The 57,671-nt window shown below is 58.4% G+C and carries 50 protein-coding genes and 2 pseudogenes (2 of these 52 only partly in view); 23 read left to right on the top strand and 29 right to left on the bottom strand.

Annotated features, from left to right (window positions below; genetic code table 11):
• Window positions 1–837 carry the 5' end (the start) of a putative bifunctional diguanylate cyclase/phosphodiesterase gene (locus KBY08_RS08475; RefSeq protein WP_011266860.1) on the bottom strand. It extends 1,410 nt beyond the left edge of the window, so only the first 837 of its 2,247 coding nucleotides appear in the window; it begins with the start codon at window positions 835–837; its stop codon lies beyond the left edge, outside the window.
• A 552-nt stretch (window positions 838–1,389) separates the two neighbouring features.
• Between KBY08_RS08475 and KBY08_RS08480 the strand changes: the two genes are divergently transcribed.
• Both KBY08_RS08480 and KBY08_RS08485 read left to right on the top strand, forming a co-directional pair.
• Complete coding sequence (locus KBY08_RS08480) at window positions 1,390–1,659, top strand: hypothetical protein (protein WP_004406599.1); 270 nt, start codon at window positions 1,390–1,392, stop codon at window positions 1,657–1,659.
• Complete coding sequence (locus KBY08_RS08485) at window positions 1,646–2,392, top strand: zeta toxin family protein (RefSeq protein ID WP_011266861.1); 747 nt, start codon at window positions 1,646–1,648, stop codon at window positions 2,390–2,392. The genes KBY08_RS08480 and KBY08_RS08485 overlap by 14 nt, the downstream gene beginning before the upstream one ends.
• A gap of 107 nt (window positions 2,393–2,499) precedes the next feature.
• On the opposite strand, the gene KBY08_RS08490 is transcribed toward KBY08_RS08485, so the two are convergent.
• The 12 genes and pseudogenes from KBY08_RS08490 to KBY08_RS08545 form a co-directional block, all read right to left on the bottom strand.
• On the bottom strand, window positions 2,500–3,186 hold the full coding sequence (locus tag KBY08_RS08490; protein ID WP_004406597.1) for a GntR family transcriptional regulator: 687 nt from the start codon (window positions 3,184–3,186) through the stop codon (window positions 2,500–2,502).
• The gene (gene hpxZ, locus KBY08_RS08495) at window positions 3,183–3,578 is read right to left on the bottom strand and encodes an oxalurate catabolism protein HpxZ (protein WP_003341909.1); all 396 of its coding nucleotides are present in this window, start codon (window positions 3,576–3,578) and stop codon (window positions 3,183–3,185) included. Before hpxZ ends, KBY08_RS08490 begins: the two co-directional genes overlap by 4 nt.
• A 3-nt stretch (window positions 3,579–3,581) precedes the next feature.
• Window positions 3,582–4,253: pseudogene (locus tag KBY08_RS08500) on the bottom strand (cysteine hydrolase family protein); the annotation flags it as partial.
• On the bottom strand, window positions 4,250–5,791 hold the full coding sequence (locus KBY08_RS08505) for an ABC transporter ATP-binding protein (RefSeq protein ID WP_161632405.1): 1,542 nt from the start codon (window positions 5,789–5,791) through the stop codon (window positions 4,250–4,252). The pseudogene KBY08_RS08500 and the gene KBY08_RS08505, both read right to left, overlap by 4 nt.
• Window positions 5,788–6,474, bottom strand: coding sequence for a cysteine hydrolase family protein (locus KBY08_RS08510; RefSeq protein ID WP_024639185.1), 687 nt, complete (start codon window positions 6,472–6,474; stop codon window positions 5,788–5,790). Before KBY08_RS08510 ends, KBY08_RS08505 begins: the two co-directional genes overlap by 4 nt.
• 4 nt (window positions 6,475–6,478) lie before the next feature.
• On the bottom strand, window positions 6,479–7,495 hold the full coding sequence (locus KBY08_RS08515) for a formamidase (RefSeq protein ID WP_032656334.1): 1,017 nt from the start codon (window positions 7,493–7,495) through the stop codon (window positions 6,479–6,481).
• Window positions 7,496–7,522: 27 nt separating this feature from the next.
• Window positions 7,523–8,443, bottom strand: a complete 921-nt coding sequence (locus tag KBY08_RS08520; protein WP_024639183.1) for an ABC transporter permease — start codon at window positions 8,441–8,443, stop codon at window positions 7,523–7,525.
• Complete coding sequence (locus KBY08_RS08525) at window positions 8,436–9,545, bottom strand: ABC transporter permease (RefSeq protein ID WP_096104642.1); 1,110 nt, start codon at window positions 9,543–9,545, stop codon at window positions 8,436–8,438. The genes KBY08_RS08520 and KBY08_RS08525 overlap by 8 nt, the downstream gene beginning before the upstream one ends.
• A 9-nt stretch (window positions 9,546–9,554) precedes the next feature.
• Entirely contained in the window at window positions 9,555–10,664 is a 1,110-nt protein-coding gene (locus KBY08_RS08530; protein ID WP_096104641.1) for a BMP family ABC transporter substrate-binding protein, read from the bottom strand.
• A 15-nt stretch (window positions 10,665–10,679) separates the two neighbouring features.
• Entirely contained in the window at window positions 10,680–12,485 is a 1,806-nt protein-coding gene (gene atzF / locus KBY08_RS08535; RefSeq protein ID WP_024651232.1) for an allophanate hydrolase, read from the bottom strand.
• 223 nt (window positions 12,486–12,708) lie between these two features.
• Window positions 12,709–13,089: a glyoxalase superfamily protein gene (locus KBY08_RS08540; protein ID WP_032656341.1), complete on the bottom strand. Its 381-nt coding sequence runs from the start codon at window positions 13,087–13,089 to the stop codon at window positions 12,709–12,711.
• A gap of 61 nt (window positions 13,090–13,150) precedes the next feature.
• Complete coding sequence (locus KBY08_RS08545; protein ID WP_011266867.1) at window positions 13,151–13,630, bottom strand: Lrp/AsnC family transcriptional regulator; 480 nt, start codon at window positions 13,628–13,630, stop codon at window positions 13,151–13,153.
• 172 nt (window positions 13,631–13,802) lie between these two features.
• Between KBY08_RS08545 and KBY08_RS08550 the strand changes: the two genes are divergently transcribed.
• Window positions 13,803–14,423: a LysE family translocator gene (locus KBY08_RS08550; protein WP_004406576.1), complete on the top strand. Its 621-nt coding sequence runs from the start codon at window positions 13,803–13,805 to the stop codon at window positions 14,421–14,423.
• A gap of 48 nt (window positions 14,424–14,471) precedes the next feature.
• Here the strand turns inward: KBY08_RS08550 and KBY08_RS08555 are convergent, their stop codons facing one another.
• Window positions 14,472–15,893 carry a sugar porter family MFS transporter gene (locus KBY08_RS08555; RefSeq protein ID WP_004418871.1) on the bottom strand — a complete coding sequence of 474 codons (1,422 nt, stop codon included), beginning with the start codon at window positions 15,891–15,893 and terminating at the stop codon, window positions 14,472–14,474.
• A 205-nt stretch (window positions 15,894–16,098) separates the two neighbouring features.
• Between KBY08_RS08555 and KBY08_RS08560 the strand changes: the two are divergent.
• Window positions 16,099–16,206: pseudogene (locus tag KBY08_RS08560) on the top strand (ester cyclase); the annotation flags it as partial.
• 97 nt (window positions 16,207–16,303) lie between these two features.
• Complete coding sequence (locus tag KBY08_RS08565; protein WP_004406575.1) at window positions 16,304–16,930, top strand: glutathione S-transferase family protein; 627 nt, start codon at window positions 16,304–16,306, stop codon at window positions 16,928–16,930.
• 587 nt (window positions 16,931–17,517) lie between these two features.
• On the opposite strand, the gene KBY08_RS08570 is transcribed toward KBY08_RS08565, so the two are convergent.
• The 5 genes from KBY08_RS08570 to KBY08_RS08590 form a co-directional block, all read right to left on the bottom strand.
• Window positions 17,518–17,679, bottom strand: coding sequence for a DUF2986 domain-containing protein (locus KBY08_RS08570; protein WP_011266868.1), 162 nt, complete (start codon window positions 17,677–17,679; stop codon window positions 17,518–17,520).
• A gap of 63 nt (window positions 17,680–17,742) precedes the next feature.
• Window positions 17,743–19,488 (bottom strand): OPT family oligopeptide transporter, encoded by a 1,746-nt coding sequence (locus KBY08_RS08575; protein WP_103379045.1) that lies wholly within the window; start codon window positions 19,486–19,488, stop codon window positions 17,743–17,745.
• A gap of 204 nt (window positions 19,489–19,692) precedes the next feature.
• Window positions 19,693–20,178: an AAA family ATPase gene (locus KBY08_RS08580; protein ID WP_225651104.1), complete on the bottom strand. Its 486-nt coding sequence runs from the start codon at window positions 20,176–20,178 to the stop codon at window positions 19,693–19,695.
• A 58-nt stretch (window positions 20,179–20,236) separates the two neighbouring features.
• Window positions 20,237–20,524, bottom strand: a complete 288-nt coding sequence (locus KBY08_RS08585; protein ID WP_003314115.1) for a YceK/YidQ family lipoprotein — start codon at window positions 20,522–20,524, stop codon at window positions 20,237–20,239.
• 395 nt (window positions 20,525–20,919) lie between these two features.
• Window positions 20,920–21,864: a bestrophin family protein gene (locus KBY08_RS08590; RefSeq protein ID WP_024651696.1), complete on the bottom strand. Its 945-nt coding sequence runs from the start codon at window positions 21,862–21,864 to the stop codon at window positions 20,920–20,922.
• A 342-nt stretch (window positions 21,865–22,206) separates the two neighbouring features.
• Here KBY08_RS08590 and KBY08_RS08595 point away from each other — a divergent pair, with 342 nt between their 5' ends.
• Complete coding sequence (locus KBY08_RS08595; protein ID WP_225651105.1) at window positions 22,207–23,658, top strand: type III effector; 1,452 nt, start codon at window positions 22,207–22,209, stop codon at window positions 23,656–23,658.
• Window positions 23,659–23,741: 83 nt separating this feature from the next.
• Here the strand turns inward: KBY08_RS08595 and KBY08_RS08600 are convergent, their stop codons facing one another.
• Window positions 23,742–25,067: a pectate lyase gene (locus tag KBY08_RS08600; RefSeq protein ID WP_011266872.1), complete on the bottom strand. Its 1,326-nt coding sequence runs from the start codon at window positions 25,065–25,067 to the stop codon at window positions 23,742–23,744.
• A gap of 304 nt (window positions 25,068–25,371) precedes the next feature.
• Between KBY08_RS08600 and KBY08_RS08605 the strand changes: the two genes are divergently transcribed.
• The 3 genes from KBY08_RS08605 to KBY08_RS08615 all read left to right on the top strand — a co-directional run bounded on the left by KBY08_RS08605 (window position 25,372) and on the right by KBY08_RS08615 (window position 28,520).
• A complete protein-coding gene (locus KBY08_RS08605; RefSeq protein ID WP_057457972.1) occupies window positions 25,372–25,866 on the top strand; it encodes a CesT family type III secretion system chaperone in 495 nt (164 codons plus the stop codon).
• Complete coding sequence (locus KBY08_RS08610) at window positions 25,863–28,025, top strand: hypothetical protein (protein ID WP_060400812.1); 2,163 nt, start codon at window positions 25,863–25,865, stop codon at window positions 28,023–28,025. The genes KBY08_RS08605 and KBY08_RS08610 overlap by 4 nt, the downstream gene beginning before the upstream one ends.
• A 105-nt stretch (window positions 28,026–28,130) precedes the next feature.
• Window positions 28,131–28,520: a type III secretion system chaperone gene (locus KBY08_RS08615; RefSeq protein ID WP_004406567.1), complete on the top strand. Its 390-nt coding sequence runs from the start codon at window positions 28,131–28,133 to the stop codon at window positions 28,518–28,520.
• Between the two features lie 60 nt (window positions 28,521–28,580).
• On the opposite strand, the gene KBY08_RS08620 is transcribed toward KBY08_RS08615, so the two are convergent.
• A complete protein-coding gene (locus KBY08_RS08620; RefSeq protein ID WP_225651106.1) occupies window positions 28,581–33,941 on the bottom strand; it encodes an AvrE-family type 3 secretion system effector in 5,361 nt (1,786 codons plus the stop codon).
• Between the two features lie 218 nt (window positions 33,942–34,159).
• On the opposite strand from KBY08_RS08620, the gene KBY08_RS08625 reads away from it, so the two are divergent.
• From KBY08_RS08625 to sctL, 9 genes are all read left to right on the top strand, one after another.
• Entirely contained in the window at window positions 34,160–35,683 is a 1,524-nt protein-coding gene (locus KBY08_RS08625) for a lytic transglycosylase domain-containing protein (RefSeq protein ID WP_024642738.1), read from the top strand.
• A 1,075-nt stretch (window positions 35,684–36,758) separates the two neighbouring features.
• Window positions 36,759–37,703, top strand: a complete 945-nt coding sequence (gene hrpR, locus KBY08_RS08630) for a transcriptional regulator HrpR (RefSeq protein WP_080267145.1) — start codon at window positions 36,759–36,761, stop codon at window positions 37,701–37,703.
• A 45-nt stretch (window positions 37,704–37,748) separates the two neighbouring features.
• Window positions 37,749–38,657 carry a transcriptional regulator HrpS gene (gene hrpS / locus KBY08_RS08635; RefSeq protein ID WP_011266878.1) on the top strand — a complete coding sequence of 303 codons (909 nt, stop codon included), beginning with the start codon at window positions 37,749–37,751 and terminating at the stop codon, window positions 38,655–38,657.
• Between the two features lie 92 nt (window positions 38,658–38,749).
• Complete coding sequence (locus KBY08_RS08640; RefSeq protein ID WP_003314134.1) at window positions 38,750–39,076, top strand: Hrp pili protein HrpA; 327 nt, start codon at window positions 38,750–38,752, stop codon at window positions 39,074–39,076.
• Between the two features lie 52 nt (window positions 39,077–39,128).
• Window positions 39,129–40,160 (top strand): type III secretion system effector HrpZ, encoded by a 1,032-nt coding sequence (gene hrpZ / locus KBY08_RS08645; protein WP_024638525.1) that lies wholly within the window; start codon window positions 39,129–39,131, stop codon window positions 40,158–40,160.
• 27 nt (window positions 40,161–40,187) lie between these two features.
• Window positions 40,188–40,562 carry a type III secretion system inner rod subunit SctI gene (gene sctI, locus KBY08_RS08650; protein ID WP_003314135.1) on the top strand — a complete coding sequence of 125 codons (375 nt, stop codon included), beginning with the start codon at window positions 40,188–40,190 and terminating at the stop codon, window positions 40,560–40,562.
• Window positions 40,563–40,570: 8 nt separating this feature from the next.
• Window positions 40,571–41,377, top strand: coding sequence for a type III secretion system inner membrane ring lipoprotein SctJ (gene sctJ / locus KBY08_RS08655; RefSeq protein WP_011266880.1), 807 nt, complete (start codon window positions 40,571–40,573; stop codon window positions 41,375–41,377).
• A complete protein-coding gene (locus KBY08_RS08660; RefSeq protein WP_225650366.1) occupies window positions 41,377–41,904 on the top strand; it encodes a type III secretion protein in 528 nt (175 codons plus the stop codon). The genes sctJ and KBY08_RS08660 overlap by 1 nt, the downstream gene beginning before the upstream one ends.
• Window positions 41,905–41,937: 33 nt before the next feature.
• Window positions 41,938–42,540: a type III secretion system stator protein SctL gene (gene sctL / locus KBY08_RS08665; RefSeq protein ID WP_225651107.1), complete on the top strand. Its 603-nt coding sequence runs from the start codon at window positions 41,938–41,940 to the stop codon at window positions 42,538–42,540.
• Window positions 42,541–42,948: 408 nt separating this feature from the next.
• Here sctL and KBY08_RS08670 read toward each other — a convergent pair whose 3' ends face one another.
• Window positions 42,949–44,028: an FRG domain-containing protein gene (locus KBY08_RS08670; RefSeq protein WP_225651108.1), complete on the bottom strand. Its 1,080-nt coding sequence runs from the start codon at window positions 44,026–44,028 to the stop codon at window positions 42,949–42,951.
• Complete coding sequence (locus tag KBY08_RS08675) at window positions 44,015–44,752, bottom strand: hypothetical protein (RefSeq protein WP_225651109.1); 738 nt, start codon at window positions 44,750–44,752, stop codon at window positions 44,015–44,017. The genes KBY08_RS08670 and KBY08_RS08675 overlap by 14 nt, the downstream gene beginning before the upstream one ends.
• A gap of 1,254 nt (window positions 44,753–46,006) precedes the next feature.
• Between KBY08_RS08675 and KBY08_RS26390 the strand changes: the two genes are divergently transcribed.
• From KBY08_RS26390 to KBY08_RS08685, 3 genes are all read left to right on the top strand, one after another.
• On the top strand, window positions 46,007–46,138 hold the full coding sequence (locus KBY08_RS26390) for a hypothetical protein (RefSeq protein ID WP_010424327.1): 132 nt from the start codon (window positions 46,007–46,009) through the stop codon (window positions 46,136–46,138).
• A gap of 462 nt (window positions 46,139–46,600) precedes the next feature.
• Complete coding sequence (locus KBY08_RS08680) at window positions 46,601–47,278, top strand: DNA adenine methylase (RefSeq protein ID WP_010424326.1); 678 nt, start codon at window positions 46,601–46,603, stop codon at window positions 47,276–47,278.
• Window positions 47,278–48,111 (top strand): hypothetical protein, encoded by an 834-nt coding sequence (locus tag KBY08_RS08685; RefSeq protein WP_010424325.1) that lies wholly within the window; start codon window positions 47,278–47,280, stop codon window positions 48,109–48,111. The genes KBY08_RS08680 and KBY08_RS08685 overlap by 1 nt, the downstream gene beginning before the upstream one ends.
• Here KBY08_RS08685 and KBY08_RS26725 read toward each other — a convergent pair.
• From KBY08_RS26725 to KBY08_RS08715, 6 genes are all read right to left on the bottom strand, one after another.
• Window positions 48,046–48,789 (bottom strand): nitroreductase family protein, encoded by a 744-nt coding sequence (locus KBY08_RS26725; protein ID WP_412548557.1) that lies wholly within the window; start codon window positions 48,787–48,789, stop codon window positions 48,046–48,048. The two genes, KBY08_RS08685 and KBY08_RS26725, sit on opposite strands and share 66 nt — an antisense overlap.
• Entirely contained in the window at window positions 48,704–49,309 is a 606-nt protein-coding gene (locus KBY08_RS08695; RefSeq protein ID WP_010424323.1) for a 7-cyano-7-deazaguanine synthase, read from the bottom strand. Before KBY08_RS08695 ends, KBY08_RS26725 begins: the two co-directional genes overlap by 86 nt.
• On the bottom strand, window positions 49,306–50,517 hold the full coding sequence (locus KBY08_RS08700) for a PfkB family carbohydrate kinase (protein ID WP_225651111.1): 1,212 nt from the start codon (window positions 50,515–50,517) through the stop codon (window positions 49,306–49,308). The genes KBY08_RS08695 and KBY08_RS08700 overlap by 4 nt, the downstream gene beginning before the upstream one ends.
• Window positions 50,518–50,537: 20 nt before the next feature.
• A complete protein-coding gene (locus KBY08_RS08705) occupies window positions 50,538–50,858 on the bottom strand; it encodes a hypothetical protein (RefSeq protein WP_225651112.1) in 321 nt (106 codons plus the stop codon).
• A 246-nt stretch (window positions 50,859–51,104) separates the two neighbouring features.
• The gene (locus KBY08_RS08710) at window positions 51,105–53,009 is read right to left on the bottom strand and encodes a UvrD-helicase domain-containing protein (RefSeq protein ID WP_225651113.1); all 1,905 of its coding nucleotides are present in this window, start codon (window positions 53,007–53,009) and stop codon (window positions 51,105–51,107) included.
• A 2-nt stretch (window positions 53,010–53,011) separates the two neighbouring features.
• Window positions 53,012–54,994 (bottom strand): ATP-dependent nuclease, encoded by a 1,983-nt coding sequence (locus KBY08_RS08715; protein WP_225651114.1) that lies wholly within the window; start codon window positions 54,992–54,994, stop codon window positions 53,012–53,014.
• A gap of 288 nt (window positions 54,995–55,282) precedes the next feature.
• On the opposite strand from KBY08_RS08715, the gene KBY08_RS08720 reads away from it, so the two are divergent.
• Both KBY08_RS08720 and KBY08_RS08725 read left to right on the top strand, forming a co-directional pair.
• Window positions 55,283–56,206: a DUF4238 domain-containing protein gene (locus KBY08_RS08720; protein ID WP_225651115.1), complete on the top strand. Its 924-nt coding sequence runs from the start codon at window positions 55,283–55,285 to the stop codon at window positions 56,204–56,206.
• Between the two features lie 84 nt (window positions 56,207–56,290).
• Window positions 56,291–57,671 carry the beginning of a tetratricopeptide repeat protein gene (locus tag KBY08_RS08725; RefSeq protein WP_225651116.1) on the top strand. Its footprint extends 1,820 nt past the window's final position, so 1,381 of the gene's 3,201 nt are visible here — the first part of the coding sequence; the start codon lies at window positions 56,291–56,293; its stop codon lies off the right edge, out of view.

The raw sequence follows: 57,671 nt of genomic DNA on the forward strand, positions 1-57,671 counted from the left end.
GCGCTCGGTGATATCGCGCTGCACGGATACCCAATGGGTGAACCAGCCTTTTTCGTTGGCCACCGGCACAATGCTCAACTCGACCCAGAACTGGCTGCCATCCTTGCGGGTGTTGAGCAATTCGACTTCAACCGGTCGCCAGTGACTGAGAGCCTCGCGAATAATGTCCAGCGTTGCCCGACTGGTGTCCTCACACTGCAGGATCCGGGGCGTGCGGCCTATGACTTCCTCTTCCGTGAAGCCGGTAATTGCCAGAAACGCAGGGTTGCAATAGACGATACGCGGGCCGGGGAGATCGATGGGTTCCGCTTCGGTGATAAGAATCGCGTCATTGGCGTTGATGACCACCGATTCAAGCAAGCGCAGGCGTTCGAACGAGGTGACCAGCGGATTGTTGGCCTCGGGATCACGTCCCGGTTGCAGGTAGGTACGAATATGAACCGCCTGGGCCTGCAGCGCATAGCGTTGCGCAGCGCTCAGCACCATTGCGCCATCGCTGTTGCTCAACAGCATCGCGCCCAGCAACTCATGCCTGAAGCCACGGATAGCAACGTAGATCAGGGTAGTCCCCGGGCTGTTGGTCTGGATCGCATTCGCCGGACTGTCCTGACCGACCAGCACCACGTCGCCATACGACGAGACCATCCTCAACCATGCCTCATCCGCTTTGAGCAGGCTTTGGCCGCAGCTGACCAACTGTTCCCAGCCTGTAGCGCTGGATACCATCAGCAAAGCGGCGGTGCACGAGGCGGAGTGAGCAGCTGCCTGCAATACCTTGGCAACATCTTCAACATTCGTCGGTATGACGTGGTCGTGCTCATAGCCCTGTGGGTTCATCGATCGCTATTCCTGAATGGCTTGCATGTGTGGCCCGGATCATGTTCGGCAGCGCATAAGCCGTGGACCCGTTCCGTGGACCTCTTCCAGCTGCGCGGAGAGATGGTCTGATGGGTTCAGCTGATTTTTCAGCCAGGACCACGTACAGACTTGATATTGCTAAAAGACGTTTAGTCGAGGCGACGACTGACCCATTGCATAACGAGCCAGACTGTCAGTCACCGGCCGAATAAACAGTGGAGGTTCATGTATTAATACAGCAAATACAGGCTGATGCCTAAGTGCTATTACGCGCTAATGCTTACGACAGGGCAGGTTTCAAAAGGTTGCATGGGAGGCTGGATGTCCGGATGGGCTGATTGATGCGCCTCAATTCAGTGGGCTCTTGCTTGCGGTTTTGTCTAAGTACTTTCGCCCACATCATGATCCGTCAGACCGTGGCGCTTCTCATGATTGGTAACACTGACGAGTATCGGTTGGTGTCGAAAAAAGCGTTTTCGGTCTATGATCTGGCCATTGAGGTTACGCTGAACATGCTGACGAGGAGGATTAATGCCTAGATCTTCAGAAGATGTACTGTCCGAAGAAGCTATTCAGGAGCTGGAAGCTCAGATTCCGGCCAAAGCGTCCCTTGCCACCAGAATGGCCTATGAGAAGGCAAAATCCTCCGGGCAGACAGTGTTGCTGTCCAAAGGAGGATTTATCGTCGCCGAATGTGCGGACGGCACTGAAGAAGTCGTTTGTGCCTCCACGCCGAGACGCAAGGTAGCGACCGGCTCCTTCAGGATCGGCCCAAGGTCCGCTACCAGTGCCCGTACCTAGGCTACGCGTATTTGCCGGCCCTAACGGTTCAGGCAAGAGCACCATCAAGCGCATACTTGATCCTGACCTGATTTACATTTACGTCAATGCCGACGACCTTGAGCGTGAGGCGGGCGATAATGGGTTTATAGATCTTTCCCCTTTTTCGATTGAAGATGATCAGCAAGCTTTCCGGGCGTTTTTCTCCTCGCACCCCCTCATTGAAAGAGAACGGTTGGCTTGTCAGGCTGAGCATTTCTTCATCACCGCCCAATCGCTATTGATTGAAGGCATCACATTCACTTCTTACCACGCCTCGGTCGTTGCTGATTTCATCAGGCATCAATTGCTTGTTCAGTCCGCCAGCTTCACGTTTGAGACAGTCATGTCGGACCGTTCCAAAGTGGAGTTCATCAAAAAAGCCAAGGCGATGGGATACCGGACTTATTTATATTTCGTTGCCACTGAAAACCCGAGTATCAATATCAACCGGATCGCGATTCGTGTTGGCGAGGGCGGGCACAATGTCACCCCTGAGAAAGTGCATGCCCGTTATCACAGATGCCTGGCGTTACTGCCGGAGGCTATCCAGGCAACGAGTCGAGCATACTTGTTTGATAACTCTGGAGATACTGCAGAACTCGAAGCAGAAATCACAGACGCTTCGATTGTCGAATACAAAATTGACGAAGTCCCGGAGTGGTGCAAAGTGGCCATTGAAGGGCTTGAACGGCTTATCGATCCGGAACCTTAGAAGTGCGCTTTATCGCAGTACAAACTCTTGACTGCCCACCGCAGGGCGCACAGGCGCTCACGTATCAGACCTGCCCCCCAGAAGTTTTGATTTGAAGCGTAGAAACCTCACGCCTCATACCGCCGCCGCGCATCACTGAGCATGGAGATCGTCAGTTTGCGTACTTCCAGTTTGCTGATCTCTACATGGGAACGCAGCAGCAATAAGGCTTCGTCACGTTTGCGCGCCTGAAGGGCATTGAGGATCGCGGCGTGTTCGAGGTAGGTATGTTCGATACGCGCGCTTTTGAAGAAGTCCAGGCGGCGCACAATACGGATGCGCTCGGTCACTTCCTGGTGGATGCGGGCCATTTCCAGGTTGCCTGAAGCGGCCACCAGTTGGGTGTGGAACTGTTCATCGAGGTCGGCGACCACTTGCATATCTATCTGCCAGCAATCGCGATCGATCAACCAGTGCTGGCGCAGAATAGTGAGTTCCGGATGCACTTCGGCGCAGGCACAGATGCGCTCGACCGCCGCGCACTCCAGCACGATGCGCAGATCGTAGAGCTGGTCGATCTGGTTGAAATCCAGAGGCTTGACTGACCAGCCACGCCGGAACTCGACGTCCAGGTAGCCTTCGCGTTGCAGGCGGTAGAGTGCGTCACGCACCGGCGTTCGCGAGACCTGATAACGGTCGGCCAGTTGGGTTTCGGTGAAGCGGTCGTAGGGCAGCAGGTAGAAGTCGAAAATCTCCTGCTTGAGCCGCCGATAGACGTCTTCAGCCAGCGCGTTGGTGGTGTTCGGGGAATTCAAGGGCGTGGCTCCAGGCTGCTCAGGTCAATGCTGACATGTGCGGCAACGACTTTCCAGCCGCCCTCCAGTCGCGCCCAGGTCTGCATCTGCCGACCAAGGCGCTGGGTGACGCCATCATGAAACTCGGTACTGACCGTGGCGAAGTCTTCACCGAAGGTGCTCACCACGGTGCGCAGCAGCGTGCGGCCCGGTCCCACCGGCTGACACTGGCGTCGATAGCGCGCAATCGTGTCGGCACCATGCAGGTTCTCCGCGACGCCGTAGCGAACGGTCTGTTCGGAATTCCAGAAATACGCATCCAGTGTGCTCAGTTCATTGGCCAGCAGGGCGCGTTCGTAGTCGTGAAAGGCGTGGGTCACTTCAGCGACCACGTGGGGGAGGTTGATGTCCATCAATGTGTGCTCCTTCTGTAGCGCCTGCTCCAAGTCTGTCAACGAGGCAACCCGGCCGACAATCCCGCCTTGTGCGGTGATCATCTCCAGCGTGGCCTGTTTGAACGCGGGAAAATAGCTTTCGGTCGCGTCTTCGATCAGCAGGCAGCGATAACCCCGGTCATTGGCTTCGCGCATGCTGGTCTGCACGCAGACTTCGGTGGTGACGCCTGCAAAGATCAAATGGGTGATCCCGGCTTGGCTCAGCCGCTGCTGCAGGTCGGTGGCGAAGAACATGCCTTTGCCGGGTTTGTCGATGACCCACTCGTCAGCGAGTGGTGCCAGGGCGTCGATAATCTGATTGCCGGGTTCGCCGCGAATCAGGATGCGCCCCATGGGGCCGGGATCGCCGATGCGCAGGCCCGGCGAGCCATGGTCACGTTTGGCTTGCGGGCAGTCGGCAAGGTCCGGGCGGTGTGATTCGCGGGTATGCATCACCGTCATGCCTTCATCGCGCGCCAGCGACAGCAGGCGTTGCACGGACGGTACGATGGCCTGCAACGGAGCGACGTCGTTGCCCAGTGCGGCACCAAAGCCGCCGGGTTCGAGGAAATCGCGCTGCATGTCGATGATCACCACAGCGGTACGGGACGTGTCGAAGGCGAAGCGGTCAGGGCGCGCATTGACCTTGTTCATGCCGGTTCCCCCGCGAGATGCTCGGCACCGGCCATGTGTCGGCCCAGCTCGGTACGGTCGGCGTCCGCTGCACGGGTTTCAAACACCAGTTCGCCGTCGTGAATGACCACGATACGGTCTGCCAGGCTCAGCAGCTCGTCGAGGTCTTCACTGAGCAGCAGGACCGCTGTGCCGCTGTTGCGAGCGTCGATCAGGCGCTGGTGAATGAGCGCGACACTGGCGAAGTCCAGGCCGAATACCGGGTTGGCGACGATCAGTACCGCGACGTCGTGGGTCAGTTCACGGGCCAAAACAGCGCGCTGCACGTTACCCCCGGACAAGGTGCCGATCGGCCGGTCAGGGTCGTTGGGCGACACCTGGAACTGCTCAATCAGGCTGCGTGCCTGGACACCTGCTGCGCGACGATCCAGGCGCCAGCCCTGGCGGCACAGCGGCGGCTGGTCGAAATTGCGCAGGGCCAGGTTGTCAGCCACGCTGAACGTGCCGATGCAGGCGTTGCGCAGGGGCTCTTCAGGCAGGCTGAACACGCGCAGGCGCTGCATCTGTTCACGCCGTGCGTGGTAAGGCTGACCGTCGACCGCTATCTGCCCGGCGCTGAAGGCGCGCTGGCCGAGCAGCGCTTCGGTGAGTTCACGCTGACCGTTGCCGGAGATGCCTGCAACCCCGACGATTTCACCCGGGTGAACGGCCAGAGACAGGTTTTTCACCGCCAGCGTGCCTTTGTCGCCAGGCACATCCAGGCCTGTCACCTGCAACTGCGGCGGGCGGGCCGCCATCACCGGGCGCTCGCTGCTCACCCCGCGTACCTGTGCGTCGCCCATCATCCACGCCGCCATCTGTTGCGTGGTGGTGTCAGCCACTGCCGCGCTGCCCACCCAGCGACCCTTGCGCAACACAGTGACGTCATCGGCGTAGGTGCTGACTTCGCGAAACTTGTGGGTGATCATCAGGACGGTCAGTTCGCCACGATGCGCCATCGCCTGCATCAGCCCCAGCACCTCGTCGGCTTCCTGCGGCGTGAGCACCGAAGTCGGTTCGTCGAGAATGACCAGTCGACGTTCCAGATACAGCTGCTTGAGGATTTCCAGTTTCTGCTTTTCGCCGGCCGCCAGGCTGCTGACCGGCCGATGGATGTCCAGACGAAAAGGCATTTTTGCCATGAACGCTTCCAGGCGTTGGTGCTCGCTGGCCCAGTCGATACGCCACGGCAGATCGCCGCGCGACAGCACCAGGTTTTCCGCCACGCTCAGGCCCGGCGCTACGGTGAAGTGCTGATACACCATACCGATCTGCAACTGATGGGAGTCGCGCGGGGTGCGAATCTCGTGTTCGCGGTTGTTGATCAGAATGCTGCCCGACTGCAGCGGGCTGTAGCCGATGATGCCTTTGACCAGCGTGCTCTTGCCGGCGCCGTTCTCGCCGAGCAGGGCGTGGACGGTGCCGGCGCGGACCTTGAAGGACACCTCGTCGAGCGCGCAAAAACTGCCGAAATATTTGCTCGCACCAATCGTCTCAAGGCTCGGGGCGCGCATGATCATGCTCCCAACAGGTCGCGAAGCATCGAGGAGTGGCCGACCGCACCGAACACGCCACCCTGCATTTTGACCATGCTCAGGGCCGCCGCATGGTTGCCAGGGTCGGTCGCCCCGCAGCAGTCTTCCAGCAGCAGGCACTCGAAGCCACGGTCATTGGCTTCGCGCAGGGTGGTGTGCACGCAGACGTCGGTGGTGATGCCGGTCAGGATCAGATTGTCGATGCCGCGAGTGCGCAGAATCAGTTCCAGATCGGTGGCGCAGAAGGAGCCTTTGCCGGGCTTGTCGAGCACGATTTCGCCGGGCAGCGGTGCCAGCTCGTCGATGATTTCCCAGCCCGGCTCGCCACGCACCAGAATCTTGCCGCACGGACCGGGGTCGCCGATCCCCGCGCCGATGCGCTGCGAGCGCCAGCGTTTGTTGGCGGGCAAGTCACTGAGGTCCGGGCGATGACCTTCGCGGGTATGGATGATGGTGAAGCCCAGCGGGCGCATTGTGGCGAGCAGCGCCTTGATCGGCTCGATGGGCGCACGGGTCAGCGCCAGATCGTAACCCATGCTGTCCACGTAGCCGCCGACGCCGCAGAAGTCGGTCTGCATGTCGATCACGATCAAGGCCGTGTTGTGCGCATGCAATTGCCCGTTCCAGGGCCAGGGGTAGGGCGCCGATGCAATATGACGTTCGCTCATGGCGTTACTCCTTCCAGCTGCCGGGGGTGGGTTTGAAGTCGCGCTCGGGGGCCGCAAAACCGCACGAGCTGCCATCGGTATGCACGACATCGTCTTCCCACGGCAGACGGTATCGGCCTGCGCTCAGATCGTGCATGTAGGTGTAAGGACAGTCGCGTGCGCCGCCCTTGACCGCCACATAGCCGCGATGCCCGAATTGATAGATGTTGTTTTCCACGCCCCAGTGCAGACGGGCTTCGCGGACCAGGTCGGGGCGCAGTTCGCAGCAGACGATTTCGTCGGGCCGGCCGCCCCCTTCGGCCATGATCGTGCCGTCGAAGTCGACAAACATCGCCTCGCCCATGGAGTCGAACGTGCCGTCGGAGCCGCACATGCAGACGCTTGCGGTCTGCATCAGGTTGGTGAAGGCGTTGCTCTGATTGGTGATTTTCCACGAGTGGCGGATCGGTGCGGTGTAACCCGCGGTGCGCAGCATGATGTCGGCGCCCTTGTAGGCGCACTCGCGGGCCATTTCCGGGAACATGCCGTCATGGCAGATGATCAGCGCCAGCTTGCTGCCGCGCGGTCCGTCGCAGACCGGAATACCCAGATCGCCCGGCTCCCACGGTTCGACCGGCACCCACGGGTGCAGCTTGCGGTAGTACAGGCGGATCTCTCCAAGGTCATCGACGATCAGGCCACTGTTGAACGGGTTGCCGTGCGGGTTGGCTTCCATGATCGAGAAGCAGCCCCATATCCGGTGCGTCTTGCACGCCTCGCGCAGTGCCATGACTTCCGGGCCGTCGAGGCTGCACATGATCTCCGGCGCCGTGCTCATCGACAGGCCGTGCAGCGAGTATTCGGGGAATACGATCAGATCCATGCCCGGATTGCTGCGCCGAGCCTTGGCAACCATGCCGACCACTTTCTGCGTCTGCATCCACAACGCCTCGCGCGTATGCGGATCGGGCAGCGCCAGTTGCGCCAGGCCGATCACCACGCCATTGGGCGACTTGTTCAAACCACCAAGACCACTGGCCATGCAATGTCTCCTCGAAAAAAGATCAGTTCATCGCGTCAGGCTGAGTTCGCCCGGCGCGCCGTTCAAAGTGCGACCACGGCGACAGGTGGCGTACATCACCACCAGCGTCAGCGCATAAGGTGCTGCGGCAAACAGGTAATAGCCGGTGCTGATACCGACCGCTTGCAGGGCCGGGCCGATGGCACCGGCAGCGCCGAACAGCAACGACGCCCACAGACACGCCAACGGGCGCCAGCGGGCAAAGATCACCAGCGCCACGGCCATCAGCCCCTGACCGCTGGACAGCCCTTCGTTCCAGCTGCCGGGGTAGTAGAGCGACAGATAGGCACCGCCGATACCGGCCAGCCCGCCGCCCACCGCAGTGGCCACGATGCGTACCTTGAGCGGTCGATAGCCCAGCGCCTGAGCGGTTTCGGCATGGTCGCCGACCAGACGCAGCATCAGCCCCCAGCGCGTGGTGCGCAGCCCCCAGTGCAGCACGAACGCCAGCGCTGCACCGACGAAGAACAGCACATTGATGTTCAGCGCCGAGCGCACGCGTTCTTCGCTGCTCCAGGCACCCAGCGCCAGTGAAGGCAGCATGGGCGCCTGTGGCTGGATAAAGGCTTTGCCGAGAAAGAACGCCAGGCCGGTGCCGAGCAGGATCAGTGCGATGCCGAACGCGATGTCGTTGACCCGTGGCAACGAGCACGCCAGCCCATGCAGCAGGCCCAGCAGAACGCCGACGCCTGCAGCCGCGCCGACGCCCAGCCACGCCGAGCCGCTGAGGCATGCGACGGCATAGCCGGACATGGCGCCCGCGACCAGAATGCCCTCCAGCCCCAGGTTGATCCGGCCGCTCTTCTCGGTCAGGCATTCGCCCAGGCTGACGAACAGAAAAGGCGTGCCGACGCGGATAGCGCCGGCCAGCAGAGCGAGCAGAAAGGTAGTCAGGTCGATATCAGCCATGTTGCAGTGCTCCCTTGCCGAGCGGCGCAGGCGCCGCCGTCAGCCTGATCTTCCAGGCGGCGATACGTCCACCCAGGGCTTCCCAGAGCAGCAGATTGGTGAACAGCAGACCTTCAAGAATCAGCGTGGTGGCGTCCGGCAGACCGAGCCGTCGTTGAAGCAGTCCGCCACTGGCCTCCAGCCCGCCAAGCAGGATGGCGCAGACGATAATGGCCAGCGGATGATGGCGAGCGGCGAAGGCGACAAGGATGCCGCTGGTGCCGTAGCCTGCGATCAGTGCGGCGTTGGCGCTGCCTTGCACCGCGGTGACCTCGAACATGCCGGCCAGGCCCGCCGCCGCACCGCCCAGCAGGCAACTGAGCATGATCAGCCGGTCCACGGGCAAGCCGATCATCAGCGCAGCCCGCACGTTGCCGCCGACCACGGCGAGGGCAAAACCCTTGACGCTGTGGCGCACCAGCACATACGCCAGCAGACAGGCGACGACGCCCGCCACCAGTCCCCAGTGCACCTCGAAACTGTCGCTGATCGTGCCGATCATATAGGCATCGTCCAGCGGCGGCGTCGAAGGCTTGTTCAGGCTTGCCGGATCGCGCAGGGGGCCTTCCACCAACTGCCGGAACAGTGCCAGGGCGATGTACGAAAGCAGCAGGCTGCTGATCGTTTCATTGACCCCGCGACGCTGGCGCATCCAGCCACTCAGACCAATCCACAGGGCGCCCACGGTCATTGCCGCGACCGCCATGCAGGCAAGCATCAAAGCGGCTGGCAGATGGCTGAGCCACAAGGGTGTCACGGCGGCAGCCAGGCCGCCCAGTACCAGTGCGCCTTCCCCGCCGATGATGATCAGCCCGGCCCGTGCGGGCAGGGCGACGCACAGCGCGGTGAGCATCAGCGGCGCGGCGCGTTGCAAGGTGTTTTCCAGGGCGAACCACGAGCCGAACGCGCCTTCGCCGACCAGCTGCAGCGCCTGCCAGGCAGGCTTGCCCTGAACCGCCAGAAACAGCCCGAACAGCACGCACGAGGAAAACACCGCCAGCACCGTAGGCAGCCCCGGCAACAACGCGCTGGCCAGGCGGCGCAGACTTATCGATGAACTCATGAATGTTCCTCAGAGCTGGCCAAGCACGCCTTCGACCAGGTAATTCATGCTCTCCAGAGCAATGTCGGTCTGGCCTTGGGCAATGCCATCGGCAATCACCACGTTGCCCTTGTTGTCCTTGAGTGGGCCTTTGAAAATCACGAACTGACCGGCCATCATCTGCGCCTTGATGGCATCCGCTTTCTGTTTGGCGTCGGCTGTTACCGCAGTCCCGTAAGCGGACGTTTTGACGAAGCCTTCCTTGAGCCCGCCGCGCAGGAAGTTGATCATCGGCGCGCCGCTCTGGGCTGCCGCGACGTGAGCACGATAAGGCGTCTCCCAGTTCCACTCGGCCCCGGTCAGGTAGCCCTTGGGCGCCAGCGCAGCCTGGCTGGCGTGGTAGCCACAGGTCATCACGCCGCGTTTTTCAGCCGTCTCGACGATCACCTTGGGCCCGTCGACATGGCAGGTCAGTACGTCACAACCCTGATCGATCAGGCCGTTGGCAGCTTCTGCTTCCTTGACCGGCAGCGACCAGTCACCGGTGAAGATCACCGTGGTGACGATGCTCGGGTCGACCGAGCGGGCACCCATGGCGAAGGCGTTGAGGTTGCGCAGCACCTGAGGCACTGGTTTGGCGGCGACAAAACCGAGCTTTTTGCTCTTGCTCATGTGCCCGGCGATCACGCCGTTGAGGTATTGCGCCTCGTCGATGTAACCGAAAAAGCTCCCCGCGTTCATCGGGTCGCGACCTTTCTGCCAGAGACCGCCGCAGTGCGCGAAACGGACGTCGGGGTACTTTTTGGCGACCTTGACCACATGCGGTTCGAAATAGCCGAACGAGGTCGGGAAAATCAACGTGGCGCCGTCCTGACGGATCATGGCTTCCATGGTCTTCTGTACGGCCACGGTTTCCGGAACGTTCTCTTCCTCGATCACTTTGACGTTGGGCAGTGTCTTGATGATGGCCGCTGCCTGGGCGTGGGCCTGGTTGTAACCAAAGTCGTCGCGAGCGCCGACGTAGATAAAACCCACTACCAGCGGCGCATCGGCTGAATAGGCGCGACCGAAAGGCAGCGCTGCGCTCAGGCCGATAATGCCCGCCAACTTGATGAAACTGCGACGATCAACATTCGACATGTGTGCTACCTCGGGTCATTGAGCGATGGAAGATGTGTGCGCGGCGCGGTAGGCGCGCCAGCCTTTGTAGTCAGTGATGTCCAGCGCGCCTTCAAGGCCGCCAGGCTCACAGATGAAACCCTTGACCCACTGGCCGTCGGCCAATTGCAGCGAGCCGATGCCCAGTGGCGCGGGAATGGCTGCGACGAAAGCGCCGAACTGGTTCAGCGGCATTTCCCAGACTTCTATCTCGATGCTCGCGCCCTGTTCAGCGACGCGCACCAGTCCCGGCTTCGGCGGCGACGTTTCTGCCAGCGCATACAGGCGGTAATCCGCGCTGGTGGTTGTGCTGCGCAGCAAGCGAGCGCCACCTTCAAGCAGTTGCCAGTTGAGCGGTTGGCCGACCAGATGCGCGCCGACGACCGCAACCTGTACGGTCGGGCTGTTATAGGGCAGGGGAGCCATTGCCACGGCGTCACGCTGGTCAGCCTGGCCGAACAGCGGCTGCCAGGCGGCGGCGATCTCTGCCAGGCGTTGATCGGCACCGGCCGGGCCAATCAGCGTGATACCCGCAGGCAGCCCGTCCGCGCGACGATCTGTCGGGATGGCGATGGCGCACATGTTCATCAGGTTGACGAAGTTGGTGTAATAGCCGAGCTGTGAGTTGAGCGCGACCGGGTTGCCGAGCACCGCTTCGATGGTCGGCATGCACGGCGCGGTTGGCACCACCAGCACATCGATGTCGGTCAGCAGTTGCTGCGCAGCGCGGGTCAGCTCTGCCAGGCGATAGCGCGCGTTGAACGTGTCCACGGCGTCGAATGAATCAGCGCTCTGCACAATGCCGCGCACCACGGGATGAATGTCGGCCGCGTTGCTGGCGAAGAATTCGCCGATGGCAGCGCGGCGTTCCGCCACCCACGGGCCTTGATACAGCAGGGCAGCTGCCTCGGCGAACACGTCGAACTCGATAGCGCTGACCGTCACCAGCGGGTCGTTTTGCAGGGCTTCCAGAGTTTTGAGGTAAGCCGCCTGTGCCTGCTCGTCACCGAAGAACTCGCAGTGCCGTGCGACGGCGACACGCCGAACCCTGCGCTGCACCGGCAATGCCTGCACGGCCACACTGGACGCATCCAGCGGGTCGTAAGCTGCAATGACCTGCGCCACCTGCCAGGCTTGCATCACATCGTTGGCAAAGATGGATGGGCAGTCCAGCGTGCGGCAGGCAGGCACGACCCCGCGGCTGCTGAACAGGCCAAGGCTGGGCTTGAGCCCGACGATGCCGTTGAAGCCGGCTGGCACGCGGCCTGAACCTGCGGTGTCCGTGCCCAGTGCAAAACTGACGTAGCCACGCGCCACCGCCACTGCCGAACCGGAACTCGAACCGCCACTGACGTAGGCCGGATCATGCGCATTGCGTACCGCGCCGTAAGGCGAGCGGACGCCCACCAGGCCTGTGGCGAATTGATCGAGATTGGTCTTGCCCATCAGGATTGCGCCGCTGTCGAGCAGCAGTTGCACAACGTGAGCATTGTCCTCGGGTACGTAGGCGAACGTCGGGCAGGCAGCCGTGGTCGGCATCTGCGCCACGTCGAAATTGTCCTTGACCGCAAAGGGCACGCCGAACAGCGGCAACCGGTCATACAGCGCATCGCCCATTTCTTCGGCGATGCCCTCCAGCGCCTTTGCCCGCTCGACAAGCTGTGCCAAGGGAACGCGATGAATCCAGACCTCTGCCCGGTCATCCGCATCAATATGCGCAGTCAGGGTATGCACCAGCGTCGTCAGCGTGGTTTCGCCGGAGCGGAGCGCCGACTGAAGTTCAGGAATATCGAGTGCGGTCATGGTGGTGTTCATTCATGTATACAAGATGAACTGACGCGGTTGCACGTTATGGGCCAACGTCGGCCGGAGGGCGATTTACGGCGGGATTACTGGCTATTGGCGGGGAGTTGCGCTGCAATCATGCGTCATGTGTGCGCTTGAATGCGTCTGTGTGCACAAAGATGGGTCGTGTCAGCCGCAGGGCGAATAGTATCGCCGCACGGCTGACATCAATGCAGGTTTCTCAGCTCTCGCAGAACCTGAGCCGGTTACCGAACGGGTCGCAGACTTCCAGTACCTTCCCCCAGCCTTGCTGAACAATGTCCGGGCGGGCATAGCCGTACTGCTTGCCGATCAGCTCATCGCGCAATTGCTCGATGTTCTGCGTCGGAATGAACACCGCCGCACCTGGACAGGCGTCACCGTGATGCTCGGAGAGGTGCAGGTTCAGCCCGTTACGGCTGACGCCCAGATACAACGGCAGATCCGCTTCGAAGCGGTGTTCGAATTCGATGCTGAAACCGAGAAAGTCGATATAGAACTCACGCGCTTTGCGTTCATCGAACATCCGCAGGATCGGGATGGCGCTGGTGAAGGTCACGGTGGCTGGCTCGGTCGTGGGCATGGCTATTCCTTTATTTGAAATGATGGGCGTGCAGTCATTGATGCCGATGCACGCATTTATGCTATGCGGGCTGCTTTACCGGGAACGAGACGAACGGTTTTATTTCCTTGAGGACGAACATGCTCTGCATTTCCTTGATGCCGGGTAATCGTCTGACCACGGTCATGGCGAAGTCAGCAAAGGAATCCAGATCGGGCGCTACGACCTGAAGCAGGAAGTCCGCATCGCCACCGATGCTGTAGCACGCCACTACATCTTCCAGCTGCATGACTTCCTTCTCGAATTTTCTGGCCTCGGCCTCACTATGACTGTCGATGCTGATACGAATGAACACCATGACGCCAAGCCCGATCTTGCGGCGGTCCAGTACGGCTCTGTAACCCTGGATATAGCGATGTTCTTCCAGCTGCCTGACCCGTCGCCAACAGGGCGAGGCAGACATGCCGATCTGGTCGGCCAGGGTCTGGTTGGTGATACGGCCATCCTGCTGCAGCGCCGTGAGGATCCTTACATCTATCGGGCTTAATGTCGGTTGGGTCATAAATACCGTTACTCCTCATGTTGCAGGAAATCTATACCGGTTTTAGCCATCCAGCTAGTAAGAACAGATGATTCTTTCCGCGTGGAAACACGTAATATTTTTCGACACAGGGGTTTGCCTTCTGGATCTCAAGCAAGCTCATTAATCAGCGTCAAGTCTCAAGGAGTGCAACATGCTTGATCTGACTCAGGTTCTTACGTATTCGGCAGCGTTGGGTATTGCCGCCGCCATTCCTGGCCCCGGTATGGCAGCGCTGGTCGCACGGAGTGTCAGCGGCGGTGCGGTGTCAGGCTTTTGCCTGCTGTCCGGGCTGATCCTCGGTGACCTGACCTATCTTTCATTTGCAGTATTTGGCCTTGCCATGATCGCCGAACACTTCAATGCGTTGTTTCAGGTAGTGCGATGGGGGGCCGCGATTTATCTGTGCTACCTGGCCTGGCAGTTCTGGTTCGCAGATCATCAAGCCATAGAAATCGGAAAATCAGCGAAGAAAAAAGAGTTGCTGTCCGCGGCCGCGTCCGGACTGACCATTACCTTGGGCAACCCCAAGACCATTGCCTTTTATCTGGCGCTTTTGCCGTTGGTCATCAATCTTGAAACGGTCTCTTTGCAGACATGGGGGCTGGTTCTGGTGCCGCTGACGGTGCTGGTACTGCTGGCGGTCGGGGCCGTGTTCATATTTGCCGCCTTGCGCATTCGACATTTGCTGTCGAGTGAGCGTGCGCAAAGAAAACTGTTTCGCGGTGCGGCAGCAATCATGGTAGCGGCGGCAGCTTCAATGCTGGTGCGCTGATCTGCCTGGAGGGTAGATGAGGCCGTTGAAGGCCTCATCCGGTCGCCGTTACAGCTCCTTCTTCAGATGCTTTTCGATCTGCTCCAACGACTTGCCCTTGGTTTCCGGCAGGCACAGGAACACGAAAATCAACGAGCCAATGTTGATGGCGGCGAAGATGAAGAACGTCGGGTTGCCGATGGTATCGACTGCGATCGGGAAAGTGAACGCTACCGATGCGTTGAACAACCACTGCATCGATACGGCCGTGCCAGTCAGCAAACCGCGCACCTGCATCGGGAAAAGTTCTGACATCAGCAGCCAGTAGACCGGCGAGATGCACATCTGCATGAACAGCAGAAACACCAGAATGCAGGCCAGGGCGGTATAGCTCTGGGTCATGTTCTGCGGCATGAACTGCAACACGCAACCGAGCGCTGCCTGCATCAGAATGACGATGACCAGACCGGTCATCAGCAAATGCCGACGCCCATAGCGGCCGATGGCCCAGATGCCCAGCAAGGTCGCGATGACTGACACCACGCCGTTGCCGATCGTCGCGGTCAACGCAGCGTTGGTGCCCATCCCGGTGTTCTTTAGAATGATCGGCGTGTAGTACATGAACGCGTTCACCCCGGTGAACTGCGCGGTAAAGCCCAGACCTACACCGATCAGCAGCAACTTGATGACCCAGCGCTGACGCAGCAATTCTCTTGCTTTGGGACGATGACGAGCTTCTTCGTCCTGCGCCTTCATCTCGTCGACTTCGCGCTGTGCGTCCTGTTTGCTGGGGCGCAGTTGCTCCAGCACGTCCTGCGCTTCGTCGAAACGGCCTTTGGAGGCCAGCCAGCGTGGCGACGCGGGTACGAAGAACGTGCCTACCAGCAGCAACACCCCTGGCACCATGGCGACTGCCAGCATGTAACGCCAGATCCCCGGTGTATGCAGCAAGGCGGCCATGACCGCACTCAGCACATAGGCGAGCAACTGGCCGCTGACGATCATCAGTTCGTTTCGGCTGACCAGCCGCGCACGCCGTGACGGGCCTGCGATCTCGGCGATGAACACCGGCACTGTTGCAGAGCCGCCGCCCACCGCGATACCCAGCACGAAGCGCGCGGCGATCATGAACGGAATGGACGGTGCAATGGCGGTGCCCAGTGCGCCGGCGATGAACAGCACTGACAGCAGGCGTAATGTGAGGCGGCGTCCGAAGCGGTCGGAGATATAGCCGCTGGCAAGCGAGCCGAACGCGGCGCCGACAATCAGTGACGCGGTAACCATCCCTTCGCTGTACGCATCCAGACCCAGGCCGCCCTGGTCGGCGGGCAGGGTCATGAACGGCAGGGCGCCGGCGATGATGCCAGTGTCATACCCGAACGCCAGCGCGCCCATGGTCGCCACAAGCACGGAGATAAAGATGAGTCGATTCGATGCAGCGCGTTGCCGGCCTTGCTGACCCGCCGCTGCTGAGGTGCTACTAGAAGACATGAATCTGAAGTCCTTGGCTTGAAACCAGCGTTGCGCCAGTACATGGATGTCACGCTTAGGGCGATGTCGGTCGCGCTAGTTCCCTACAACCCCACTCAGGATTGCATTTTTGGCGAAAGCCTTGAGCATGGGGCTGCTGAAACGATTAACTTTTTCTTGTCCTGATGACTGGATTTGTCTCTTTTTCCGTCATTGAGACTCAGTCTTTGGTGATGGCAAGATCGTCGGGGTCTGGTCGGTCATTGATAAAGCGGCAGTGGAACGCGAGCTTCGTGGCGAACCAGCGGGTGCTTCGAGTGACAGAGGCGCCTGAGCGAGTCGGGTACGTTCATCGAACGTAAAATCATTTCAGGGCACTCCGGGGTGGTAGCGCAGTCTTTTTTAGACACTCTCACCCGGCGGAGCCCGACATGATCACTGTCCATCACCTGAACAACTCACGTTCGCAGCGTATTTTGTGGCTGCTCGAAGAGCTCGACCTGCCCTACGAAATCAAACGTTATCAGCGCGACCCGAAAACCAACCTTGCGCCACCCGAGCTCAAGGCGGTGCATCCGCTGGGCAAATCACCTGTCATCGAAGATGGTCCGCACGTCGTCATTGAGTCCGGTGCCATTGTCGACTACCTGATTCGCCGCCATGGCGACGGTCGCCTGCAGCCGGACCCTGCCAGCGCTACTTACGACGAATACGTGCAATGGCTGCATTTTGCTGAAGGTTCGGCGATTCTGCCGCTGATGCTCAACCTGTACGTCGGACGCCTGGGTGACGCGGGCGCGCCGCTGCATCCGCGTATCCAGTCGGAGCTGGCCAACTATCTGGGCTATCTGAATGAGGCTTTGGGGCTGACGCCATATCTGCTTGGCGACGAGCTGAGCGGCGCGGACATTCAGATGAGCTTCATTGGCGAGTTCGCCAAGGCCCAGGGAATGCTGCAGTCCTACCCGAATGTGACCGCATGGGTTGAAAGACTGCAGGGCAGACCTGCGTACCGCAAGGCTTTGGAGCAGGGCGGCGAATATTCCTTTGCCAAGTAACCGCCGTGCCTGAAGCGCTTGCGCCGCACGATATTCGGGCTGATCGTTCCTCACGCTCCAGCGTGGGAATGCAGTTCTCGACGCTTTGCGTCGCAAGAGGACGCGGAGCGTCCGGAACGGCATACGACGCAGAGCGTCGCACGATAGTTGCGATGATCGTTCCTCACGCTCCGCGTGGGAATGCAGTTCTCGACGCTCTGCGTCGCAAGAGGACGCAGAGCCTCCGGAACGGCATACGACGCAGAGCGTCGTACGATAGTTGCGATGATCGTTCCGCACGCTCCGCGTGGGAGTGCAGGTCTCGACGCTCTGCGTCGTCAAGAGGACGCAGAGCGTCCGGAACGGCATACGACGCAGAGCGTCGCACGATATTCGGGCTGATCATTCCTCACGCTCCAGCGTGGGAATGCAGTTCTCGACGCTCTGCGTCGCAAGAGGACGCAGAGCGTCCGGAACGGCATACGACGCAGAGCGCCGCACGATAGTTGCGATGATCGTTCCTCACGCTCCGCGTGGGGATGCAGTTCTCGACGCTCTGCGTCGCCAAGAGGACGCAGAGCGCCTCACGATGGCGCTGACATGGAGGATCAGCCTTCAGACGGGCGGGTCGAGTCCTGATCCGCTTCGGCCGCCAGCTTCAAGCGGTCGGCCTTGCTGATGTATTTGTCTTTGCTTTGCGGGGCCAGTTTGGCGCTGGCCTTTTTGGCATGGGCCTTGAGCAACTGCTGGATTTTCTTGCGACGATTCATGTTCTTCAACCCGTTTGCACAGGCGCGAAGCATAGCAGTTTGCCTGTCGCGCCAGACACACGACTACCCGCCGTTCTGAACCATCTGCCACAGCGATGCACCGACGCCGGTAATGCTCTCGCCGGCAATCAGGCCAGCCGCTGCGGTGATGGCAAAGCGTTCGGTCAGTGACGGCCAGCGACAGTTCACCAGCCAGGTGAGCACTGCACCGAGCGCCATCATCAACGACACCGAGGCGGGAAGCACGAAGGCCAGGCCCAGTGCTGCGGCGCTGGGCAGGTACCGGGCGCGATGCGCGGGCAGTGTGCTGTCGAGGATACCCAGCAGCAAGCCGGCCAGACCGCCGATGAAAATCGCCCAGCGGATGCTCGCCGACAGCGAATCCAGACCGTGCGTCAGGGTCTGCGCCACGGCTTTCCAGGTCGCCACCGCCGGGGCTGGCCACTCCTCGGTGAGCAGCATCGATTGCGGGTCCGGGATCAGCGCCATATAAGCCAGAACCCCGACGATACTGCCGACGAAAATCCCCAGTGTCTGGGCAATCAATTGCTTGCGCGGCGTGGCGCCGATCGCCCGGCCTACCTTGAAATCGTTCATCAAATCGGTGCATTGCCCGGCTGAACCGCCGGCTGTGTTGGCGCTCATCAGGTTGATCGGCACCTGACCGGGCGCGACGATGCCGAAGCTCAATTGCGATAACTGCCCGATTGCGCCGATGGGCGGAATACCCGTGGCACCGACCACGCGCGCCGCAACGGCCGCCAGGCAGATCGCCAGAGGAATGGTCAGCAAGGCCATCCACAGATTGATACCGAACAACAGTGCCTGCAGGCTGACCACCAACAAGATCGCCAGCGCAAACCCGGCGGCCGGCCCGGGCTTGGGCATTGACCAGGGCGTCCCGCCGCTGGCCTTGGTGGAGGCGTGCAGTGTCCACAGACGGATGGCCAATGAGGCCAGCGTCGAACAAACCATCAGGCTCACGCCCGGCCACAGCAACCATTCCACCAGCGCGGCGAACTGCGGGCCGCTGCTGTCGGCCGGTAACGTCACCAGCCCCTGTTCCAGCAGCCACGGCGCCAGGCCACCCCAGGCCAGCAAGGCACCGATCAGCAGAGTCAGGCCGACGCGAATACCGATAATCGCCCCAAACCCCACCAGCAGCAGCGAAGGGTCAGCGGTAAAAGTCAGGCGCTCCAACTGAGCGCTCGGCGACCAGCGCGGGAACGCCCATATGAACGTGTCGACCCACTTGGCCAGCGCTGACAGCAACGCGGTACTGAGCAGCACCTTCAGGCGCGTCGCAGCTTCACGGCCGTGATTGTAGATGTGCAGGAGGGTTTCCAGAGTGGCCATGCCTTCGGGGAATTTCAGCGATGCGTCATTGAGCAGTGACGGGCGCAAATACCAGGCAATCCAGATCCCCAGAAAGCTTACCGAAAAGACCCAGGCGATCATTGGGATGGCATCCAGTTGCTGACCCGTCAGCAGGGTATAAGCCGGAATCGGTGCGACCAGCCCGCCGGAAATGATCGACGCAGCGGCCGAGGCGACAGTCTGATTGATGTTGCTCTCATGCAGCGTCCACGGCAGTTGCCCGGAAGAACGCTTCGACAGCCCTTGCCAGATCGCATAACCGATCAACAGCGCAATGATCGACATGTTGAACGACCAGCCGATCTTCAACCCGGCGTACACATTGGAAGGCGTCAACAGGATACCGAGCACAACCCCGGTAAGTACCGCGCGTAGACTGAGCTCACGCTCGACAGGGCTGGCAAGAGGGTTCGATGGCGAGGTCGAAAGCATGCGAATTCCTTTCGGCAATGAGACAAGGCAACCTATAAAGTGAGCGCCATATCGGCCGAAGGTTCATATGGCAGGCTTCGTTGTGTAGTGGCGTTAAGGCATCCATTTGTTCCGGTTTTCGCCGACCGGTTACGCAGGGTGCCTGTTGCAGGAACATCAGATATCAGACTGTTTGAAGGACATCACCACGCGCCTTCTGATGAATTACAGGCGGTGAACCAGAATATCCAGCCCTTCGTCAGTGTGTGGAATCTGGAAGTAGCGTGTGATCAGCCTGAACTCCGCATCTGTGGCCGCAAAGTCATGCTCGGCTCTTTGGTTGCGAGCATGCAGTCTGGCAAGGCAAATATCATCTTCCACGTCGAGATAGTGCAGTCGATGCTTAACCTGCGCGTCTTCAGCCAGGCTGCGAAGCCACTGGCGGTCGGCGAGCGTATTGGCAGGGAAATCCAGAACCACGCACATGCCGGACTTCAGCATGTCGATGACCAGAGGGCCGATGATGTCGCGAATCCGATGGGCCAGGCGCACGTAGTCCGCCACTGATTTGATCTCGTCAGGGTAGAGCCGGGAGAGCCATTGATCTTCACTCAACAGGATCGCTGAATGCTCGGTCGCGATTGATTTTGCCAGTGTCGATTTACCGGATGCGATCTTGCCGCACAGGAGGTGAAGTCTGGGGGCGAGCATCAAGTCGTGTCCTTTTCCAGTCGTAAGCAGAGGTGAGCCCATACCCAGCGGGAGCCTGTCAACCAAGCACATTCAGCCCATCATTGAAATGGCACTCGCGATCATCACCGCCAAGGTTTTCCGGCAGGAAAGCGGTGAGGTCGTAGGGCAGAAACAGCGTGTCCAGCGCCAGAGAGAACGGCACGTCTATCAACCAGGGCCAGGTCGATGTCACATCTTTAGTACCCCATGCCCAGCCGTGCCGTGTACCGGGATAGACGCAACGCTCACCATCGAGGTGATACATCAGGCTCCAGCAGCCGCTCAGTGAGATGGCCGTAGCGAGTAACAGGCATTGCTTGAACATACATTCCCTTGTTTTGGCGTCGACGCAAAGTGTGCTTCATTCTACCCAACTGCCCTGACAGGGAACCAGGCGACGTCGAGTCTGGATCAAAAAAGGCGACTCTAGAGCATCCGAACAAGCGAGCAGTGAGCGACAGCAGATGCATGGGGTACTCCGATCATCCTGCCCACAGCTCAGGCAATGCGTTGCGCGATCTGCCTGAACAACGCTGTCTCAGTGGGAGCGAGCTTGCTCGCGATCTGTCGGGAACCGACAGCAAAACCTCTGAGCCCGGTACGTTCAGGCATAACTGCGATGGCTGGTTGCAACGTCGCCTTGCCACTGTCTTAAACGTCAGCGGCTGCAGCACGCAAGTTATATTCAGCGCTTATAAATAGCGACGAGCGTGCCTGGCATCAAACGACCAGTCGATGCGGTTGCCAGGCGCTGCCCTGCTGGTCTTGCGAGTCAATTACCAGACTTTGCCTGGCCGGTGCATCAAACATCGAGCGCAGATTCTTTTCGATGGTGTTGCACAGGTCTTCCATGCGAATCCGGTGCTGGCTGGCGCCGAACGGGGCTTGCAGGTCAGTACCGATGCGGTCCATTGCCAGCAGCATGCAGCCGACGACCGTCGAGATTGCCGGGGTGAACCAGCCCAGGGTGGTCACCATGCTCAGCGGCATGATGATGCAGAACAGGGTACTGAACAGTCTGGGAAAATAGACGTACGGGTAGGGCAGCGGCGTATTGGCGATGCGCTCCATGCCGCCCTGGCAGTTGGACAGTTCGACCATGGTCGACTCCAGTCGCGCCAGGCGGATGCTGTCGATTCGCCCTCCGGCAAACTCTTCGGAGATCATGGCTGCCGAGCCGTTGAGAATGTCATTGGGAAAGTTATTGCTCTCACGCGCGCGTTGAATCTCGGAATGCGATAACAGCCCTTCGAGTTTTGCTGTGCTGACATCGCCTTTCAGATGAGCGCGCAGTGCCCGCAGGTAAGCCACGTGACGATTGAACAATACTTCTTTCACCGGGTTGCCACGTTCATTGGCGCTGCCTTCAATCAAGGTCAGTACCTGGCGGCCATAGCTGCGCGAGCTGTTGACCATCGCGCCCCATAGCGTGCGCGCTTCCCACCAGCGGTTGTAGGCGCTGGAATTGCGAAAGCTGATCAGTACGATAAGCGCCGAGCACAACAGCGTAAGCGGCATCAGCGGGAGATCTATCCCCGCACCCTGGATCAACATGAAGTCCATGGTCACGGCCACGTCCCAGAGCAGAAGCCAGAACAATGACCAGCCAACGTAGGTGACCGTTCTGCTGATGCACCGCCATTTTTTTTCAAAAGGACCAGACATTGCGGCACTCCTTTGCTGGGTTGGAAGGGGTTTGGCGCGGTCAATCAACACACCACGCCGCAAACTTACTGACCGAGGCTTAAAGCTCGCTTAATTCTCCATGGTGGCGAAACAGTCACGCCTGTCTTGACCATGGCGACCCCTACCAACAGCTGGAACCCCCGGCACTGTTGCGACCACACAGCCTTGTCGGTCCTCTTCGCTGACGGGCCCCCGGACGTTTGCAATTGCTATCACTCTCGGACCGACGCCTCATTGCCTTGCCTGTTCGCAAGCAAGTCGTCCGGCCAGACTCGTCTCGGCGCGTTGCTACGCAACTTAAGCAATAGAGAGGGAGTTTCAATGCACATCAACCGAACCGGCAGCTCGCAGCCCAGCATCGAGCTGGAGCGCTTTTATTCCGCATCGCAATCATTGGCCTCCAGTTCCGTACGCGAGCTCAGCCCTGCCGAACACGCTAATCTGCAAGCCATTACCGATTACCTGAAAGATCATGTATTCGCTGCGCACAAACTGCCGTTGAGTGAGTCGGCCGTCGATCAGGATGCCGTTCATGCGCACAACGAGCAACTCGACAACATCATCGATGCTCGCGCCAGACGCTTGCTGGACGAGGGCGAAACGCCTGCCACCATTGCCGACACCTTCGCCAAGGCGGAGAAGTTCGACAGGATGGCAACCACCGCTTCGACCGCGCTGCGCGCCACGCCGTTTGCCGCTGCGTCGGTGCTGCAATACATGCAGCCTGCCATCAACAAGGGCGACTGGCTGCCGACGCCGCTCAAACCCCTGACGCCATTTGTGTCCGGAGCGCTGTCCGGGATCATGGATCAGGTCGGCACCACGGTCATGAATCGCGCCACGGGCAACCTGCACTACCTGAGTACCCCGCCTGAGAAACTGCATGATGCGATGGCGGCTTCCGTGAAGCGTCACTCGCCGGGTGTCATGCGTCAGGCGGTGGATCTGGGTATTGCCGTCCAGACTTACAGCGCGCGTAATGCGGTGCGTACCGTGCTGGCGCCAGCATTGGCATCCAGACCCGCCGTGCAGGGTGCGGTCGACATCAGCGTGTCGGCGGCAGGTGGCCTGGCGGCCAACGCGGGGTTCGGCAATCGTATGCACAGTGTGCAGGCGCGTGATCACTTGCGCGGCGGTGCATTCGTGCTCGGCATCAAGGACCAGGAACCCAAGGCAGACTTGAGTGAAGAAACCGACTGGCTCGTGGCCTACAATGCGATCAAGTCAGCCAGCTACTCCGGCGCTGCACTGAACGCCGGCAAGCGGGTGGCTGGCCTGCCGCTCGACGTCGCCACCGACGGCCTGAAAGCGGTGAGAAGCCTGGTGTCGGCCACCGGTCTGGCGCAAAACGGGCTGGCCCTGGCAGGCGGCTTTGCCGGCGTGGGCAAATTGCAGGAGATGGCGACCAAAAATATCACTGACCCGGCCACCAAGGCGGCGGTCAGCCAACTGACCAATATGGCCGGTTCGGCAGGCGTTTTTGCGGCCTGGACCACTGCAGCGGTCGCAACCGACCCCGCGGTGAAGAAAGCCGAGTCGTTCTTGCAGGACACGGTTAAATCGGCGGCGTCGAGTTCGACCAGCTATGTAGCTGACCAGACTGTCAAGCTGGCCAAGGCGGGCATTGACGCGAGTGGTGAGGCGATTGCTGCGACGGGGGCATCCTTGCTTGACACATTACGTCGTCGCAATGCTCGTGAGCCGGACATCGAAGAGGGTGGCATTGCAGCGGGTTCACCGAGCGCGGTGCCGTTCCAGCCAGGGCGCTCATAAGCGTTTCGACCCATAGCCGGTAAAGCAAAGGGGCGCCTTCCACGGAGTGCGCCCCTTTGCTTGTTTCTCATGTATGCGTCGTATCACAGCTCGGTGTGCTGGGTAGACGCCTTGGTCTTGTCATAGGCGTGCTTGACGTCGGTCATGGCGATGTCGCCAGTGGCCAGTTTCAGATCGTCACTGTCGCTTTTGACGAGTGCGAACTTGCCATGGGTCGCGTCCACGCCATTGAGCTCGACACTCATGTCATCAAACTGCTTGCCACCATTGGTGCGGACCAGCGTACCGAAATCGGTGGCCTTGAAACCGTCGACTTTCAGGTGGGTATCGGCATTGAGCTGAATGACCTTGTCATCGGCACCGTTGGCGCTGCTGTTAGTGATGTTCAGATTGGTGACCTTTGCGCCGCCTTCACCCTTGACGGTGATCATGTCTTCACCGACGTTCTGGGCATGCACGTTATCAATGGTGACTTGCTCCGAGTTTTTGGCATTCACGTGGATGCCGTCGGCTTCGTTCTCGCCCAGGTTCACGTTTTTCAGCACAGCGCCTTCGGCCAGTTCGAACAGGGGCTTCTGATGTTCGTCCTGGTCGCCGGTGCCCATCGACTTGTCGGCGGTAAAGGTTGCACCGTGGCCGTCAAACACCTGGCCAGCACCGACTTTGATGGTGTCTTTCACGACATTGACTTCGCCGGATTGCTCAAGAGAGCCCGTTGTATCCGAAACCGTGCCGTTGCCCGAGTTGCGGCCGGGATTGGCCAGTTGCGGGGTGACTTGAGGCGTCACGCCATCACTGCCACCGCCTCCGCCGGTTCCGTCCTCGGTCGAAGGCGCGCCGCTGCCGTCTGCGCCAGTCGACACATAACTACCGCCGCCGTCACCTTCAGCGGTTGGAGATGTACCGCCGCCGTCACCTTCAGTGGTCGGGGATGTACCGCCACCACCGTCACCACCCGTCGCCGCCGTTGTACCGCCGCCCTCGTCACCGCCTGAAGCCTCCTGAGTACCACCGTCACTGCCTTCGGCCGATGGCGTACCGAGTCCTCCCTCGTTTTGAAACGGGTCTTGCCACTCGTTGGAGTCCTGACCCGTGTCCTGTTTTTTATTGAGGTTCATGAGCATTTGCAGCAGCGATGTGACGAGTGCACTGAGCAGCTTGACGACGTTGGATTGAGGGTCAGTTGCAGCGCTGCTGTCGGTGGGGTTTTGAACCGTATTGTCGGGCTGTCCGAAGCTGACGTCTTTCTGTCTGGCAGTGTCGAACAGCAGGGCACTCGGGTCGACGCCCTGTGCAGTGCTCTCATCGCTGAACGTATTGGTCTGCGGACTCTTGCCGCTCAGCGCCGAGAAGTCCAGCTGGGTTGAAGCGGGTTGGTAGGAGGTGGATGAGTTGATACCGATGCTCATGGTGCTTTACCTCGATGGGATGGACATATGAACCAGCGTCGTCTTCCGGATTTACCGGCGTTGATCGCCGCGTCCTTGTCGGGTTCTATAGGTCGATGAGGACTCTGCCTTGGCGTTGCCCGAAGTGAGTGGCAGCACGGGGGGATGGGTTCCCGTTTGTGTGCGTTGACGGGCGATGATCCCGATGCATCGCTCTGGAGAGATCACCTCGCCCCAAGGAACCAAAACCCCTTGCCCTCCGACTCAGTGCGCACACGCCAGCAAAAAAATGGTGTGGACTCACATCGCACTCAGAGGCCGTGAAATGAACAAAAATGATGAATATCACACGCTTATCAATGAGATTTGCGCGCTCAGCCTGATCTCCGAACCTGAACGTTTTTACGAGTCAGCCAATTTCAAAATCAGCGACGTCGACTTCACCCTTCACTATCAGGACCGCGACGAGGGGCGTGCGATTCTCATCTACGGGGATATGGGCGCGCTGCCCGCGCGCAATCGTGACAGCGCCTTGCTGGCGTTGATGGACATCAACTTTCATATGTTTTCGGGGGCCCACAGCCCGGCTTTCTCCTGGAATGCCCAGACCGGCCGAGTGCTGCTGATGGGATCGATAGGCCTTGAACGAGCGACAGCCGAGGGCGTGCTGTTGCTGATGAAGTCCTTTGCCGACCTGGCCAGAGAGTGGCGCGAGCACGGTTTCATGGGGCCGGTGGGTGCTGCGGGCGCCCCGGTCAATATGCCTGCTTCTCAGGCAACCACGCGTGACAATCCTGCGAGTTCCGGGAGGTTCCAATGATTGGCACACGAGTCGGCGGATCAGGCAGTACCGAAATCGTTCAGGCGAACCAGCCGCAGCCGTCTGCCGCTGTCGCCCAGGCTCATCCTCTCGCGGTAAGCCCGAGCAGCAACCCGCCGCTGACCGCCAGCCAGTCGGCCGCTCAAGCGCCGGAAAGCTCGGCGGCCGGTGCCGCTCGCCTGCCAGTCGCGCCGCGACATCTGCCGACATTGGAGAAGTTTCGTGCCGAACAGCCCACCGTACAAGGCACTTCCACGCCGACTATCAGCGCTAACGCGGCCCTGCTGATCGGCAGTCTGTTGCAGTCTGAAAAACTGCCCTTCGAGGTCATGGCCGCCCGTTTGTCGCCTGAGCGTTATGCGTTGCAACAGTTTCACGGCTCCGATTTACAGCAAATGCTCGGACGATTCGCTGAGCCAGGGCATCTGCCAGGCAAGGCCGAGACCGAACAACTGATCAAGGGCTTTGCCCGGTCGCTCGCAGACCAGCTGGAGCACTTCCAGCTCATGCATGACGCGACGGCTGAGGCATTCGGCCCCGGAGGGCTGCGCGACCGCAACACACTGGCGGTCAGTCAGGCGGCGCTTGGCGAATACGCCGGTCGGGCGAGTAAATCCATCGAAGCGGGGCTGAACCACAGTCTCGCGGTGCTGGACGAACGCATCGCCGCGCTGGACAGCCAGTTGGAGGGCGCCACTGAGGACAGCAGACCGGTTTTGCTGATGGACAGGCAGGCGCTGGAAACGGCCAGGGCGATGCTGAGCGACCTGCACGCCGACTTCTGCAAATCGCCTGAAGCCAAGCGGTTGAGTGCCGTTGCCGCTCACACGCAAATGGATGCTCTGATCGACAAGCTGAACGTCGATCGCAACTCGGTCGGCGGCTGGAAAGGGATCGGTCCGATCGTCGCGGCAGCGGTGCCGCAGTTTATGGTGTCCATGCTCCACCTGGGGTATATCCGCACGGCCACCGGTGACGCGATGAAAGATGCCGTTCCCGAAAAAAGCGCCGACGCCAGCATGAAGAGGGCCCTGGCCGTAGGACTGACTGCCGGGGTGGCTCACGAGGGCGTTACCAACCTGTTGAAGCCGATGGTGCAGGCCGGGTTTCAGAAAGCCGGCCTCAACGAGCGGCTGAATATGGTGCCGCTCAAGGGGATTGATACCGACTCGGTGATTCCCGACCCTTTCGAGTTGAAGAACGACAACGGCGCACTGGTCAGAAAAACGCCTGAGGAAGCCGCTGAGGACAAAGCCTTCGTCGAAAGCGAGCGAGCGGTCTTGAATCAGAAAAAGGTTCAGGTTTCGTCTACCCATCCACTGGGTGAGATGATCCCCTACGGCGCCTTTGGTGGCGGGCAGGCGGTACGCCAGATGCTCAATGATTTCAATCTGCTCAATGGCCAGACCCTGTCGGCCAGAGCGGTGACCTCCGGGATCGCCGGGGCCATATCAGCCACCACCCAGACCATTGCACAGCTGAACTCGACCTATGTCGATCCGCGCGGGCGCAAGATCCCGGTCTTCACCCCGGACCGCGCCAATGCCGACCTGGGCAAGGACCTGGCCAAAGGCCTGGACCTTCGCGAACCGGCGGTACGCACCGCGTTCTACAGCAAGGCTGTTTCAGGTGTGCAAAGTGCAGCGCTGAACGGTGCGCTACCACCGGTTGCCGTCCAGCCCCAAGGTGCATCCGGCACGCTCAGCGCGAGGAATATCCTGCGCAACATGGCGCTGGCGGCAACCGGTTCGGTGTCTTACCTGTCGACCCTGTATGCCAACCAGTCGGTCACGGCCGAGGCCAAGGCCCTGAAAGAGGCGGGCATGGGCGGCGCAATGCCGATGCTGCCGCGTACTGAAAGCGCCTGGAACACTATGCGCCATCCAGACAGAGCTTCACTGCCACACACGTTCCAGCCGGGGACTGCGCTTGGTATCCCCAGAGCCGTTGAAAGCGCCTATCACATGGGCAGAGGGGCGTTGCAATTACCGACCCAATTGGTGGTGGATACACTCCGCGGGGTGGAAGAGGGCGTATCGAAAGGTGTTTCGGCCTTGCGCAATTCACGCAACGCGCCAGAGACACCCTTGCCTGCGGACAACGCTGACCCCGTCGATGTCGAACTGAGTTCGATGGAGGAGGGCCGTCGAGGCTCATAAACACACGGGGGCTGTGTCCCTGGCGGCCCCTTTTTGTGGAACCTGCAGCGCCAGGCAGCCACTCACTGCCTGGTCAGCTCAGGCTTTTCCTAAAGGACTATGACGATGAATACCTCGCAACACGAGTTCTCCCGTTTCATCACTGCGCTGGGTGCCCAGCTTGGCACTTCGCTTACCTGGCAGAACGGGGTATGCGCGCTGTATGATGGCCAGGACAACGAAGCCGCCATCATCGAGTTGCCCGAGCACAGTGAGATGGTCATCTTTCATTGCCGTGTCGGGCGCTGTCCGGAACGCTCTGCCGATTTGCAGCAGTTGTTGAGCCTGAACTTCGACGTCGCCCGCTTGCACGGTTGCTGGTTTGCCGTCGATCAGGGCGATGTGCGCCTGTGTGCGCAACGTGAGCTGGTGTCGCTCGATGAGCCAGCCTTTTGCGACGTGACGCGTGGCTTTATTGCTCAGGCTCGCGAAGCCCGCGCATTTCTGCACGCCTGAACAGGCGGGGTTGCACGCAAAAGCGCCGCTCCATGCGGCGTTTTTACGTTGTTTCAACTATCAGCTTTTGACTTCGAAGCCCGACAGTTTCAACTCGCCTGCCGCCTCTTTCAGCGACGCCGAGGGCCGCGACAGTTCCCCGTCGAACGTGTAGCCGATGGGTTTGTCCTGGTCTTCGCCATAGATGAAATTGATCCGCCCGAGGGTCTTGTTCACGCTCAACGAGGCGCCGCTGTTGTAGCTGATCAGTGGCGTGGGTGACGTGAAGTTCTCGGTCTGCGGTGGGGCATGGAACACCACCAGCCTTTTGATCCTCATGTTGTTGCGATTTTCCAGAAGGCCGGAGAGTTCGGTCTGCGTCAGCGTCCCCCTGCGGCTGCCTTCGTCTATGTCGTCGATCAGCGAGTCTTTCGGTTCAAGGCGTACCCGGGCGAGGGTGCCCTGGCTGTTTTCAAGTTGCTTGACCATGGCGCTGAGCGTCGGGTCCTGACGCATGTACTCGGCGACCCTGGCCGCGTTGCCGGGCGCACTGGCTTCGCGTATCGAACCCATGATTCTGGTGAGGATACTTTCCTTGCTCAGGCCGGACAGGCTGGTCTTGCTGGTTTCGAAGCGGGCATTGTCCAGCACACTGTGATTGTTGATCGACGCTTCGTGTTGCACGCCTGCCCGTTTCAGGTCCCGAAGCGCCTTGTATTGCGTGTCGTTCTGCGACGGTCTCTCGGCAAACAGCGCTTTGAGCCCGTCAAGTCGTGCCTGAATGGCCTGCTCAGGGTTCATGTCGACGTAAAGAGCGTTCAGCGGATTCTGCAGCTCTGCAAGGCGGGCTGTCGTGGCTTTGTCCTTGAAGGCTGCACCGAGACTTTTCGACAGTTTGTCCAGGCTCTCGGTGGTCATCGGGGTCGCTACGTTAAAGCGGAACTTGACCCGTTTGACGGTTTTGTCATCAATGGTCACGTTCGCTGCGACCCCCAGGTTATTGGCCGCCGATTGAGTCGCCGGTGTCGGCCCGGCAGCGGAGGCCGGGGTCGCTGTGGAGTTGCTATGCGTGCCACTGATCTGCCCGCGTGCCTGCCCGCCGAAGATCAGACTGTTGAAAAAGCGCGGCCGGTTCTTGCCGCCTTCGCGCAGCTCTGTCTTGTCGTTCTTCTGGGTCAGGGAGTAATCGGTGTAGCTCAGCAGGTTGACCGTGACATTCGCCGCCACGCCCAGACGCGCAACCGCCGAAAGCGGCGCGCTGTCGGCCTCCGACAGGCCGAAGCCGACGCGCATATCAGCGCTGAAGCCTGTGGTGATATCGAAATTGAAGCGGCGCGCTTCATAGGTTTCGTGGTCCTTGACCTTGTTCAACAGCTGCAAGGGGTTGAGCTTGCCTTCGAACAGGTCGTCGACGAACCCGTCGATTTCGTCGTCCGCCACATTGAAGATCACCCCGGCACGCTGGCTGGCGGCAGCGGTTGCGGTCACGTCTGCGCCAAGACGGAAGTTCGGCGTCATCTTGCGGTTGTTACCGATATCGACGCTGCGGGCAGGGTGGTTTTCGTCGAAAAAGCCAGGCCAGTAGTCCTTGCCGCCGCCCACGCCGCCGCTGATATTGCCGGCCGCTTCTCTCATCAGGTACAGGGTCACGCCGCCTTCGCAACGTTCGGCACTGAAGAGGTAGTTGCGATTGCCGGTAGCGCCGGCGGTCGGCCACGGGCCTGTCGACTTGTCGGCAAGGACGGCGAACGGGCTGGTCAGGTTCAGGCCGTAACTGCGTTGCACGCCGATTTCATCGTCGCCATGCTCCAGGTTTTTGAGCATGGCCTTGAGCGTGTCGGCCAGTTCGGACTGATCCTGGCTGCCGGTTGCCGCGCGCATATTGACGCTGACCGCGTGGTCGGATTTCTTGAGTGCGTTCGAGAACGCCTTGACCGCGTCATACGCGCCTTCCAGTGCTGCGTTATCGGTAAAGCCCATGTCGGTGACCTGCTTGACCGGATTCTCGCCATAGGTCACATCGCGTAACGAGGTCAATTCCGCTTGCAGCCTGGGCAGGTCGCTGCTGCGTGCCAGCAGCTCAACCTTGCCGATCAGCGCACCGAGGTCGTTCAGGGTGACCAGATCGAGCGCCAGGCGGGCCTTGCTCAGCCCGTGATCTTCATTGGCATCGCGGCGTTGGCCCATACCGATATCGGTTTTGGTGTGAGAAAGCTTTACACCGTTGTCTTTCAGCAGCCTCAGCGTTGTGGCCGTCGGGTTTTCTGCGGACGGGGCGACCCGGGTCAGGGCGTTATCCAGCTCATTGACGAAATCATGGCCGGAGCTTTTGAAGTTGAGCATCGACCCCAGCTCAGCCAGCTTCTTGCCGAGCTGAGTGCGTTTCGATGACTTTGCCAATGCGCTGTGCTGGTTGAGCACACCGTCGTTCTGCCTGAGGTTTTTGAGCTTGCCGTAATCCTTGCCAATGTTCTCCAACGCCGTCCTGGCGTGCTTTTCCAGTTCGTCGCGGAATACTTCGAGTTCTTTCGCCAGCTCAGCGCCTTCAGGGCCAAGCTGCAGGCGCGCAATTCGCGCTTTCAGATCGTTGCCCGGGGTCGGCGGTGTGCCGCCGGCTTCATGAATCAGTTCAAGTTGTTTGAACGCGATCAGCTCTTTCTTGTAGAGCTCCTTCAGGCCCTCGCGACCATGATAGCGATGCTGGATATTGTTGCCGACGTTCTTCATCCAGCGAGGCGGTTCCAGCGTGTGCTTGTAAACGTTGGCGCGAATGGCCTCGCTGGCGGAGGGGCGATTGCTTTTCTCCATGCCGCTGCGCCCGAATGCATTGATGTCCAGCTTTGCTGTCAACCCGGTGCCTGGAATCCGCCAGGTCTTGTGCGCGCGCGTGATGCGGTTGTAAACGTCGTTCAAGCCGTTTTTTTCCACGGGACGCTGCTCGAACGCTTGCCACTGACCCTCTTTGAGTTGCATCAGGCCTTGACCGGCGGCGTCCTCGACCTGAACGCTCAAGCGATTGTCATCATTGCTGTACAGCGCTTTGACCGGTTGCCCGTCGGGCGCTGCCAGCGGCGTCCATTTGGCGGCCAACTGGCCTCCGAATCGGGTTGCCTGCCATGCCTCTCTGGGCATGCAATACAGCTTGCCGGTGCTGCTCAACGCGTAAAGATTATGCTTTTCGTCCAGGGCCAGATCCTTGATGTCTCCGTCAATTGCGGAGGTATCCAGATCAATGGGTTTGTGGTCCTTGCTATGGGCCGTCAGTCTGTTCTGATCATCGAGCGCGACAAAGCGCTTGTCGCTGACCATGGCGAAGGCGGTCACGACCCGATTCTCCAGCCCTGCGATTTCCTTGCCCATCGCCACCTTGGTCGAGCGCGCTATCTGGGCCAGTGCCGTATTGTGGTCGAAGGCGACATTGGGGTGTTTAGGGGCCACGTCGAGCCTGAGCAGCTTGCCACCTTTCAACACGTAGGCGTTGCTGTCGGCTCCGCGCTGCAAGCGATCAACATCCTTGATGCCTGCGTCTTTCCAGCACTGCGGCGTCGCGTCCCAACGCTGGATGCGACCGGCGCTCAGACCGACCAGTCCGGCACGGTCGAGGTGCAGGCGATCGGCACCGACGGGCGCTGGCATAACCGTCAGGCCGCGTGTGTTGTCCAGAACCAGCGCATTGGTCAGATTCCAGCCACTTTCCAGCTTCGCACCCTGCTCGTCGAGCGCATGGGAGTGCACCTCGCCCTGACGATTCCTGATCAGTGCGTGCACGCGACCGTCATCGCCGCTGATGAATCCGCTGACGCTGTTGTGGCCGCCCATTGGTTGATCGTCCAGCCTGTAGCCGGCCCGTTCTGGCATCAGGCGCAACGTTGGCTCGTTGCTTTCGAAGGCGCTGCGATCAGTGCTGTAAAGCCTGCCCTGCGTGTCGGCAATAAATAGCCTGTCGTTGCTCAGGGCGACTTCGGCGGCCTGTGCCTGACCACCGTCGAGTTCCAGGGTTTTGGTTTTTTTCGGGGTCAGCCCACCAATCACCGGGCTCATGTCGGTGAGCAGGACGGTCTGCACATCCGAGCCGCTGAGCAGTGCCGCGGTATCGTCAGGTGCGACCGAAAATGACTTCAGGTCGTTGAAATCGGCATGCGGCATGAACGGGCTGGAGAGATCGACGACAATATCGTCACTTTTGGCGTAGACCGAGCCGTTGCCTCCGGTTATCAGGCGGTTGAAGGCGATGTCCTCGATTTCATCCACCGGCTTCCAGCGTGCGGCGAGCGGTTCGAACTGGTACAGCCGGTCTTCGTGCACGCGCAGGCGGTCGCCGTTGGTGGTCTGATGGACGTCGGTGAGGTGGGCGATATGGGCCTTGCCTGGCAACTCCTGGCTGCGCCGCCCGTCAAGGGTGTCGAGATGAATGTGATTTTCTTCACGCTGCATGTTCACCGGCGGAGGTTTCCCGCCTGCCACCGGCAGTGTTGGCTCGCTGCTGCGGATGACCGCCAGCGAGCTGTCACCTTGCGCCAGATGCAGCAGATGCCCGTTGGCTTGCAACAGTTGATGGTCCTGCACGCCTTGCTCACTCTGCTGCGCCAGATAGGTTTGTCCGGGCTTGGCGAGTATGTCGTTCAGCAAAGCGGCCATGCCGGGCGTCTTGAACGAAGAGAAATCCGGCTTGCCATCGGCACTCAGCCTGATAGTGGCCTGTGGTCGCGTATCGCGTATCAGTTGCTCGCTCCTGAGCTCGGAGCGCCCGCCGGTGCTACTTTCCAGCCCGGTATTGCGGCGTGCGAGCGGCCCATCAGGATCGTCGGCTTTGGTACCGGAACTGCTTGCCGTGTTCGGTTCTACAGGCTGCATTGACTGGCGTGTGCCATCGGAGCCTTGCAGGCGGCTGCCGGGGTTACGGCGTTCGCGCATAGCGCTGGCGACCGCCTCTTCGTCAGTCATGGGCTCTGCGGCTAGCTGCTCTGAGGCGCTGCGTGTGAGCTGATCCTGCGGAAGATTGAACGTGACACGGCGATTGTTGCGGGGGGCAGTGTCTGCCCGCGTCGATCCTTGTTCTATTTCATGCTTCGTCGTTCCCGAGGTGTTCGCACGGGTGCGCAGAATTGACTTGGGGGGAGGATCGTTGCGCGGCGGCGGGTTATCTGGCAGACGAGTGTCACGACTGGTGTTTCTGCCCGCCTCGCGACTGGAGCGCGGCGGTGAGCTTGAGGGGGGTTGCGTACTGGGCGGTCTGGCTGCCGACTGCCGGGGTGCACTGGATTTCTGGAACACCTTACCGACGCTTTTCAGCAGCCGTTTGCCCATACTGCCCAGCGAATGTGAGGAGCGCTGGGTCGGCTGTTCGGTTTGTTGCCGGATATTTGAAGGGTTGTCGGCTCTTGCTGTCGCTTCTGGCGCAATGACGTTTCCGGTATTACGGTTGACCGTTGGTGCCTGCACGGTGCATCTCCCTTTCCATTTGCCGCCCGACGACGGCGATTTTGTAACCCTTTGAAAAGTCCTTCAGCTCCTGTGTGGCATGGGAAAGGCACCGGTTCCACAGAAAAACAGCTGGCTGAAACGTTTCAGGCTTGTGCGTACGCAAGCGAAATACGTCTTGCAGGGAACTGGAAAGGCGGGCGTGCCACGTAGGGGGACACGTTCAGGACATTCCGCACATGGCCGCCGTTGCCCTCCACGTTTCGTCTCCTCGTTTGCTGGCTCGTTCGGTACAGATCGCCGTTCTGGCCCTGGGGGCGCTGTGTGTGGGCTGTCAGTCAGTCGATGACTCACCGTCGCGCCTGGACCGCTTGCCGCGACTGGTCGCCGGGCTGGGGCATCGCTCCGCCGACGCGCAGGCCGACCCCCTGGCTGCAACGACTGTTGCCGATTTGCCCGTCTACAACGGCGAGGACGTTTGGCAACGGGTGGCGCAGCGATGCCGGCTGGTGGACGGGCAGGGCGTCAATGAACGTATCGCTCGCCAGCGTGACTGGCTGCTGAACAATCGCGGCTTCCTGACCGGGGCCAGCAAGCGCGCCACGCCTTACCTGCATTTCATTGTCGAACGTCTCGATGAGCGCAACATGCCATTGGAGCTGGCGCTGCTGCCCATGATCGAGAGCTCTTACAATCCCTTGGCCAACTCCCCGGCGGCGGCAGCGGGCCTCTGGCAGTTCATCCCGTCCACCGGTCGCCAGTTCAACTTGAACCAGAGCGCTACCTACGACGCCCGCCGCGATGTCGTCGCGTCAAGCAAGGCGGCGATGGATTATCTGACTCGCCTGCATGATCAGTTCAATAACGACTGGCTGTTGGCACTGGCGGCCTATAACGCAGGCGAGGGCACGGTTGCACGAGCGATCGACGCCAACCGTCGACGTGGCATGCCTGTCGACTACTGGCATTTGAATTTACCCCGGGAAACCCAGGACTACGTTCCGCGCCTGCTGGCACTTTCGCTGGTGGTGCGCAATCCAGGCGCCTACGGCGTGCAACTGACGCCGGTCGCCAACATGCCGTATTTCGATGTGGTTGAGCTCAACCACACGGTAGACCTGACTCAGCTCGCCGCCACCACCGGGGTAGACGAGGCACAGTTGTTGCGCCTCAACCCGGCATTCCTGCGAAAAAAGACCCCGGATGGGCCGGGGCGACTGTTGATCCCCAAGACCCACACGCAGGTGTTGACGGCAGGTATCGAGCGGATCACCGGAGAGTCGCCGACAACCGCTGTCATTGCGCCAAGCCACCCAACGCGCGTGATCGAGCGTCAGCCAGCGTCACAGGTGGCCGAGCGCGCTCCGGTTCCTGGACCGTTGCAAGCAGCAGGGCGCGAGCAGACGGCAGGCCTGATGCAGGTGCTTGAGCGCGAGCCAGCACCGGAATCGGTACAACCGGTCAGACGTGAACCGCAACCGAAAGTCGTCCAGGTTGCCAGGCAGGAGCCTTTGCCCGGCCCAGCGCAACCCGTTCAGGCTGCCGAACAGGTGACTGTGTCCGAATCCATCCAGCCCGCGCGTCAGGCGCCACCGCAGGTGACAAACGAGCGTTCGCTACTGGACCGCCGGATTCAAAAGAGGCTGTACATCGATGACCGTTCGTCGCCACGCAAGCGCGACGAGATCGCGTACCGCGATGAGCCGCGTGAGCTGCCGAACGGTCCTCGTGTCGTGGTGTACGCCAGCGATCCACGCCAATAACCTCTCGATTTTTTTCTCCTGAGCGCTTAAAGCACCTGAAAATTGCCCTTTTTTAGTGCTTTTTCGCGTTACCAGCGCGTGCCCGAAACCTGCGAATGAAAAATTCTGCTCCTTTTTTTGCCTTTATAGGGGCGTAAAAAGGGGGGCGGACCAAGCTTTACCAAATATGTTTCTCAATGGCTCATGCAAACTTTGTAAAGAATTGTAAGGAAATACTTACACATATCTAGAAACAATCTCAGTGATGATGAGGTATCAGCGCTGCTTATGGTGAGAGGCGTTCATAACGCTATAAGCCTGGATTGCCAGATTGTCCTACAGTGAATCCTTTCAGCGAATTAGCCATTTTCAAAACCTGCAAATACGCATTCTGAAAAGGCCACGCGTTCGGATTACCGAATGCATGGGTGGCAAAAAGCTATCGCGAGATGAGCCCAAAAAATGGGAGGGTTATGGATCCAACCAGATCAGAGATGCGCCATCGTTCGGAAATCCGACTGTGGTCTTGTTTGTATTAGCCCAGTTGCCGGGTTCTGTCTTGCAACCGGTTCTCCCTATTTGGACGTGTGGAGTAAGTTAAACGTTAACCGGTTTTTTCTTGAGTGTGTTAGTTGTAGGTGTATGGAAAGTTAATACAGTACGTTCCTACAAATAGCTGTTTTGGTGTGCTCATTTTTTATTGCTGTAAAGAACTAACGTGCTGCGGCGGCTATTAAGTGTGCTACCAGATTCATGGGGTGGCTATCTGTTTTTTCTGCGATTGGCAAGTTACAAATTTTTCGATTTCATTATGACCCATGATCGGGCATACGGCTGGATTCCCCGCAGCCATGGGGGCTGCAGCGACGCTTGGCTAGCGTAAGTCCATGATAATTTTGGAATAAGGATATATTAACAGAGTCATTTCAAAGCGCTTGCGCTATACCGAGTGGGTCTTAGGGGGGGTGGCGCTACTTGATAGTGATTCTCGAGTTTGTGAAATTTTTCACCGTCTGTGGGGAACTAAATTACTATATGTGTGCCTTGTAAGACGTGGTATTAATATCCCGCCTTCCTCCCGCCATGAGAGTGATCGATGAGCACAGACATTGATAACGACGTTCGAACGTGTTGGAACGTAACTGCATTATCGGCTGGTCATCAAATTGTAATGAACAGCGCGCTACTGGATATGGACTTGCTTCTTTGCGGGGAAACCGGCACCGGCAAAGATACCCTGGCCAGCCGGATTCACGAGCTGTCGAGCAGGACCGGGCCCTTTGTCGGCATGAACTGTGCGGCCATCCCCGAATCGTTGGCAGAGAGCCAGTTGTTCGGCGTGGTCAATGGTGCGTTCACCGGCGTGTGTCGGGCTCGCGAGGGCTACATCGAAGCCTCCAGCGGCGGCACCCTCTATCTGGATGAAATCGACAGCATGCCGTTGAGCCTTCAGGCCAAGCTCTTGCGGGTGCTGGAAAGCAGGGGCGTCGAGCGGCTCGGCTCGACCGATTTCATACCACTGGATCTGCGAGTGATTGCTTCGGCCCAGCGTCCGCTGGATGAACTGGTGGAACAAGGACTTTTTCGTCGTGACCTGTTTTTCAGGCTCAATGTGCTGACACTGCAGTTGCCAGCCTTGCGCAAGCGTCGCGAGCAGATTTTGCCATTGTTCGACCAGTTCACCCAGGACATCGCCGCAGAATCCGGCCGCTCCGTTCCAACGCTCGACAATCGACGTGTACAGATCCTGTTGAGCCATGACTGGCCCGGCAACGTGCGCGAACTGAAGTCGGCTGCCAAGCGTTTTGTCCTGGGGTTGCCGTTGCTGGGCGCTGAGCCGGTCGAAGCGCGTGACCCGGTAACAGGGCTGCGCATGCAGATGCGCGTCATCGAGAAAATGCTCATTCAGGATGCCTTGAAGCGACATCGGCACAATTTCGACGCTGTGCTCGAGGAGCTCGAACTGCCCCGGCGCACCCTCTACCACCGCATGAAAGAGCTGGGGGTTGCTTCGCATATCGACCTGGTAGCCGAGTCCTGAATCGCTGCTGCGCTCGCGCAACGCTGATGCCATTGGAGTCATGAAATGAATCTCGACGATGAGTTTGACGATCACCTGGATGCGGAGCGCGTACCCAATCTGGGGATCGTCGCCGAAAGTATTTCGCAGCTCGGCATTGATGTCTTGCTGTCGGGCGAGACCGGTACCGGTAAAGACACCATTGCCCGGCGCATTCACAACATGTCCGGGCGCCAGGGTCGTTTCGTCCCGATGAACTGCGCAGCCATTCCGGAATCGCTCGCCGAGAGCGAGCTGTTCGGAGTGGTGAGTGGGGCCTATACCGGCGCCGACCGCTCCCGAATGGGCTACATCGAGGCGGCGCAGGGCGGAACCTTGTACCTGGATGAGATCGATAGCATGCCGCTCGCCCTCCAGGCCAAGCTGCTGAGGGTGCTTGAAACCCGTGCACTGGAGCGTCTGGGTTCGACCTCCACGATCAACCTGGATATCTGTGTGATTGCCTCGGCCCAGGCCTGTCTGGACGACGCCGTCGAAGAGGGGAAGTTTCGGCGCGACCTGTACTTTCGCCTGAACGTGCTGACCCTCAAACTGCCGCCGCTGCGCGATCAGCCCGAGCGTATCCTGCCGCTGTTCACCCGGTTTGTGGCGGCGTCGGCCAAAGAACTGAGCGTCCCGATTCCCGATGTATGTCCGTTGCTTCAGCAGGTACTGACGGGGCATCACTGGCCCGGCAATATCCGCGAGCTCAAGGCCGCTGCAAAGCGCCATGTATTAGGCTTTCCTCTGCTTGGGGCTGACTCGCAGACCGAAGAGCACCTGGCGTGCGGGCTCAAGTTCCAGCTGCGGGCGATCGAAAAGGCCTTGATTCAGCAAGCGCTCAAGCGCCACCGCAATTGCATCGACGCGGCCAGCCTGGAGCTCGATATCCCACGTCGTACGCTCTACCGCCGCATCAAGGAATTGAGCATCTGATTTTTTGCAGAAGTTCTGGAACCGATTCGCGGACGCATGCCACCTAGCTGTACCAAGCAATTACGCTGGTACAGACGAAGGGGTATGACGTTATGACTATCATGAGTTCTCTGGCGGGTGCAGGTCGCGGTGTCGTCAACACGATCGGTGGTGCCGCTCAGGGCATCAACAGCGTAAAGAGCAGCGCCGACCGTAATGCTGCACTGGTGAGCAACACCGGCAGCACTGACAGTATCGACGCGACTCGCTCCAGCATCAGCAAAGGCGATGCAAAAAGTGCCGAGCTTGACGGCACCGCGAACGAAGAGAACGGCCTGCTGCGCGAATCGAGCATGCTGGCGGGCTTTGAGGACAAGAAAGAGGCGCTTTCCAACCAGATCGTCGCAAGCAAGATCCGGAACTCGGTCGTCCAGTTCTGATTTCTTGAAGCCCCTTCGTACCTGAGGGGGCTGCTACTTTGAGGAGGTTGTGATGCAGAGTCTCAGTCTTAACAGCAGCTCGCTGCAAACCCCGGCAATGGCCCTTGTTCTGGTACGTCCTGAAACCGAGACGACTGGCGCCAGTTCGTCTAGCAAGGCGCTTCAGGAAGTTGTCGTGAAGCTGGCCGAGGAACTGATGCGCAACGGTCAACTCGACGACAGCTCGCCATTGGGCAAACTGCTGGCCAAGTCGATGGCCGCGGATGGCAAGGCAGGCGGCGGTATCGAGGATGTCATCGCTGCGCTGGACAAGCTGATCCATGAAAAGCTGGGTGACAACTTCGGCGCGTCTGCGGACAACGCCTCGGGTACCGGACAGCAGGACCTGATGACTCAGGTGCTCAATGGCCTGGCGAAGTCGATGCTCGATGATCTTCTGACCAAGCAGGATGGCGGGACAAGCTTCTCCGAAGACGATATGCCGATGCTGAACAAGATCGCGCAGTTCATGGATGACAATCCCGCACAGTTTCCCAAGCCGGACTCGGGTTCCTGGGTGAACGAACTCAAGGAAGACAACTTCCTTGATGGCGACGAAACGGCTGCATTCCGCTCGGCACTCGACATCATTGGCCAGCAACTGGGTAATCAGCAGAGTGGCGCTGGCGGTCTGGCGGGGACGGGTGGAGGTCTGGGCACTCCGAGCAGTTTTTCCAGCAACTCGTCCGGTGTGAAGGGTGACCCGCTGATCGACGCCAATACCGGTCCCGGTGACAGCGGCACTACCAGTGGTGAAGCGGGGCAACTGATCGGCGAGCTTATCGACCGTGGCCTGCAATCGGTATTGGCCGGTGGTGGACTGGGCACACCCGTAAACACCCCGCAGACCGGCACGGCGGCGAATGGCGGACAGTCCGCTCAGGATCTTGACCAGTTGCTGGGCGGCTTGCTGCTCAAGGGCCTTGAAGCGACGCTAAAGGACGCCGGACAAACCGCTACCGACGTGCAGTCGAGCGCTGCGCAAATCGCCACCTTGCTGGTCAGTACGCTGCTGCAAGGCACCCGCAATCAGGCCGCGGCCTGACCGACACCCGCCTGACGGAGAACTCACGTGACCATTTCCCACCTTGGTAATGTTAAAAGCATCTCGCCGGAACTCGGGCAGGATGTGCCACAGGGGCTCGTTTCAGAACCGGCCCAGGCGGATGTCGACATCTTCACCGCTGCCACGCAGCCGGACGGCGTTTCGAGCGGAGCGCCGCTTTCCGAGCATATCGCCAGCGCAATTTCCGGCGGTCTGGGCGAAACCGAAAAAATGTCTCAGCAAGCGATGCGGTCGATGAAAAAAGCCTCCGGGACGGGAGACGCGCTGGATATCGCGGCGATGACCAGGACCCTGTCGCAATGCTCGTTGCAGACTGCGCTCACGACCAAGGTGGTGAGCAAGACTGCGCAGGCGCTCGACAAGCTGACTAACTTGCAGTAGAGGTTTCCGTGAAATTTCTGAGCGCAGGGCTGCTGCTGATTTGCATGGTGTTGCTCGGCGGCTGCAGTGATGAAACCGATCTGTTCACCGGCTTGTCCGAGCAGGACTCCAACGAGGTCGTTGCCCGTCTTGCCGATCAGCATATCGACGCGCGCAAACGTCTGGAGAAAACCGGCGTTGTCGTCACCGTCGCGACCAGCGACATGAACCGCGCTGTCAGGGTGCTCAACGCTGCCGGCCTGCCACGCCAGTCTCGCGCCAGTCTGGGGGATATCTTCAAGAAAGAAGGGGTCATTTCGACCCCGCTCGAAGAGCGCGCCCGCTACATCTATGCCCTGTCTCAGGAACTCGAAGCGACGCTTTCGCAGATAGACGGCGTCATCGTGGCCAGGGTGCACGTGGTACTTCCGGAACGCATCGCACCGGGTGAACCGGTGCAACCTGCCTCTGCTGCGGTGTTCATCAAACACTCCGCAGCGCTTGACCCGGACAGCGTGCGTGGGCGCATTCAACAGATGGTCGCCAGCAGTATCCCCGGCATGTCGACGCAATCGGCAGAGTCGAAAAAGTTCTCCATCGTGTTCGTACCGGCTACCGAGTTTCAGGAAACCACACAGTGGGTCAGTTTCGGACCGTTCAAGCTGGACAGCGCCAATCTGCCGTTCTGGAATCTGATGCTTTGGCTGGTGCCGGTTGGCCTGGCGGTGTTGCTGCTGATCATCGCGCTGCTGTTGCGCAGTGACTGGCGCGCCTCGGTCCTTGGGCGGATCGGCCTTGCCGGCCGTAGCCGCTCGACCGTACCGGCGCGCGCCTGATGGACCTGACCGCCGAGGACTATTGGACTCAGTGGTGGTGCAATCCCTGGCCATGGGCGCATCCGGGCTGGCAAAGCCGGTTCGCCGAGCGCTGCGGACTGACCGTTAGCGACTGTGAAGCCCTCATGGTCAGCCGTCACGGCGTGTTTCTGCAGAGTGTCGGCATCATGCCAAGTCAACCGCCAATACCTGCAGAGCCGGTGTTGAACTGGCTGGCGCTGACACCCGCGCAGCGTGATCAGGCGCTGGATCTGGCGCAGCGCATCTGTTTTTCCCGTAACGAAAGCGACGGCCATGACGGGCAGTGGTGCTGGGCGCTGACCAAGGCGTTGCGCCCCGGTGTCTGGCTGGAGCTGGAGCATGAAGATGCGCGCTTGCTGTTGGGTGCCTGGCTCGGGCCTGAGTATTGGCCGCGATTGCGTCTGGCCTGGGCGCCCGATGAGGTCGCCGAGAGGCCTTGCGCGGCCCCCGAAAATAAACTTCAGACGCTGTGGCAGGCTGTCCTATGGCGTGTCACCGCGGCCTGAATATCCGCTTCCCTCTGCACCAGGAATTCCCCGATGCTTGCCAAACGCAGTATTACCCTGACTGCCGACGCCGTGCTGCCCGAGCCGGTATTGCGCCGTGAAGACATCGCCAACAGCCTGCTGGCTCGCGATATTCTGACTGACGCGCAACGTCAGGCGGAGCAGATGCTGGTACTTGAGCAGGCTAAAGCCGATCGTCGGCATCAGGAGGCGCTTGCGCAGTTCTGGGAGCGCGCCAATGCCTTTCTGGACGAGCTGCACGTCCAGCGCGAAGCCTTGCAGCAGCAGGCCATGACTGCTGTAGAGGAGCTGCTGACTGAGGCATTGAGCCAGTTACTCGACGAAACGACCCTTGCCGAGCGTGCTCGGGCACTGGTCAGGAACCTGGCAGCCAGCCAGCTCAACGAAGCAGTGGCCACACTCAGCGTTCATCCAGAGATGGCCGAGCCGGTCGCCGAATGGTTGGCAGAGAGCCGTTTTGCCGAGCACTGGGCGCTCAAACGGGATGCGACGCTGGCCACTGAAAGCCTGCGCCTGAGCGACGCCAACGGCGCTTTCGAAATCGATTGGGCAACGCTGCGCAATGGGCTGGCAGGCGCGGAGCCGGCTGCCTGTGTAGGTTCACAAAATAGATGATTCGGGAGGCCCAGCAAACACTGCGAAAAAGTCATCTTTTCTGTGAGTGCGGAGCAGGGGAGTCACAGAAAAGATGAGAAAAGCCTACTGGACTCACAAAATAGATGATCTATCGGAACACAGATAGTCTTCCCCGCTTGGCCGTTCATCAACGAGGTTTGTGCACTCAGCCAAAGTGAACAGGCAGTACTAACGGAAGGTCATCAGGTCGAAGTGATTCACGCAATCGGTGGCGGCTAACGCTGCCCTGCTTTGAAATGCATTATTGATCACATGACACGATCAAGCCCGCATCAGCGGATGCGAGCTTTTTAGTTACTCCCCCTCGATCAAATAACATGTGCATCACCCACAAAATCATACCGCCGGTGAACAATAGTTATCGTGCTCGGAGAGGCACTCTATCACTCAAGGGACGTGATAAATTTTCGCGAGCAAGTCTTGGACGACGGGCAGCTTCAGCTCGACCTTGCGCTCCAGGAGGAACCGTAGGAACTCGTCGTCCTGCGGCTTTGGAAAATAGTGCGAAGGCTGGAAGTCAAACTTCCAGTTCTCATGTCCCACGAGTTTCAATGCGACATAAATCCGTTGGGCGGCGTTGTTCGGCGCCTGACCCCAGCCGGTGGAAAAGAACATAGCTGATTGGGCGGCCGGCCGTGTGCACAAAAGGCGTCTCGGTGCCAGATCCTCATCTTTGTGCAGCTCGTGTTGGGTGAACCCGCCTAGGCCATAGACGATCGGCGCAGCAGTAGCGGTTGCGCGTGTGGCCGTCATAATTCCCTCGGCATTTGTCTTGAACGTATGAAGAGCAAAAAATAGGGCCACATCAATATCATGCGTGACGTCTAAGCCTACGCTTGGAAGGCCGTAGTGCTGTGCTGTGGCGAAGCCCCACATCCTGTAACGATAGGAATTGACGAAATTCAGCAGTTCCCGCTGCATCCCCTGTTCTTGAACCCGCTCGTGAACATATAGATCTAGCAATGCGGACCATGCACCAAAGCTGTCCGGGAAGTACAGATTGGTTCTCACTGCGGAAGGCAGCAAAGAGGGCTCATTTACGTCCTCCGCCCCATACAGCCGGAGCAGTTCATCCTTCGTGCGTCCCGCTTTCTCCGTCGTGTAATGGTTGGACTGTCCGCGCCATACACCGCTGAAGTTAGGGTCACCTGATTTCACGCTACCTGCGAGAGCGCGAACCTCCTCAATGGAACCGACCTCGATGACAGGTACTCGGCGGAACGGTACTCGTAAAAATGTTCCATTGGCCAGTTCGTCTAAGGGGCCAACAGGCAGATTTTCCGTGCGCCCGTAAACGGCAGCGCCGTGAGATGGAGTCCAGCTCCAGCAGTTTCCGTAAAGTGGATCTACGTAAGCAGGCGTTCCTGCGCTCTTGTTGACTTGTCCGATGTCACAGGCAGGGGAGACCCGATCCGCAATCGGATTGACGTTATGCAAGTGGGCGAATAATTGGTCAGCGGAGCGCATCGAGCATTCTCTGGCCGGCCTGGGTTGCGGCTCCCAGCACGGCCGGGTCTACTGGAGGGAGCGTTTGAACATTCACGGCCCGGTAAGCAGTGTCGATGTTGGCGTGGCCTGGCGAGGCAAATTGTGTTCCCACATCCAAGCCAAATACATAGGAACATGCTGCTTCAACGAAGCTGGGCAGACAAGCGTCTGCATAGGGCCTATGAAAAATCTTGGGGCTTCCCCCTGTTTTCTCTTCAGCTTGGGTAACTATGTCGTGCAAATTCTTGGTGAATTCGTACTTATCTAAATAGAGACCCATGAGGCAGTTCAAGGGTGCTCGTATAAGCTCAATCACCGCAGGCTCATCCTTAATGCGGAATGCCAGCTTGCCGCCGATGCTGCTAATCCGGACAACCTGAATGGTGGGTCTGAAACGCAGCGACTGCAAGGCTATTGCAGTCGCCTCAGTAATCTGTGGATCCAGAGCGCGACAAACGGCAACCTTTTGAGGAGGCACTATGTATCCATCTATCAAGTACTTAAGCAGGATTGCGAAAATCTGCTTGAACTCAGGTTCTGCATATTCAAGAGGCATCAACAACAGGCTGTCAGGTTGGTCGCCCGGTACGGTTCGTTCCTCAAGAATGCGCGCCGCGACCATAACGTCGGCTACGGACGTCCAAGCAGAAAGCTCGCCCAGTATTTCGGCGCTCCTTGCTTTTGGAAAATGCTCGTCGCTCATCAAATTCTCCCCGGGTGTTCACTGTCACGCTGCAATTCTTGCTCTGTGCGCCTAGCTTGCTTAAAACCTTGGCACGCGAAGTACATAAGTCTTGAGTCGATGGTCTCAGCCACAAATTGATCGCAGCTTTTGGCCGCACACTCGGGCTTAGGCGCACATGCAACTTTATTTTTCGATACAGAGAAAAAACAATGTCAACGTCAAGAGAGTACCATGGAAAATCAAGTGCCTAGGGCCTTACATGAGCACCACGTAGGCCTCCCCACTACCGTTCGCTGCTTAGGTTTCAGTGACGTTCTGGCCTTTTTTGCAGGACTCTGCGATGGCCCAAACGGTATGAGTTTCCGACGCAGCCTGAAACTTGGTCGCGGATCTCTCAGCGCTCTCGGGCTTTTTTTGGTCACCGCATTGCGGCCACTTGGAGAGCCCCAGTAAAGGAAGGCATGGCAGATCCAGTCGTGAATTATGCGCTCCAGTAGTGCCAAATCGGTGATGCGCCTTGGCTATTGGTTCGCAGCGCAGTGCTTGCCATTCGATCAAGCTACGAGCTAATCTCGTGTGCACTCTGCGTTAGCAGAGGCCGGGCGTTTTCAAGCCCCAATGTCTGGCCGTAAGGCCCATACCGAGCAGTAGTCCTCATCCAGTTGAGTTTCTGCATACGGACGACACCTTAGCTGTCCGATTGGACGCAAGGAACACATCACGGCCCGCGCACTTTGGTGCTGCGTTGCCAAATAAAAAAGCTTGTACGCTTCTAAGGATCAGATCGCGTAATGGCACGTTTAGAACTCATGAGGCTCGATGCACTGTTGCCCATTGAGGCGTCAGCAGAGCAAAGATGCTGCCCCCGACACTCATGATCTCGAGGGTAAGACTGGCAAGTACTAGCCAGGAATTTTGGTGTGGTTTTTTGCACATGAGCCCGCCCATTTTCTGCCCCACCCTTACCTTTCAGGTGAGGTACCCGTAACGGTGTTTGTGCGACCTTTAGACGGTCGAACAAATGGCAGATCAAATATCAGCGCCGGCAATCGAGGCGCAAAATCAGCTCAGCGCGCAAATAGGATTTGTGACGACTGCAGCAGGCTTCACTAGGCGTGGCTTTGATGCACTGGAGCATTGGCCACAGCCGAAGCGCAATCAATGTCACGGGGATAAACACCTGTGACGTATCTGGATCCTGCCATCGGTAGGACCAATAAACATTGGCTGAAACACGCCCGCAAAAGAAAGTTCTTCTATTGAGGATCTCTTATGAGCGGATTGCGCGGGCAACCTGATTGGCTGAAAAAGATTTTTCCTTCGATTGTGAAGGAAATTCTGCGTCTGATTTTTCGCAAGCTTGTTGAGTGGGCCTGGGAAAAAATGCGCGAGATGATCAGTTAGCCTTCAAAAAGCGGCCCACCGAGTGGGCCGCTTCCGCCAATGTTGTTCAAAACGTTCGTAACAACCCTATGACTATGTCCAAGGTTGTTTGTCGACTGAAGCGTCAACTTCCACCTTCACTGCACTCATTTCGAAAATTGGGCCTAGGCGCTTTCGGGTCAATTCGCTCATGAACAAGCCGTAGATAGCCACAGCCCGTACTGGTACGCTTTTCGTTAAACTGAAGCGTCAAACTGCCCCCACAGTTTCCGCTGATGCAGTTTTGGCCTGGGCTATCGGCAACCGCCGATATAGCCGAATTCTCGGTAAAGTCCCCAGCTTGGGTGGCGATGCCGCACGAACACACAAATGGCTTCAGGGCCCATCTGAATTTTATGACTCCACCTTCAACCGAACTACACACATGGTGGCCGTTCGGCACTTCGCCTTGACATCATCGTCATTTCTGACGATGCTTGCGACATGAGATATCCAGGCGGAAAAGGCAAGTGCTACCAGCGCTTTATCAATCTGATGCCACCGCATCAGACATACATCGAATCCCACCTTGGTGGCGGGGCAGTCATGCGCAACAAAAAGGCTGCGCAGAGGAACATTGGCTTGGACCTCGACGCCAAAGTCATTGAGCTTTGGCGAACGAAGTTTCCAGATACCTGCGAACTCCACCAAGTCGATGCAGTTGCGTTCCTTGAAGGGTATCCGTTCGAAGGCCAGGAGCTGGTCTATGTTGATCCGCCCTACGTCCCTGAAACCCGCCGCCGAGCGAAGGTCTATCGATGCGATTACTCGGAAGAAGACCACATCCGCTTACTGCGGTGCTTGGTCGCATTACCTTGCAATGTGATGCTTTCAGGCTATGACTGTGATCTCTACAACCGCGAGCTCATCGGGTGGCGCAAGGTGAGTTTTCCAGCTAAGACCCATGTAGAGCTGCGCGAGGAGACGGTGTGGATGAACTTCGAACCTCCCAGCAGTTTGCACGACAGTCGATACATGGGCGAAACATTCCGAGACCGCCAAACCATTCAGCGTCGCCAAACCAGGCTCCGTACTCGTATCGAGAGCCTAGATCCCATTGAGCGACACGAGTTACTGCAATGGATGCAGGAACACTACGGCATTGCCGAGGAGGCCGCCTGATGCAATTAGGCGCTATTTTCATGGACCAAGCGGTCTTCAATGTCGAGCTGCCCAAAGCAGACGCCGAAGTTATTCCGGGCGTCCCGTGGGGAGCCATGGAGGCGTTCCCAACTCCTGCCTACTGGGCATACCAAGTGTACGCACGCCGTCTCACTGGCGATCGGATCAACTACAAGCTCGGGGTAACGCTGAAAGAAGAAGTTGGCGCGTGCTTGTTGGGGGGGCATGGCATCCCCGCTAGCGTTGGGCTCGCCGCCTTTCACCACGTCAAAGAACGCGGTGCCTTTGGCGACCAACCACCTTCAGAAGAAAGCCTGCTCGAGTGGCTGAAAGAGCCCCTTGTTATCGATGGTCGCCAAGTGCGGTACCGCTTCGCCACACAGAAGGCTCGCTACCTCAGCGCGGCTCTTCAGAAGCTGTCTGCTGAACGGCCTCCGTTAGGCTCTGGCAAAGCGCTGCGCGACTGGCTGCTGGATATTCCAGGCATTGGTTACAAGACCGCATCGTGGGTTGCCCGTAACTGGCTGGATGCGGACGACGTAGCAATCCTGGACATCCACATTCTCCGTGCCGGGCTACTGGGTAGGTTCTTCGAGAGCAACTTGACCGTTGAGCGACACTATCTGGAGCTGGAAGAGCAGTTCATCCGCTTCAGTAAAGGACTTGGCGTCAGGGCATCGGAGCTCGATGCCCTGATGTGGTTGGAGATGATGTCATCGCCCGCCACGGTGCACAGCATCATGGGCATGGGGCACCACGCACCTGATTCAGGTTCTCGTAGCAGACCCAAGAAGAGCAAGGCCAACCCCAGCCAACTTTCCCTGATCGGCTAGGGTACTGGCCCAAGGCTCACCGGTGATACCCAGCGGACAGAAGTTGAGTCCCTGGGCTGTCGCAGTTAATGCCATGACCGCGAGTAGCACCCCAGCGTCACGCCAAACAAGGCTGCATCCATCTTGGTATTTACCCAATGTTTTTCCGGGCTCGGCCAGAAACAGAATTCGTGTTGCCTCATCACCGCCCAGAACCCGCAGACTGAGTTCATAAAGGCCTGCAAGCTTGCCGGTCGAATGTCGGAGCTCTACCAGTTGGTGGGCCCTAGGCTCATATATCCACCATCGATCATCTTCGGGCCGCTTAACGACGATATGTATAGGGTGGATCGCTCCAGCCGAGGGGGCCGCTCGATGCTCCAGATCAAAACCTAGGTTTGACGTACCGGATCCTCGAGTTCTGCATGCATGCCAGAGGAAGGCTCCGAGCTGCAGGTCATAGACGACGCCGAACTCGCGATGCGACGCACGCGCATCCAAAACCTCGCCGAACGGCCGGTCTAATGCCTCCGATGAACCAGGGAGCGGGCGGACATCACCAATTTCCCACTCGAGAGGCTCATACCGCTCAGGAGCCACCCTTGGAATAGGGTCACCCAAGTCGATCCAAGTCATACCCCACCTCTTGAAACACCTCCATGTATTTGTTGCAACCCCGGCAGTTGCCACACGCGACATGCGACTTATGGCAGCTGTGCGCCCAGGCCAGAAGACTCGCAGGGATGCCAGACTCACGGACAAGCTCGGCAGTAGAGAGCTCAATTGCTGGTGCCTCAACCACCATCCCGCCCTCTTGGATGGATACAAGATGGCTGATCGCCGACATGAACTCGGGCGAACCATCCCTGTGGAAACCATCCGATTTCACGGTGCCCAACCACAAGTGCGTCACGCCGAATGAGATTGCCTTCATCGCCGCCAGCGTAACCAGCATCTGGTTCCGGTACGGCCACCAATCAGAGGCTGGAGCCAAGCTGTCGGCTTGGGTACCTGCCATGTCTCCCGAGCCCAGCTGGCGGCAGTCGACCTCAATTACATGATGTGGGATTCCCAACTGTTGGCAGATCGTCCTTGAAGCCTCGATTTCGGCCTGCGCCGCGAGCTGACCGTAGTTCAGGGTGAACGCGATGTCCGGCCGCTTCCACCAAGCAATCGTCAAGGAATCCATACCGCCGGACAACAACAATCCGGTCTTCATAGCACCACCGCTTCCCAGACCGTCTGATAGATCGCACTGACGTAGTCATCGGTGATGCGGCAGTCGGAGCCTTCCATCATTTTCTTGTCCTGTTCGGACTCATTTTCCGCGTAAAAAACGACAGGTTTGTTCAATGCCCGAGCGTAGCCAATCTCGTAGATTGTGCCCGAGTCGAGCCCGTCACCAATCGCAAACAAAACGTCGCAATCGCGCACCCCTTCAAGGTCCTTTTCGACCACTTCCTCAGCAGAGCCAAGACCGACGTCATGATATGGGGAAAATACAACCAGCCCCATTGCCTGCAGGTCTCTACGAGCCTGCCCGACTATCCACAGCTCTGCGAGGGTGAAGAATGGTCCTGCGAGGTACACCTTAGGGGCGTAGCCATCGCGATACCGAGCTGACGGTTGCAGCGGGTTCGGCTTGAAGCCAGCAAGCAAAGCCTGGTCGGGGAAGCCTTGATTCTCGCAATAAAAGGCTGTCGCAATGGATGCAACCGCGGCTGCATCATGAGCCGAAAGATTTTTATCCATCCAGCCCAACGCGAAGTGGGCGGCGAAGGTATCTCCCGAGCCGATCTTCCATACTCGCTCAGTGCGGTATGCAGGTATCGTAGAAATTACGCCGTTGTCATACACCAAGGCACCCAGCGGCCCCATCTTGATAACAACCACCTCAGCGCGCTCCTGCTCGGCAAGCATTATTGCGAGTTCTTGTGGGGTCAACCCATTGGAGGTAGGCACCAACAGATTGGCCTCGTGGCGGTTCAAGACCAGAGCCAGGTGCTTTGCTTCCGAGCCATTGGCCCTGAAAGACTCTGTATCTTCGGCATTCTGTGGATCAAACACTGCGTACTCAGCATCAACTACTGCGGTTCCATCGATCATGCCGAATCGAAGCACCTTCTCGGCGCTAACCTGCAGTTCCGATTTGATGTGAGTACCACGTCGAATATCTGGGTTGGCGAGGCCATGGATGTACTCGAAAGTCACCCCTGCCTGTGTAGCTGTGGCATTGAACTGGAAACCTTCGGCAGCTGCACGGGCATCAACGACGATCTGAGTGCTGCTATCTACACAGGCGTGTAATTCCGCCTGTCCACCGAAACGGGCAATTGCCGTCGCTGCCCGACCTGCCGACCCATAAATATCGTCCCACGCCGGGCGCATGCACCGCTCTCGGTAGACGCCACCTACGATGCTGATCATAGAGCTCTCCTTGCTCGCAGTTAGATGTGGTAAACGCGAAGACGTACTTGCCCGCCACCGACGTGCAGCACACGTGCCTGGTATTGTTCGCCTTGGCTCATGCAGCTCCGCAATTGGTTCAGATGTGGGTCGACAATTCCGCCTGCCTCAGCGCCTTTCCAAAGTGCGGAGACAACCTGCTGATTGCCAGACTGCGAAAAAACAATGTCGAGGACATCGTTGACGCTCAGCTGCCCAACCACCTGTGCTTTCGGTGAAGCTAGCTGGGTATCAAACTGAAGTGCCGCGCAGGAAGTGGTGGGTGTAGATGGACCCAGATAGCTACCGCCAGAACCAGACATTCGCATCTCCTTCGCGAGTCAAATTGAGTGCAAAGCAATATCACATCGGGAAGGCAAAAGGCCATAACATCCTCATCCTCATCCTCATCCTCATCCTCATCCTCATCCTCATCCTCATGCTCTAGCGGCGACCGGCACAAACTAAGCATCGTCCCGTATCTGGATCAACGATTTCTCGGCAGCTGGGTGATTTTTCATCAGCGCCAACACACGATGCCCTTGTCTGGAAGTGTCACCTGGAAATGATCAACTCGATCCAGTCGTGATTTGGACTCCGGCTTTGGTAAGCAGCTCGTAAAGCGTTGCAATTTTTGTTCGTGCGCCCCGCGAAGCACAGTAAGTGAATATGACCCGCTGTTTAGCGCGGGTGAAAGCTACAAAAAATCCTGCCGTAGCCTCAATTTCATCCTGGGAAAAACTCCACCAGGCGCCATCATCCAGTCCGACAAAGATAACGGTGTGATACTCAAGGCCCTTGCTCTTGTGGATCGTCATCAAAGGAATTGCGTGCACGCCTTCGTACATGTCGAGGGCGTGGGACCAGTCCGTACTGTGGAGCGAGCTGGATAAAAGATGCTCCGCCGTTGCATCTAACACTTTTTCTAGCCAGCTTCCTTGGCCATAAGCGGCGTTGAAACGGATCACATGCTCTGCACCCACAAAATTTAGGATGTCATCAACAAGTGCGCGTGTGGCCACCTTGCTTCTCGGGGGGAGGGGGTAGCGTGCAGTCAGTTCAGTTGCATATGTGTCCAACACACGAGCAAGCCTACTCTGCCTGATTGAGTCATCGGCATCGATCCCTCTCATTGAGGCGAGCCAATTCTGGCAAGTTGACCAATAACTCCCTGCTCGCGGAGTCATTGAGAGGCGGAGAACGTTGACCACCAGCTTCGAGATTTCCTCCGTCATCAGCTCCTGCAGCATTACTTTGCCGACCATTCCAGCTTCGTTACGCAGCGCCAGATTTTCGCTCGCGAAGGCAGGTTCTAAGAGTTCGGCATATTCTCCCGCCTTTTGTCGAACCAGTATGACGAAGTCTCGAGGAGCCAGTTTCAGGTCGGTAATGTATGACGCTACTGATTGCGCTAACTGACGCGCTTCAGTTTTCGGATTCGGGAAGTCGAGAATTGAACAGCTTTCTCCGTCAATTGTGCCATCAGTCTGAGATATCGGCTGCACAGCTTGTACATCTAATGCCTGTGCCAACACGTGCTGAATACGTACCAAGTCCGGCGAAGATCGATAATTGTTGAAGAGCGAAGTCCGGACACCACCGAAATCAGCATCAAATGCAGAGAAAGGATCATCCATCGCCATTGCCCAACGCATGATCTGCTGCTTGTTATCTCCGACAGCAGTCACGATGGTTTCTGTGCCTCGAAAAATCGTGCTTACAAGATCGTACTGAACTCTGGTGGTGTCCTGGAATTCGTCCATGAACAAATGCGAATAGGTGAGGCGCAAGGCATCCCGCGCCATCGGATTGACTCGCAGCAGCAATTCAGCGAGACGGCCAATCATTGGGAAAGACAGCACACTGTTGCCACCGCCGTGGAGCGACACTCGCCAGAATGCATCTGCCGCCCATTGCGCGACAGTTGGGTCTGGCCATCCTTCTACAGGTAACGGCGAGCCAAGCAGGTGCCGACGCTCAAATGTTTTAGACCCTATCTCACGAACATCATTTCTCGTTCCGATTACCGCAGGTGGCGGTGGAAGGTCATGCAGGTAATCGCGAAAATCTCGCTCCGTGTGAGTCGTGATCTCGTAATCGGGTCTTGGCCTCCAGCGGTCAGGTAATGCCTGACCGAAGCGGTCGACCAACCCTTTTGCAAACGCATCAAACGTCATGGAATCGAAGCGGCTCGCATGGGAATGGTGGCAGCGTTGACGTACGCGTGCTGCCAGATTAGATGCCGCATCACGTTTGAAGCTGATAGCCAGAATGCGTCGTGGGGAAGGGGCAGTATCCGTCTGCAGGAGAAAGGCGGCGCGCTGCGCAAGCAGTTCTGTCTTGCCAGCGCCTGGCCCCGCAATGACCGACCGATTTTTTCTCGAACGGACCACCTTCAGCGCATTCGCTTCCAGAGCTTTAACCCCCACGGGTTTCCAATCCTCACGAGCAATTCGGCGTGACGAAACGGCCATAATCAGTCTCGCCTTAAGGAGTTGGAAATATGCCAAACGACTTCAGACAGAACTGTTGGCATTCGTGCAGTCAGGCTCGCCTTGCTGACTCGAGCCAATGCCGCCAAGTGCGTAGCTGGCTTGCTGTGTGTCAGGAAGTGGTACCGATAGCCCGGAAACAATGCGGGGTAATCCTCAAAGGGTCCCGTGTACACCGAAAGTCCTGGACCTGACGTCCCCAGCACAACCTCAGCGGCCTTATCAGCAGCCATGCGAGGACCTCCCCCTTTAGGAATAACGGCGGCATAGTCATCAGGGAAGGCTTTCAGCATGCCGAGATCAAGATCTAGTGGTGCTGAAAAGTAGACCCCGTATGGCTTCAAGCTGTTGATCCAACCCAATAGGGTTGAATGGTCAGGCGAGTTGCTCCATCCGTGCATATTTGCGAATGCCGCATCGGCCAGAACGCCGCTTGTGGTTTCTAGCAATTTGGCCTTGGGCGCACCGAACTCAATGAGCTTCTCAATCGCTGTTTTCACTCGCCCCCACCCCCCACCATCACGGCCGAGGTCCAAGTCAAGCAGAGTCGCGTGAGGGATACCTAGGGCTTTAAGTAAGCGCCAAAAATATTGGACGTGTCGTCCACCGAGAGGGACGATCGCGACAAAAGCAGGGTCAATGAGAAGATCAAGTGCCTCGGCGAGCTGAGGGAGTACGATTCTTTCCGAATCGCCCTCGACAAGCAGAACGAACCGTGCGAAGTAGAGTTCGGGATAAGCCAAGATGGCCCCACGCACGAATTTGCTGGCTTCCACATCGTCAGTTGGCAGCTCAATTCGCTTCACAGTAGATACGCGGGTCTTTGCGTTACAGCGGCAGTAACGGACCTCGCTTGGATCGATTCGGCTAAGAACCGCCGGCGAATGACTCGTGATTATGGCCTGCGCACCGCTGGCCTCAGTCAACGATCGAACCTGGCGGATGATGCGAGCAAGGAAGTAGGGTGAAAGATGGTTTTCTGGTTCCTCAAGAGCAAACAGTGTGAGCGCGGGAATATGGAGTGCATCTTCTCGAAAACCGGCCACAGAACCTTCAACGACCTCACGCTCTAGGTCAAAAACAGCGGCGGCCAATGCAAAATAAAATAGCGACTGCTGTCCATCACTGAGGGCTTCAATACCTCTCTCTCGCCCGTCAGGTCCCTGCTCAAATATGACTGCGATCTTGTTGATCACTTCCTCAAAACGTCGGCTCACCAGACTGAGCCTAGGCTTAGTATTGGAAGCGTCGTCATGCAGGTCGGCCCAGCGTGCTTGCAGAGCCTCGGTAATTGCAGTGATCGCAAACTCGCCTTCAAACGCAGCAGTCAGGCTCTCAGTCGCCTCTTGCACTTTGTCTTCGGTGTCAGAGGACCATTCAATGGCCCTCAGGAGACGGGCGGCCAGCGTGCCGGCAGTTGCTCGGATTTGGCCGGCGGCATCTCGACTTGCAGGGGTGTAATAAAGTTGTATGAGGCCCCGATCGGTCACTGCCACCGGTTGGTATTTGTCCTCTGCGGGCTCGTCATCTAAGCAATCGATCCAAAAAAGACTCTGTGACACCTCTCCCTCAAGCGTACCGTCGTCATCCCACTGTGCCTGAAGCCGCATTCGGCAAACGGGCGCCTGGGCTGCTCTCGTAATCAGCATGTGCCGAAATGAAGGGGCGATGGTTTCCGCGGTTGCAGACCCGTCCAACAATTCCGGGAAGGCAACGATCGCCTCGATGAAGAGCGCTTTGGAATCGCGGCTCTCAGGATCCTCTCCAGGAGCTAGGTGGAAATCCGAAAGTGATACGGTGCGCTGCGCCCGCGTAACCCCAAACAGCTTAGACATAGCCTGCAAAAGCGCAGTTTTACCCGCAGCATTAGGGCCAACGATCGTGGTGACCTCATCTGAGATTGGAACGGAAATCTCATTCGGGCCGAAACAGCGAAAGCCAGAGATCGTGATCGACTCGATGCGCACAGGTTCCTTCCTCAATGCGGTAACAGGCACACATGCTCGTTACTATCGGGCGAGATTAACGCAGTAATAGTCCGCGCACAGCCCTTGAACCCGGATTTTTATGCCATTTTCGCTTGTCAGGCCAAAACGTCGGGCTAACTGCGTGAGAGCAGCAAGCTGATTCCAGGGCCCCGAACAGTAAGCGAGAACACCCTTAATCCATTAATGAGCGTTTCGATAACCATCTTCACCTGATCTAATTATGGGCCGACCTGGCTTCGTACTACTCGTACTAGAGAGCTCTACTAAATGCCGAACCCTCCACGCAATCATCACTTCGTCCCTCAACATTTCCTCAAAGCTTGGCAACACAAAAATGGCAGAATTTACCGTTATCGCCGGTTGCCTTCGAGCGGTGCGATCGAAATCAAGTCAGTGGCCATAAAGCATACTGCTTCGATCCAAGACCTTTATCGGCTCGACTTTGCAGATGGAGGATTTGAGGTCGAATCCAGCTTTATCACCCCTATGATTGATGAAGCGGGTCATAAAATCATCGAGAAGGCGCGTGACAGCAGTGTTCAAGATTGGGAATTGGACGACCGTCGGCAATTGGCAAACACGCTGACACTGATGGAGGCTCGCCACCCAGACATCCTCAAAGCCATGGATGTCCGCCAAGAGCTTGAGCTGTTCAGGAAGGAGATGAAAGACGGACAGCGGTCCTCGCATCGCTCAATTGATGAAGTTATCGATTACCTCAAAGCAAGCAGCTCTCTGGGTGTGCTGTCATTACTTTTGCTTGCCCAGAACGAACAAGTCCCGTTGATTGACGAGGCGTTTTCAGATGGCCTTGCGGCAGCGAACATGCGGGAATATAGCTGGGAGCCACCTTGCTTGCTCGCGTCAGATTACCCCCCATCCCGCTGGGGGCATTATCTGAAAGACCTGCTGCTCATCATCGCAATCGCGCCAGGTAAAGGATTGGTGTATTCCAGCGATCCTAACGTTACGGTTTACGATCGACTTAAGCCGCATACACGTGCTCGGCTCATCAACCTATACACGTTGGCGAAGGCACGTACGGCTTACTACATTGACGATACGCAAGGTGAGTTTGTAGACACGCATCTCGGCTGGGCTCACGACTGTACTACCCTCAAAGAGCAGCGGGAATATGTCTCAAACTTCTTGATGAACGAAGATGCCTGGGATCTTGAATGCCTCGACTGAGTGTGGATCCTATTTAACCTGGCGCCGCGTCACGGTATACATAGTCAATAACTGCCTACGCCTCACCAAAAAGGACCCCATGTGATGCAGATGAAGGCTGAAGATAAGGTCGTCTCGCCCTCCCAGTTCATGCGTCAGATCCGCCCCGAGCTCTATTCCGACTCTACCCGCAAGATCAAATACCAGCTCAAAGCTGAGGTCCTGTCTCATCACTTGGAGACCATCACCGAGCGTAATCAGACGCATGACTTTGAATTGTTCTGTCGCAAGCTTTGCGAGCGGACGATTTGTCCGAACCTGAGGCCGGCGACTGGGCCGGAGGGCGGTGGTGACAGCAAGGCCGACACCGAGACCTCTCCAGTTTCTGACGAAATAAGCACCCTGACTTTTGTTGGTACGGCAAATAGCGGCACCGAACGGTGGGCTTTTGCTTTCAGCGCAAAAAAAACCTGGGCCGACAAGGCCAGATCCGATGTGAACGGAATCGTGGCCACCGACCGTGGATACACCAAGATCTTTTTTGTGACATCGAGAGCTGCGCGTGCGAAAGATCGTGCCCGCGTAGAAGATGAGCTGAGCCGTTTATACGGTGTCCGGGTAACCATTCATGACCGAGCGTGGATCATCAATGAGGTTATCGATAAAAACCGCCTGGACCTCGCGGTCAACTATTTGAAAATCGGTGACGAAACGGACGATCTAGCTCTAGGCCCATCAGACTATTCCCGTAAGCAGCAGCTTGCAGATATTGAGCGAGAGCTTGAGGATCCTTCTGCATTTGTTGGGATGAAAATGCAGCGCGCGTCGGAGGCACTTTTGGCAGCAACTCTGGCGCGAGGGCTGGAGTTGCCGCGAACGGATGTGGATGGCAGATTTCTTCGTGCTATCCGGCTGGCGGACGACGGGGGGACGTACCGACAGCAGCTCACCGCACGTTACGAATCTCTCTGGACTGCGTTCTGGTGGTTTGATGACCTCAAGGCGATTCTCGATGGGTATGAGGGGTTCGAGACTCGGGTCATCGATGATGAGAATGCGATAAACCTCGAGATGCTCTGCAACCTCTTGCAACTCCTGTTCAATATGGTCATCCACCGTCATCGCACACCGGAAGAGGTAAGACTTGAACCCCGGATAGCCCGACTGTCCTCTCGGCTTGCCGAAATGGCGAGCGATAGCAGCCGCCCGAACAACGCCCTTGAGGCAAGGACTTCTTTGCTCACGATCCAGCTCAACGAAGCTTTTATCTTTGGAGAGCCAGAACAGGTTTCATCGCTGTGGCCAAAGTTCTCCGACACTCTCTTGGAGGCTGATGGTTTAGGGGAGTTTAACGCCAAGCGACTGGTAAGGCTTATCGAAGTGTTCGGCGAGGCAGCAGGCAAAGATCGCGGTTACCGAAAGCTTGTAGACCAACTATCTGACTTCGTGGCTAAGCGCTCAGGAGAAGTTCAAGGGGCAGTGGTAT

Source organism: Pseudomonas sp. P135 (assembly GCF_020312125.1).
In the GTDB taxonomy this organism is placed as follows: Bacteria; Pseudomonadota; Gammaproteobacteria; order Pseudomonadales; family Pseudomonadaceae; genus Aquipseudomonas; species Aquipseudomonas fragariae.

Coding starts and splice junctions, on each gene's coding strand:
- KBY08_RS08480 (WP_004406599.1), top strand. CDS start 1,390: ATGCCTAGATCTTCAGAAGATGTACTGTCCGAAGAAGCTATTCAGGAG.
- hpxZ (WP_003341909.1), bottom strand. CDS start 3,578: ATGGACATCAACCTCCCCCACGTGGTCGCTGAAGTGACCCACGCCTTT.
- KBY08_RS08505 (WP_161632405.1), bottom strand. CDS start 5,791: ATGATCATGCGCGCCCCGAGCCTTGAGACGATTGGTGCGAGCAAATAT.
- KBY08_RS08510 (WP_024639185.1), bottom strand. CDS start 6,474: ATGAGCGAACGTCATATTGCATCGGCGCCCTACCCCTGGCCCTGGAAC.
- KBY08_RS08515 (WP_032656334.1), bottom strand. CDS start 7,495: ATGGCCAGTGGTCTTGGTGGTTTGAACAAGTCGCCCAATGGCGTGGTG.
- KBY08_RS08520 (WP_024639183.1), bottom strand. CDS start 8,443: ATGGCTGATATCGACCTGACTACCTTTCTGCTCGCTCTGCTGGCCGGC.
- KBY08_RS08525 (WP_096104642.1), bottom strand. CDS start 9,545: ATGAGTTCATCGATAAGTCTGCGCCGCCTGGCCAGCGCGTTGTTGCCG.
- KBY08_RS08530 (WP_096104641.1), bottom strand. CDS start 10,664: ATGTCGAATGTTGATCGTCGCAGTTTCATCAAGTTGGCGGGCATTATC.
- atzF (WP_024651232.1), bottom strand. CDS start 12,485: ATGACCGCACTCGATATTCCTGAACTTCAGTCGGCGCTCCGCTCCGGC.
- KBY08_RS08540 (WP_032656341.1), bottom strand. CDS start 13,089: ATGCCCACGACCGAGCCAGCCACCGTGACCTTCACCAGCGCCATCCCG.
- KBY08_RS08545 (WP_011266867.1), bottom strand. CDS start 13,630: ATGACCCAACCGACATTAAGCCCGATAGATGTAAGGATCCTCACGGCG.
- KBY08_RS08550 (WP_004406576.1), top strand. CDS start 13,803: ATGCTTGATCTGACTCAGGTTCTTACGTATTCGGCAGCGTTGGGTATT.
- KBY08_RS08555 (WP_004418871.1), bottom strand. CDS start 15,893: ATGTCTTCTAGTAGCACCTCAGCAGCGGCGGGTCAGCAAGGCCGGCAA.
- KBY08_RS08565 (WP_004406575.1), top strand. CDS start 16,304: ATGATCACTGTCCATCACCTGAACAACTCACGTTCGCAGCGTATTTTG.
- KBY08_RS08570 (WP_011266868.1), bottom strand. CDS start 17,679: ATGAATCGTCGCAAGAAAATCCAGCAGTTGCTCAAGGCCCATGCCAAA.
- KBY08_RS08575 (WP_103379045.1), bottom strand. CDS start 19,488: ATGCTTTCGACCTCGCCATCGAACCCTCTTGCCAGCCCTGTCGAGCGT.
- KBY08_RS08580 (WP_225651104.1), bottom strand. CDS start 20,178: ATGCTCGCCCCCAGACTTCACCTCCTGTGCGGCAAGATCGCATCCGGT.
- KBY08_RS08585 (WP_003314115.1), bottom strand. CDS start 20,524: ATGTTCAAGCAATGCCTGTTACTCGCTACGGCCATCTCACTGAGCGGC.
- KBY08_RS08590 (WP_024651696.1), bottom strand. CDS start 21,864: ATGTCTGGTCCTTTTGAAAAAAAATGGCGGTGCATCAGCAGAACGGTC.
- KBY08_RS08595 (WP_225651105.1), top strand. CDS start 22,207: ATGCACATCAACCGAACCGGCAGCTCGCAGCCCAGCATCGAGCTGGAG.
- KBY08_RS08600 (WP_011266872.1), bottom strand. CDS start 25,067: ATGAGCATCGGTATCAACTCATCCACCTCCTACCAACCCGCTTCAACC.
- KBY08_RS08605 (WP_057457972.1), top strand. CDS start 25,372: ATGAACAAAAATGATGAATATCACACGCTTATCAATGAGATTTGCGCG.
- KBY08_RS08610 (WP_060400812.1), top strand. CDS start 25,863: ATGATTGGCACACGAGTCGGCGGATCAGGCAGTACCGAAATCGTTCAG.
- KBY08_RS08615 (WP_004406567.1), top strand. CDS start 28,131: ATGAATACCTCGCAACACGAGTTCTCCCGTTTCATCACTGCGCTGGGT.
- KBY08_RS08625 (WP_024642738.1), top strand. CDS start 34,160: ATGGCCGCCGTTGCCCTCCACGTTTCGTCTCCTCGTTTGCTGGCTCGT.
- hrpR (WP_080267145.1), top strand. CDS start 36,759: ATGAGCACAGACATTGATAACGACGTTCGAACGTGTTGGAACGTAACT.
- hrpS (WP_011266878.1), top strand. CDS start 37,749: ATGAATCTCGACGATGAGTTTGACGATCACCTGGATGCGGAGCGCGTA.
- KBY08_RS08640 (WP_003314134.1), top strand. CDS start 38,750: ATGACTATCATGAGTTCTCTGGCGGGTGCAGGTCGCGGTGTCGTCAAC.
- hrpZ (WP_024638525.1), top strand. CDS start 39,129: ATGCAGAGTCTCAGTCTTAACAGCAGCTCGCTGCAAACCCCGGCAATG.
- KBY08_RS08660 (WP_225650366.1), top strand. CDS start 41,377: ATGGACCTGACCGCCGAGGACTATTGGACTCAGTGGTGGTGCAATCCC.
- sctL (WP_225651107.1), top strand. CDS start 41,938: ATGCTTGCCAAACGCAGTATTACCCTGACTGCCGACGCCGTGCTGCCC.
- KBY08_RS08670 (WP_225651108.1), bottom strand. CDS start 44,028: ATGCGCTCCGCTGACCAATTATTCGCCCACTTGCATAACGTCAATCCG.
- KBY08_RS08675 (WP_225651109.1), bottom strand. CDS start 44,752: ATGAGCGACGAGCATTTTCCAAAAGCAAGGAGCGCCGAAATACTGGGC.
- KBY08_RS26390 (WP_010424327.1), top strand. CDS start 46,007: ATGAGCGGATTGCGCGGGCAACCTGATTGGCTGAAAAAGATTTTTCCT.
- KBY08_RS08680 (WP_010424326.1), top strand. CDS start 46,601: ATGAGATATCCAGGCGGAAAAGGCAAGTGCTACCAGCGCTTTATCAAT.
- KBY08_RS08685 (WP_010424325.1), top strand. CDS start 47,278: ATGCAATTAGGCGCTATTTTCATGGACCAAGCGGTCTTCAATGTCGAG.
- KBY08_RS26725 (WP_412548557.1), bottom strand. CDS start 48,789: ATGTCGCGTGTGGCAACTGCCGGGGTTGCAACAAATACATGGAGGTGT.
- KBY08_RS08695 (WP_010424323.1), bottom strand. CDS start 49,309: ATGAAGACCGGATTGTTGTTGTCCGGCGGTATGGATTCCTTGACGATT.
- KBY08_RS08700 (WP_225651111.1), bottom strand. CDS start 50,517: ATGATCAGCATCGTAGGTGGCGTCTACCGAGAGCGGTGCATGCGCCCG.
- KBY08_RS08705 (WP_225651112.1), bottom strand. CDS start 50,858: ATGTCTGGTTCTGGCGGTAGCTATCTGGGTCCATCTACACCCACCACT.
- KBY08_RS08710 (WP_225651113.1), bottom strand. CDS start 53,009: ATGGCCGTTTCGTCACGCCGAATTGCTCGTGAGGATTGGAAACCCGTG.
- KBY08_RS08720 (WP_225651115.1), top strand. CDS start 55,283: ATGCCGAACCCTCCACGCAATCATCACTTCGTCCCTCAACATTTCCTC.